This window comes from Streptomyces sp. NPDC087263, assembly GCF_044744645.1.
Lineage (GTDB): Bacteria > Actinomycetota > Actinomycetes > Streptomycetales > Streptomycetaceae > Streptomyces.
Genome location: NZ_JBIUYT010000014.1, coordinates 110,554 through 165,667 on the forward strand (window position 1 = coordinate 110,554; position 55,114 = coordinate 165,667).

A 55,114-nucleotide genomic window follows, 5' to 3' on the forward strand; every position below is an offset into this window, starting at 1 on the left:
ACCTGCTGCAACACCTCCGCGCTCGGCTTGCGCAGCCCGCGCTCGATCTGGCTCAGATACGGATTGGACACCCCGGCGGCATCGGCGAGCTGCCGCAACGACAGCTGCGCATTACGCCGCTGCTCACGGAGATACTCACCAAGATTGCCGACGTTGAGCGATGCCATGCCTCCACCCTGCCGCACCCTTGCTAACAATTGCAAGCAGCCGCTTGCAAAAGTGCGCTACGCCACTGTGGCCGAGTGTTGGTCCGACGCTCTGCGCATGTCGCGCTCCGTGCTCCCCTACGCTTCCTTGCTGTCGCTGGACGAGCGCCTGGACAAGGCCGCCGCGGTCCCGGTGATCGTTCCGGAGACGGTGGTCAGCGACCACGGCAAGGCGTTCATCTCGGACAACTTCCGCAATGCCTGCCGCCATCTGGGGATCTCGTTCCAGCCCGCGCACCCGGACACCCCGACCGACAGGCCGCACATCGAGCGGACTTTGGGCTCGGTGTCGACGATGTTCGCCCAGTACGTGGCCGGCTACACAGGACGGAGTGCCGAGATGCGGGGCAAAGATCCTTCCACGCAGGCGGCCTGGTCCATCCACGAGCTCCAGGATCTACTCCAGGAGTGGATCGTCGTCTGGCAGGCCAGGCCGCACGACGGGCTGCGCGATCCGCTGATGCCGGACCGGCCACTGAGCCCGAACGAGAAGTACGCCGCGCTGGTGTTGCGAGCGCATCTCCAAAACCGCCCTGCGAAACATCCGGATCGACCACAACAGCGAGTCGGATTCCCCGCCTGACGCGGGTAGGGAAGCGGGGTGAACAGGCCGTTCGAGGCCGTCGTCTTCCGTCCGCTGCCGCGTCCGCTCAAGCCCTTCCCACAGGAGCCCGAAGCCTCGTTCCTGGACCGCCTCGCCACGGCCAACGCGATGCCCGTCCAACGCCCTCAGCGGCCCTCCCACTGGCTGGAATCCCGCCTGGACCCAGTCGGCTGGCTCAGCATCCTCAGCGGACAGCCCCGGACCTCGATCCAGTACGCGATCCCACGCTGGGAGCGACAGGCGTGGAACATCCCCCAGGGTCCCTTCGCCGCAACTCCCCGATGGGCGTGCCGGCGATGCGTCGCCCGCAGGACCGGCACCCCCGGCCAAGGCGTCATGGTCTGGATGTCGAAACACCACGACCAGGTCTGCATCCCCCATCGCCTCTGGATCGGCCGGGCCGTCGAAGCCCCCGCCAACCAGCTCGACCTTGCCGATCTACCGGAGATCGTCGCCGCCCAGAAGCGCCACTACCGGCTCCTGCGCCGCTACGGCCCCGACGTGATCAACGTCTGCTACGAACAGAGCTCCCGCTTCTGGACCACCCTCCTGCAGCACGGCTACCGGATCAGCGACCTCACACAGCGGCTCGCCCGGCTCCAGCCCCGCCCTGCCCGCACCGTCCGGCCGTGGGACCCCAAGCGCTACGCGGCGATCTATCCCGAGATCGTCAAAGCCATGGTGTTCTACGCAGCTCCGCACTGGCGCAACCTGGCACTCTCCGGCACTGAAGAGGACTTCTGGGCCTTCCACACCGAATTCATCCGGCGGCTCCCCAACGAGAGTTCCCTCCGCACCACCGCCAAGCCGTGGTTCATCCACCAACTCCGCATGATCGCGCACACCATCGAGGCAGTCGCAGACCCACCGGCAGCACACGGGCCGACGGAGCAGGGACACTGACGTCAGCTGCATCGGAGCGGATTATTAGGCTCCGATCATGACCAGCAACCCCGGATTCACCTGCTCGTGCTGCGGCAGCCACCACGCCGAGCTGCCGATGAACTACTCGACCAAGGCCCCCCACGTCTGGGAACCGAGTTACGCGGACTCTACGGACTGCTTGCTCTCGTCGGATCAGTGCGTGATCCGGGCACAGCACTACTTCGTCAAGGGTCTGGTCGAGATACCGATCACCGGCAGTGACAAGGTGTTCTCCTGGGCCGCATGGGTCTCCCTCAGCCGGGACAATTTCGCCCGTTCCGCGGACCTTTGGGACACCCCGGGACGTGAAACCGAGGAGCCGTACTTCGGGTGGCTGTCCACCGACCTCTTCCTTTACACGCCCAGCACCATCAACTTGAAGACCCACGTCCACACCCGCCCCATCGGACAGCGTCCCCTCATCGAGCTGGAGCCGACCGACCACCCTCTCGCAGTCGAACAGCGAACCGGCATCACGATGGAGCGCGTCAGTGAAATCGCCGAAGCCGTTCTCCACCCCGCCGACAGCGAATCCAAGTGACGTCGAACGTGCTGCTGACCTAGCGTTCCGCCCATGACCACCCCAGACGTCAACACTGACGATGAGGCCGGCGTGACGATCCGCTGCCAGGACAACTCGTCTGTCGGTGCGAGGTTCTGTGATCGGTTCAGCTTCGACGAAGACTCCGTGCACTACGCCGTCGAACTACAGGCTCCAGGCTTGGCCGCCCGAGTCCATGAGGTCGTCGCCTGGATCTGGGACAGCGATCTGGTCCCGTTCCTGGAAGAGCTCGCCGCCGGCTACCGGGGATGGGACGGCGAACGGAGCTGGCAGACCAACGACCGTGACCTCGCAATGTCAGCCGTCTTCCGGTCCGGCGGCCACGTAGGACTGACCTGGACCTTGCGGCCATGGCCGAAGGCCGCCGGCGGCTGGAGCGCCTCGGTGACCACCTTGCTGGAGGCCGGTGAGCAGATGGCTTCCCTGGCGGCCGATGTGGAGCACTTCCTCGCCGGGGAGCCGCGGTGACAGCCGGCATACGAATCACCTGGACGCTGGGGGCGCATGGGTGGGCCGAATGTGTCGTTGAGGACCAGCAGGCGAAAGCGGAGCTCACCGCGTCCTACATCAGCAACGCGCCCGAAGAGTTCCTCACGGCGGTGGCCCGGCTCGTCGCGGGCGAGACGGAAGCCCGCGCCCAGTTTGAAGCCGAGCCGACCGCCTACCGGTGGATCTTCTACCGCGAAGCTGCGGATGTCTGGATCCGCTTGCTGGAACTACGTCGCGGCAGCGACCACGACAACAGGGGCACCGAGATCTGGTCGTCCCAACTCCCCATCGATGCACTCGCCCGGGCTGTGGTCCGCTGCTTCGACGAGGTGTCTCGGACCTACGGCGAGAACGGCTATCGAGGCAAATGGGGCGAGCACTTCCCTCGAATGGAACTCGAAGCCCTGAGACGCCTCCGGCACGCTCACCGCCACGACGATGGCACATAGCCACAGGCGCCAACTGCTCAGGTTGAGTGAGACAGAACAGCCATCGCCGTCTCACTCAACCTGAACCACCCCAGGTCACGGCTTCACGATGGCCCACATCTACTGAGACACGTCACTGTCCGTCCCCAGCAAAGGTGACCAGTCCCGCTGGATCTGATCGGCGGACTGATCGAGTCCTGGCGGATCTGATCCTCGAAGGGACCCGATGATTGTGCTTCGGCTGGCGGGGAGGCGCGGCACCGGGCGGGTCGAGTGAAACGATCGGCAGGCGAGGCCAAGGCTCGCCGCAAATCGGCACGAGCTCTCAGTCAGCGGCCAGGGCGGGTGAGGCTGGACAGTCCCCACAGCTCGGCGATCCGTCCGTCTTGGACGCGGAAGATCTCCATCATCGTGGGTGCGTGCTGGTCTTCGGCACCTGCCGGGAGCCCGTGCAGGGTCGAGCGTACGGCGACTCGATCGCGGTCGACGAGCATGTCCTCAACGACGACATGTATGTCGGGGTAGGTCGCGATCATCTTGGACCAGGACCGCGTCACGGCGTCGGGACCGGTTGTTCCCAGTGGGTGGCTCACGAAGTCCGCGGCGAAGATTGTCTCGACCGCCGCAAGATCGCGTGTATTGAATGCCGTGTAGATGCGCTGGCCAATGACTCTGGGGTCGTCTGTCATCTCAGTCTCTCCCGGTGGGGAAGGGTGGCATGAGCGGGCAGCCGCTGCGGGCTGTTGGTGGTTATGGGCTCGCGTGGTCGCGCTCAACGCTGTTGACGTTGGTGTCCAGGCGCCGGAGGGTCCGCAGTACGGCCTCCCGCTCGTGCCGCCTCCGCCGAACTCGCACAGATCCACCAGACCTACCAGGAGCAACTGCTCGACGGTATCCACACCGCCCCCGCCTCCGGGGCTGCCGCAGGGAACAGTCCGTACTCATCGGCCAAGCCTTCAAGCAGACGCCCACCACGGCGCCCCCTCCCCCCACCACCACCAACGCGCTTCGAAAGGGGTGACAACCCGACTGCGAACACGAACCTTGTGACAACTAGCCCGAGCAACTGGTGACAACCATCGCCGCGAACTCGACCGCGAGGACCAGGTCAGATCCTCCGCTCGGTGACAGTTATCGCTGCAAGTCACATGTGGCGGGAGCGCCACAAGTTGGCCAGTGAGCCGTCCGTTCCCTGCCCATCTGCCGATTGCCGTCGGATCTGCAGGGTGAAGTGACCGGGGCCCGGACGACCTGCGCAGCGAGCTGCTCTACCGGACCGCGGGGAGGATCGGAGCAGTTGATGCTGGTGCTCTCGCGCTTGGCGGTCAGGACGGCTGGACTTGGTCGAAGAGGGCGAGGGCTTCGGCGGGGTCCGGGCTCACGAGGCGTTCCAGACCGGCCGTCGTGATCTTCGCCCACCTGGCGGCCCGTGCCCACATCTCTTCCTCGAAGGCGCGGACGGCCTCGTCCAGATCTCCAGGGCCGGTGGCGATGGACTCGGCGAGTTCGGCGCCTTCCAGCATCGCGAGGTTCGCGCCCGCGCCCAATGGGGGCATCAGATGGGCGGCGTCGCCCAGTAGCGTCACCCCGGGGACGTGGGTCCAGGTGTGGGACACGGGCAGGGTGTGGATGGGGCGGTGGACGAAAAAAGCGGTGCGGTGGCGGAGGAGGTCGAGGACGGGAGCGGCCCAGCCGTCGAACAGAGCCAGCAGGCTCGATCGCACGGCCTCGACGTCGGACAGGTCCAGGTTCGCGTGCCAGTCCAGCGGCGCGCGGAACTGGGCGTACACCTTGACGTGGCCGCCGCTGTTGCGCTGGGCGACGAGAGCTCGGTTCACGCCGTACACAGCCACCGAACCGTCGCCGATCAACCGGGCGAGGTCAGGGTGGCGGGTGTCGACGTCGTCGAGAGAGGTCTCGACGACGGTGACGCCGGTGTAGTGCGGCGTCACCGACGAGACTGCCGGGCGGGTCCGGGACCAGGCGCCGTCCGCGCCGACTACGAGGTCGAACGTCTCCTGTCGCCCGTCCGCGAAATGGACCAGTACGCCGTCCCGGGTCCCCGGCACCACCTGTGTCACGCCCCACCCCCACCGGACGTCGAGAGGGCCGAGCAGCAGGTCGCGGAGTTGTCTGCGGTCGATCTCGGGATTGGCCCGGTCATCTGGACGGGGTCGCCAGTCGCGCAGGACGGTCCCGGCCGTGTCCAGGATGCGCATGGCCTGCCCCTCGGGACGAGACAGCGCCTGGAATTCCGCCAGCAGCCCCGCCTTGTCCAGCGCGCGCTGCCCCAGCCCTTCGTGCAGATCCAGCGTGCCGCCCGGGGGGCGGGCATCGGCGGCGGGATCGCGTTCGAGGACGGTGACGGGGTAGCCATGGCGATGCAGGACACGGGCGAAGGTAAGGCCGGCGGGGCCGCTCCCGACCACAGCGATACGATGTCTCATGTCGATACACTGTATTGCCCCTTACGATGCATCGCAACAGAACGGTGTGACCATGACTGTGTGGGACCGGCCGGAGCCGCCGACTCGCCCCGTGCCGCTCGACCGGGAGCAGATCGTCGCCGCCGCCATCGCGCTGGCCGACGAGGGCGGCCTGGAGGCGGTGTCGCTGCGCAAGGTCGCCGCCCGGCTGAACGCCGGCCCGATGCGGCTGTACGGATACATCTCCACCAAGCAGGAGCTGTTCGACCTCATGGTGGACGAGGTCCACGCCGAGATTCTCCCCGTGGAGCAGCCCGGTGACTGGCGGGAGGCGCTGCGCATCCTCGCCCACCGCACCAGGCAGGCCGTTCTCCGTCACGAATGGCTGGCCGACCTGCTCGGCGGCCGCCCGACCCTGGGCCCGAACGGCCTCGCCGTGACCGAGGCCACGCTGGCCGCCCTCGACGGCCTCGCCGACATCGACACCGTCATGCGCGCTGTGGAGACAGTCAGCGCCTACTTCACCGGCGCGATCAGGCGCGAGACCGCGAACCTGCGGGCCGAGCGCGCCACGGGCCTGTCCAAGCGCGACTGGCAGCGCGCCTCCGGTCCGCATGTGACAAAAATGCTGGCCACGGGCCGCTTCCCCGCGCTGGCCAAGGCCGTGTACGACGGCACGGACGTGGATGCCGAGGCATCCTTCGCGACCGGCCTGGACTGGGTCCTCGACGCCGTGGCCGCCAGACTCACCCGGCCGCCGGCCTGAGACTCAGCTCTTACCGAAAGCCCCTCGCCCAGCCTCGCCCCGGTAGTTGGGAGACAGGCCCAACCGGTCGTTCCACCGGGCCAACCGGTCCGCCGGTAGCCGAGGGGCGAGCCCGGCGACCCACCGACAGGGAGTTGCCCACGGGCCGCGAGTTGAGGCACTGGCCCCCGCGAGGACCAGCCCGTGCAGCTGCTTCGGGCGTCGCCGCGCGAACTCCGGCGAGGCGTATCCGCCGAGCGAGTGCCCGACGACCAGGGCCGGCCCGCGGTCGAGAGGGCCCACCGCGGAAGCGATGATCTCAGTCGCCGCGCTCAGGCTTGAATGAGTCGGTAACGATTCGGTGATCCACGGCAAATATTCCGGTGTGGTTCAGTCCGACTGGCAATGCACGGGAATGGTGCGCTCGTTCACGCATCGCCGAGTCGACTACCGAGTTCGCATTCGTGACGTCGGGTGCAGCCGTGACCTTTTCGCCCGCCGCCACGCCTCCTTCACGCAAGGACCAACTACCTCCATCGCCCCGCCACATCAGCAGTTCACGCTCCGTACCCCGAACGGCAACCGCGATGACGCCTCCAAGTCACCCAAAAAGAGGGCCAGTTCCAGCCAGCGCGTCCCGGATGTATTTGGGAGAGAGATGACACTCCGGCCGTTGCAATGATCGTCAACGTGCCAGACCCTTCTGGGAGAGGACGTTCTCGTCGGCCTCCTGCCGGTAGTTCCCCCGATCAAAGGACTGGCTACTTTGCGTACGCATTGGTGTGGAAGAGCCGCACTCACCACTGCCGCCCTGTCTCTTCTCGCCCTCGGTCTGTCCTGTACGCCAACCGTGGCGCAGGAGCAGTCGGCCGTGCGGATCAACGAGGTGGAGTCGAGTGGCGGCACACCAGGCGACTGGGTGGAGTTGGTCAATACCGGCTCCACCTCGACCGATGTGTCCAACTGGGTCGTGAAGGACAACGACGACTCCCACTCGTACAAGATCCCGTCGGGTACCTCGCTGGCTGCGGGCGCGCACCTGGTGCTGGACGTCGAGAGCTCGTTCGGTCTGGGCAGCTCCGACTCGGCCCGGCTGTTCGGGGCCGACGGCACCACGCTGGTCGACTCCTACAGCTGGACCGCTCACGCGACGACGACGTACGGCCGCTGCGCGGATGGTACGGGCGCGTTCACCACGACGACCGCGTCGACCCGGGGTGCGGCGAACGCCTGCGGCAGCAGCGACGGCGGAGGCAGTGAGCCCTCAACCACCCCGTGGCCGGGGGACGCCGCGGTCAGCATCGCCGACGGCTCGAACGTCTTCGGCGAGAACCTCAGCGGTCTTTCCTTCGAAAGCCCCAGCGTGCTCTGGGCGGTGGACAACGGCCCGAGCAAGCTCTACCGCCTGGTACCCAACGGCGCGACGTGGGTCCCCGACCCGGCCAACGGCTGGGCTGCGGGCAAGTCGCTGCACTTCGGCACCGGCAGCGGCGACCCCGACACGGAAGGCGTGGTCTCCACCCCGGACGGGATATTCGCCTCCACCGAGCGCGACAACAGCAACAGCGGCGTCAGCAAGCCGGAGGTCGTCCGCTTCGACCCCTCTTCCACGGCCGACTCGCTCAACACGACCGCGGAGTGGAATCTCACCTCCGACCTGCCCGCCGTAGCGGCCAACAGCGGTCCCGAGGCCATCTCCTGGATCCCGGACAGCTACCTCACCGCACACGGCTTCAGCGACGAGCACACCGGCGCCGCCTACGACCCGGCCGCTTATCCCGGCCACGGCAGCGGCCTGTTCTTCGTCGGGCTTGAGGCCAACGGCACCATCTACGCCTACGCGTTGGACCAGACCGGCGGTGGATACACCCGGATCGCCACGTTCTCCAGCGGCTTCCCCGGAGTGATGGACCTCGAATTCGAGCCCGAGACCGGTCACTTGTGGGCCGTCTGCGACGACACCTGCGAGGGCCGTACCGCGACCCTGGACATCGACGCGCAGGGCCGGTTCACCGCTACCGCCGTCCATGACCGCCCGGCCGGCATGCCCAACTACAACAACGAGGGCTTCGCCATCGCACCGCAGGCGGCCTGCACCGACGGCCACAAGCCGGTCGTGTGGTCCGACGACAGCAACGACGACGGACACGCACTGCGCGCCGGCACCCTGCCCTGCACCACGGTCAGCGCCGCCACGCCAGCCATCCGAACCGACTGATCTCACCGACGGACCGCCACTGGCACGGTAACCGGCCTGCCACCTGCGCGGTGACAAGCCGGGTCGCCGAAGAATCTCACCCCGGGCGACCCGGCTTCCGACACCTCACGGCCCGTCCACCCTCCTGGTGGACGGGCCGTCCCGGTGGACGGGCCATAGCTGTGGACCGGCCATACCGGTGGACGGGCCATACCGCGTCAGCGCACAAGCGACATGGCCCGCCGGATCAGTCCGGTCCGGATCAGTCCAGTCCGGTCCGGTCCAGTCCGATCCGGTCCGGTCCGATCCGGTCCATCGGAGATGATCGCTCCTCAGCGACGACCTCCTCCTCGTCGTCGTCGTCGCACGAGTCATCGCCGAATTGCACGGTTGACCTTCACCTTGGGGGAGGCCACAGCATCGGTGGGGCCGGGCGACGTGCTCGGTATGAGGAGGAGTGACCATGGGGTTGCTGACCATCGGGACGTTCGCGAAGGCGTCCCGGCTGTCGCCGAAGGCACTGCGTCTCTACGACGAGCTCGGCCTGCTGACCCCCGCTCGCGTGGACCCGGTGACCGGCTACCGCCTCTACGCACCGGAGCAACTGGACCAGGCCCGCCTGATCGCGTGGCTCCGCCGGCTGGGAATGCCCCTGGCCCGCATCCAGCGCATCTGCACGCTGGAGGCAGGCCCGGCGGCCCGGGAGATCCGCGCGTTCTGGGCCCACGTCGAAGCCGACACCGCCGCACGGCGGGACCTGGCCACCTTCCTCATCGACCACCTGACCTGGAAGGACCCAGCCATGCCCCCGACCGCGAAGCCCCTGGGAATCCGTTACGCCGCCCTTTCCGACACGGGCCTGGTCCGCGAGAGCAACCAGGACACCGCCTACGCCGGGTCCCGTCTGCTCGCCATCGCCGACGGCTTCGGCAGCGCAGGAGCCCCCGCAAGCGCGGCCGCCGTTGCGGCGCTCAAGCGCCTCGAAGCCGGCGGCATCCCGGCAGGCAACCTCCTCAACGTCCTCGAAGACGCCGTCGACCAGGCCAAGCAGGCAGTCCACGGCGTCGCCAGGACCGGCTCCTCGGCCGAAGAAGCCGGTACGACACTCACCGCAATGCTCTGGACCGGATCACAGCTCGCCCTCGTCCACATCGGTGACTCCCGCGTCTACCTTCTACGCGGCCACGAGCTGTTCCAGATCACCCACGACCACACCGTGGTGCAGTCGATGGTCGACGACGGACGCCTCAGCCCGGAAGAAGCCGCCTCCCACCCCCAGCGGTCGCTGCTGATACGAGCCCTGGGCCATGGAGCCGATGCCACCCCCGACATACGCCTCCAAGACGCCCAGCCGCACGACCGGTACCTGCTCTGCTCCGACGGTCTGTCGACCGTCGCGGCGATCGACGAGATCCGCCGGGTTCTTTCCGAGATCAGCGAACCCGAGCACGCGGTCCGCCAACTCGTCGCCCTCGCCAACGACTCGGGCGGCCCCGACAACGTCAGCTGCGTGGTTGCCGACGTCGTGGAGCTCCAGCAGTAGGGAAGCAATGGGCATACATTTCGCGTTGCGCCGGATCCGCCCTCACGCACTCATCCAAGAGGCGGACGACTACCGCCTCGCCCAGCAGATCACGAGAGCCAAGCCGGCTCCCCGATCCAGGCCGGCCGGCACATGGCGACCGACTTCACGGCGCCTGTCGGCTTGGCTCCGCGGGTGAACCATCACCCTCCCTCCGCTGTTCGGGACTCGGCGGACGCTCGCTCACCTCGGCCAGGAGTTCCGCGAGCATGGGGCGGAGTCGTGCAGCGAGTGCGGGATCGGTTCGTTCCAGTTCGCCCGTCACCACGGTGATGGTTGCGCCCAGCGCGCGGTGGAGTTCCGGTTCGGCGAGTGAGCGGACGAGGGTCGTCTCCAGCGGTGCTGTCAGGTCATCGGGCAGCAGGTGGGCGCCCTTGGCGTATGCGGTGGGGTGGCCCAGCCGCAGGCAGGCCAGCGTGATCGCGTGGTCGCGGATGGCACTGATCCAGTGCTCGGCCTGCCACCAGCGCCTGCGTCGGATACAGATTCCGGCGTGGAGGGCATGGTGCCAGACGAGTCCGACCAGGGTGTTGTGGTCGGGGTCCGCAAAGGGTTCGAGCGGTTGCGGCCGGCCGAAGACCGTCCGCCATTGCGGGCCCCGAGGGCCGAACTCGGCCTCGGGCGCGAAGGTCAGGTCGATCTCAAGCCACCCGGACAGGAGGAAGACGCGGATGGCGCCTGCACCGACTTGCAGGTCCCAGTGGTGTTGCGCGCCGAGTTCGTCGTAGAGCCATCTCGTCCAGCGGTTCAGCGTTTCGGTGAGATCACCGCGGACGGCGAGGACGATATCGGTGTCCGACCAGCGGTCACCGACTCCGACGGCATGCGACCCGGTGAGCGCGGCACCGACGACGGCCTCGTCGGCTTCGGCGTGCGCGAGCAGCCGGTCTCGGACGCTGTCCCGCTCTTCGACGGTGAACATCATGCAACTCCCCTCTCTTCGTGCTTGCCCATGGCGATTTCGATCGGAAGGTTACGAGGCCAAGGCGCCGCAACAAAAATCGCCAGGTGCAGCATCGGAAATCAGCCGGGAACGAAGTGGGGAGGGAATTGGGTATTGCCTCCGTGCTCGCCCAGGCATTACGGTTACGTCTATGACTGCCGGGTCGGCCTTGTGCCGTGAACGAGTTGGGCACCCGGCCTCCGAGTGAGGCCGGGGCGGGGTAGAGCCCCGCCCGCCGTTACCTCGTACGACGTGCTCGTACGACATCTCCGTACGTGATCCTCGTACGCGAGTACGCGATCCTTGTACGACATCTCCGCACGCGATCCCTGTACACGGTCCCACGCGATCCCTGTACACGGCTCCTGTAGGCGATCCCTGTACGCGATCCTCGTGCGTCTTCATCCACACCCGCATGCCTGGGCGCCCCGGCGCCCGGAATCCCGCCCGCCCGCGTGAACCCGCGAGCGCGAGCGCGTGCCTTTGTGCATCCCATTGCACCCATTCCCACCCCCCGGGATTCCCCCTGCCCAAAAACAAAAGAAAGCAGCGAATGCCCAACCCCTTCAATCAACAGGTCATCGAAGAATTCAGGGCCAACCACGGACGGGTCGGCGGTTATTTCGAGGGAGCGCGTCTGCTCCTCCTCACCACCACCGGCAGCCGCACCGGAACCCCGCACACGACCCCCGTCGGCTACTACCCCGACGGCGGCGAGCGGGTTCTCGTCATCGCCTCGGCCGGTGGCGCACCCGGACATCCGGACTGGTTCCGCAATCTCGTCGCGACCCCCCGGGTGACCGTCGAGAACGGCGTCTTCACGTACGAGGCGGAGGCCGTCGTACTCGAACCCGCCGAGCGGGACCTCGCGTTCGCCCGTGCCGTGGAGACCGACTCGGGGTGGGCCGAGTACCAGGCGAAGACGGATCGGGTGATCCCCGTCGTAGCCCTCCACGCCATCGCGCAGGGCGGTCCGCCGAACGTGAACGCGAGCTCCATGGCCGAGGGTCTGAAGGTCGTCCACGACGCCTTCCGACGCGAACTCGCCCTTATCCGGGAGGAGTTCAAGAAGACGGGTTCCGCGCTGGGCGGTCAGCTCCGCGTCAACTGCCTCACCCTCTGCCAGGGCCTGCACAACCACCACACCGGCGAGGACCTCGGCATCTTCCCGCTCCTCGCCGGCCACCACCCCGAACTCGGCCCGACCCTCGACCGCCTGCGCCAGGAGCACGAGACGATCGCCGAACTGCTGGGACAGCTACGGGAGGTGCTGGCCGCCGCCGAGCAGGCGGAACCCGGCCGGGTACTCGCCCAGGTGGAACACCTCACGGCCGCGCTCGAAGCCCATCTGACCTACGAGGAGGAGCAGTTGATCCCTCTCCTGACCCCGGTGGGAGAACCGGCCTGACAGGTCACCACGGCAGGGGCCGCGCGTGCACCACGTCCAGCCGCGACACCGCCCGCGTCAGCACCACGTACACGCGGTGCGGCCCCCGCGCCTCCGCCTCCGCGACGGCCGCGGGTTCGACGGCGACGACGTGGTCGTACTCAAGCCCCTTGGCGAGGGTGGCGGGCAACACCGTGACCCGCGCGCCCAGTTCAGCGGGTCCGGCGGTCTCGACACCCGCGGCGCGGAGCGCCTCCCGCACACATGCGACATCGGCATCGGCGGCGATCACGCCGATCGACCCCTCGTGCGTGAGCGCTCCGTGCACCGCGTCGACGGTCGCGGCGAGGACGTCGGGCACGTGCCGGACGTTCAACTCCCCGTCGGTCCTGAATGACTGAGCCGGAGGCACTCGCACGTCCAGGCGGGCCAGCAGCCGGTTGGCGAGTCCGACGACGGCTGCCGGAACCCGGAAGCCGACCGTCAGGGGGACGACCGCGGCATCCGGCTTGCCCAGATGCGTGAGCAGTTCGTCCCAACTCCGTGCCGCCCAGGGAGTCGTGCCCTGCGCGAGGTCGCCGAGCACGGTCAGCGACCCGAACGGCGCCCGGCGCGCGATCGCCCGGCACTCCATCGGCGACAGGTCCTGGGCCTCGTCGATCACCAAGTGGCCGTATCCCTCGGGGTGTTCGACGAGCCCGGCGACCTCGTCGAGAAGGACGAGGTCGGCGGCCGACCAGCGTGCCGACTTCTGCGAGCGCGGCGGCTTCGCCCACAGGATCGCCTTCTGCTCGTCCGCGTCCAGGAGCCCTTCCGCCGCGGCCGCCAACGCGTCCGCATCGGCGAGGAGTTCGGCGAGCACCTCCTCGGGAAGCACCTTGGGCCACACCGCGTCGACGTATGCGCTGACAGGCCTGGCCCGCGAGATCTTCCGCACCCAGGCGTTCGTACGCGGTCCGGCGCGCCGTTCCGCCTGCTCCCGCAAGCACCCCACGACCCGCGTCCGTACGCGCTCACGTCCGACGGCGTACGGGGGTTCCTCGGCGCGTACGTCGTCCACGATGCGGCGGAGCCCGTCGGCCGGGACCCGCCAGCGATACGAACCGTCCGGCACCGCAAGGGAGTTGGCGGAACCGGGAACGCCGATACGTCCGTACAGGGCCCGGCGGAGCACCTCCGCCATCCGCGCGTCGTGTTTGACGACGGCGGCGCGCTCGTCGTCCTCCCCCGTGACCGGATGGCGGGCGATCTCGTCCCCGACGGTCGACTGCCGTACGCCCGTCTCGCCGAGCGCGGGCAGGACCTCCGAGATGTACGACAGGAAGGTGCGGTTGGGGCCGAGGATCAGCAGGCCGGCGCGGCGGATGCGCTGCGGGTAGGTGTAGAGGAGGTAGGCGGCGCGGTGCAGTCCGACGGCCGTCTTGCCGGTGCCAGGGGCGCCCTGCACACAGACCGAGGACGCGAGATCACCTCGTACGAGATCGTCCTGTTCGGGCTGGATGGTCGCGGCGATGTCGCGCATCGGGCCGACGCGGGGGCGCTCGATCTCGCCCGCGAGGATGCGGCTCGGCTGCTGGGGGCGGGCCTGCCCGATGTGCTCGTCCTCCAGGCCCGTGAGGTCCGCGGAGTCCCCCATGCTCCCCGGCGCCCAGCCGAACCGCCGCCGGACGGCAACGCCCTGCGGCGCACGGGCACTCGCCTGGTAGAAGGCGCGGGAGACGGGGGCCCGCCAGTCGACGACGAGGGGCGGGGCGGAGGGGTGCTCGGTGATCCGCAGCCGCCCGATGTGATAGCTCTGCCCGGCGTGCTCGCCGGCCGCCGCACCCGCGCTCCCGAAGTCCAACCGCCCGAAGAACAAGGGGCCTTCGGGCAACTCCCGCATCTCCTTGGCCCTGCTGCGCAGGCGGTGCCCGAGCACTTCGGCGTCGGCACCGGAGGCGGAGACGTCCTCGCCGGTGACGACATGTTCCTCGGCACCGGCGACCATGGCGGCGAGGGCCGTCCGGCAGGTGTCGTGGTAGGCGCGTTCACGGGTGAGGGACTGGGCGAGCGTCCGGGGCCGGGCGAGGACGGGGTCGGGTGACGTCATTCCAACCAGGGTAGCGGAATAGCGCAACCGAGTTACATTCTTTACTCAGCATCACCAGAAGGTCGCACGTCGGGCAGCCCCGCGAACGCCCGCCGGGCAGCAGCCACGGCATCCCGCCGTACGTCCGCCACCCGCTCCCCCTCCGCGATCCGCCGCCAGTTCTCCAGGGCGAGGATGCGCTGTACGGCGGTGATCTGACCGGCGGCGAGCCGGGCGTCGAGGTCGCCGCCCAGGGCCTCGGCGAGCGCCGCCTCGGAACGCTCGACGTACGCGTACGCCCGTGCCGCCAGCGACGGTGTCCCGTAGAGCAGCCGATGGAAGGCGAGGACGTTCGGGTGATCGTTGAGCCCGGTCACGGGGTCGTGACGGCGGAGCCCGTCCAGGAAGTGCTCCAGCAGGGCGTCCGCGACCGACTGCCCCTCCGCCCGCCCGGCCACGACCCGCGCGGCCTCCGACTCGTGATCGGCGAAGCGGTGCAGGACCAGATCCTCCTTGGCCGGGAAGTACCGGAAGAGGGTCGGCTTGGAGATCTCGGCGGCAGCCGCCACCTCGGCGACGGACACGGCGTCGAACCCCCGCTCCAGGAAGAGCCCGATCGCGATGTCGGACACCTCCTGGTACATCCGCTGCTTCTTGCGCTCCCGGAGCCCGATCTCAGCCATGCCCCGAGCCTACGCACGGCGCCGGCCACCTCTTGACCTCAACCAAGCTCGAGGTTGAAGACTGTTGCGCGGTACTACCCCCTCTTGATTGCCCTTCTTGTTACCCCTCTTGCCAGGAGTGAACGATGCGAGCAGCGCAGGTAAAGGCGTTCGGCGGCCCCGAGGTTCTCGTGCAGGTGGAGATTCCGGACCCGCTCCCGGGACCCGGCGAGGTGGTGATCGATGTCGCCTACGCGGACACGATCTTCCTGGAGGCCCAGCTGCGGACCGGCTGGGGCCAGGAGTACTTCGCGGTGACACCGCCGTACGTCCCCGGAGGCGGCGTATCGGGTGTGGTCAGCGCCCTCGGTGCGGATGTCTCCGACGAGTGGCTGGGACGCCGGGTCACCGCCTCCGTGACCGGCAGCTACGCGGAGCGGGCCGTCGCCGCGACCTCGGCCCTCTCCGTCGTACCGGACTCCCTCGACCTCCGCACGGCCGCGGCCCTGGTCCACGACGGCCTCACCGCCACCGGCCTGATCGAACTCACCGGCATCGGCCCCACCGACCGCGTCCTCGTCCTCGGCGCCTCCGGAGGCATGGGCACGCTGCTTGTCCAACTGGCCCACGCGCGCGGCGCACGCGTGGTGGCAGTGGCCCGGGGCGCCGCGAAACTCGCCCTGGTAAGGGAGTTGGGGGCGGACGCGGCGATCGACGCCACCGACGCCGACTGGCCCACGGCCGCCCGGCACGCCCTCGGCGGATCCGTCGCGGCCGCCGATGTCGTCCTGGACGGCGTCGGCGGCCAACTCGGCGCCACGGCCTTCCCGTTGACTGCCAAGGGCGGCCGCTTCTCGGCCCACGGCGCCCCCTCGGGCGGCTTCTCCCCCATCGACCCGGCCGAGGCCGCCCGCCTGGACATCACCCTCTTCGGCATCGCCGACGTCCAGTTCACCCCCACCGACCTCCACCGCTTCACGTCCACCGCACTCGCCGAGGCCGCGGCCGGGCGGCTGCGACCGGTGATCGGCGAGGTGTTTCCGCTGGAGCGGGCGGGGGATGCGCATGCGGCTGTGGAGGGGCGGGGGTTGGTGGGGAAGGTGGTGTTGGAGGTGTGAGGGGGCACGCGTGAGGGGGGATCGCGTCTCACAGGGGGCACGTCTGGGGGCGATCAGGCCGACGTACCCCGCTCCCGTTGCACGCCGGACATGGCCGCCCCCTCTCCGCCGAGGCCCAGCGGTCCGACGCGATACCTCATACGCCCACGGGCAACCCGGCCCGGCTGGCGGTGCCATGGTCCCCATCGGGCAACGCGCGGGCGAGATAGGGGTTCGACAACAAACGCGGAGGCAGTCCGAGCGCCCCCTTCACCATCCGCAGGGTCATCCCGTACGAATCCACCGCACGGCTCACGTTGGGAGCGTCGAGGCTTGCTCCTGTGATCAGGCGGTCCAGGTCCACGTAGGCGGAGCGGACGTTCTCGATCCATCGGTAGACGTGCCAGTCCCGCTCCCAGTCCTTGGTGTGGGCAGGGGGCAGGGTGCTGCTCCAGCGCCGGAACATGCGGGCGCGGATCTCGGGCCGGGTCGGGGTGAGATGCATGTGCCGGACCAGGTCGTACAGGGGGTCCCCGACCATCGCCATCTCCCAGTCGATGATCGTGAGGGCCAGTTCGTGGTCCCGGCGCACCAGGTTCCAGGGGTTCAGATCACCGTGCAGCAGGGTCGACCCGCGCGGCGTCACTCGGTGACGGGCCAGCATCTCCCACAGACGGCGGGCGTTGGGCAGCCCCAGGACACCGGCCAGGTGTTGGGTCTCCTTGGGCAGCTCGTCCACCAGGTGGACGAGTAGCTCACTCAGCCAGTCGAAGAACCGAACGTCGTCCGCGGTGGGATCCAACGGTTGATAGTCCACGCGGGTCAGGGCCCGGAGTTGGTCGACCAGTCCGTCCGCCTCGTGCGGCAGCAGGCCGTGCACGGGATGGCTGGGGGGCTGGTCGCTGTCGTGCGGGCCGACATACGTGTGGATCGCGAAAGGGTCGTTCGTGTGGCTGGTGCCCAGCGCCAGCACCCGCGGCACCGCCACCTTGGCTCCGGACCGCTCGATGGCCCGCAGGACGGCGTGCTCACTGAGGAATGTGGGCTCGCGACGGCTGACGGCAGCCACCTTGCGGCGCACCATGACGGGGAAACCGACGCCCGGCACCCGCACCACCGTGTTGAGATGCGCGGTGCCTTTGAACACCTGAGCGGCCGGCGCCGCGCCCTCCGCACGCAGGGCGTCGAGCACCGCGGTGTGCGGGAAGTCGGAAGGCTCGCGCAGCCTTCTGTCGGGCTGCCAGCCGATGGCCGTGACGGCCCGCCGGTCGTCGTGCCATTCGCTCCGGGAAATCTGCCAACGGCGCAGGACCCGCTCGATCTCGGCCTCGTCGGGCATGTTGACGAGGCCCAGCGGCTGGGCCGCTGCCTCCAGCGCACGGCGCACCGCGTGGGTCGCCGTCTCCAGGCATTTCTGGTCGAGCGACACCTCCAGCGACTTCGCCGCACGCATCACATCCGGATACACGGACTGCGCGCGTTCGAAGGCGACGTAGTGACCGAGATCGTTGGTGAGGCCGGCCGTTGCCGCGGGCCTGACTCTGTGAACGGCGTTCGCCCAGGCATCGACGACCTCGTCCCACTGGGATTCCGGATAGCGCATGCGGACGAGGTGGGTGGCCAGGTCGTGCAGCGGGTCGCCGTAGGTCGCGAGTTCCCAGTCGACGCAGATCAAGGGCGGTTCGCCACGGTAGGTGACGATGATGTTGTCGCGGTGCAGATCGGTGTGGAGCAGGCTGTGCGGGCGGCGGGCCATCACGGGCACCCGGTCCGCCAGCCGGACCAGGGCGTCCTCGGGGATGCCCAGAGCGGCGAACAGTCCGCCGAAGCCAGGCCAATTGGGCCGACGGATCTGCCGGTCGGTGAGATGCGCCAGCGTACGCAGGAACCCTTGGCTGTCCTTGTTGCTGGGCGGCCATCCGTCCGGGAGCGGCGGTAACGCCTCCTTGCGCACCTTCGACATCTGCGCCAGCAGACCTGCCATCGCCTTGACCAGCACGGTGTCCACAGGCTTGCCGTTCGGGCAGACCGCGGAGAGCGGCAGGCCCTCCACATAACTGTGCACGGCGGTGCGGCCACGGCTGGCGACGCAGCGCGGTACATGCGGCAGAGTGCCCTCGACGGCACGGAGAATGTCCACTTCGCGCCAGGTCCGGATGACCACCGGCAGCGCTTCCAGCCTGCGCGTCCGTACGATCACCGAGGTACCCGGATCGCGGCTCACCTGGCGCGCCATGGCCTCGGTCAGCGGCAGTACGTAGTTCCGGTTGTGATGGCCGCCGCTCATCACTCCGTGCTGTTTCGCCAGCCGTACGAACGTGTCGTAGGCATCGTTGGCGATACGTTGCTCCCTGGGCACAGGCCCGGGCGCAGGAGACGCGCCCAATGGCCACCCCTGGAAGTGAAGGTGAGCACACCCTAGCCGGGTCGTGGATCCCTCACGAGCGGAGACCGGAACAGGTTGGTCTCAATGAGATAACCGAGGTGTACGGGACGCCTGGGATGGGCACCCGCCGACCGGTTCCCTCACTCCGCGAGCGTGCCCCAAATCGAGTCGAACCAGGACTGCATGCTGCTGACGAAGACGCTGCCCGTGAACTCCGGGTCGTCGGTCTTCTCGTAGTGCGTCAGCGTCGCCCCGAGTCCGAGGACGTCCAGCGCAAGGATGTCCTCCCCGTCGTCCAGCTCGATGGTCCGCTCGATCACTTCGTACGGACCGTGCAGCGCCTCGGTTTTGTTGAGGAGGTAGAGCTTGAAGGTCGGCGCCAAGGGCACATGGCGGATCTCGACATCGACGAAGGAGACCAAGCCGTCGACCCGCAGGTCCCGCAGAGCGCTTCTCAGCGAGGCCGAGTGCCGCGCCGTGATCCCGTGCAGTCGCTCCTGAAGGCGCAGATCGTCCGGAGCGCCCTTGGTACTCGGGTAGGGCAGCCTCAGGTCGTCGGACGGCAGCAGCATGCGCAGAGCAATCCGCTGAGGGTAGATCTCCCGGTCGCGTATGCGTTCGGCCTGCATACGAATGTGCGCGTCCAGGGATTCCGAGGTCAGCGTGTAGACGTCCAAGGTCACCTCGGTCGCCTCGAAGGCCTCGTTGATGAATGACCGCAGCGTCACCGCTTGCGCGGGGCGCGCGGTCCGCGTCCCCGAGGAGTGGATTCGCTGCGCCTTGATCACCCTGGAGCCACTGCCCTGACGGGTCTCGATCCACCCCTCGTTGCGCAGCGCCTTCAGGACGCGCTGCACGGTGTCCCGGGAGACTTCGAGTTCGGCGGCCAGAAAGCGCTGGGGTGGCAGCAGCGTTCCCAACGGGTAGACGCCGGCGGCCATGCGTTCCCGCAGCACGTCCGAGACCCTCTCGAACTCCCTGCCGCCGCTGTCCGCGACGCCCTCTCCGCTCACGGATGGACCGTACCGCTTCCGGACGACAGGCAAACCAATTTCAGTCAGGTGACCAGCCCAACACGACTGCCAGTTAAGGGATCTACGCGCACGGGGAAAACCAATTCAGGGCAACCAGTCCAATTGGTCGGCAAGTTGATCGCTTCACTGAAAGTGGCAAGAAGGGTGGGGGTCCATGGTCCTTCAACTACTGTGGAATGCCGTCGCGGTCGCCATGACACTGGTGATGCAGTGGGCGTTCGAGGCCCTGAGGAACTGGCTCCGCGTCCGGCGCTCCGCGCAGCTGCGGAGCGGGGCCCGTCGACCGACGACGGAGGGCGTCACCCCGTCCTCGGACGGACGCTCGGAGCCGGCCCCCTAAGCCCCTGGCCTCCGGAACAGCTCAGGCAGGTGCCTGGTCGCTACGCCAGCGGGCCAACGCCGCCTCGGTCTCCAGCAGGCCGGGAGCGGACTCCAGTCCCAACGGCTCGGCGGCAGCCGTGAGCACGCCTCGCAGCTTCCAGGCCGCCCGGCGGAGCCGTTGGTGATCGAGCTTCCCCCGGACGTCCAGGGCTTGCGACTCCCGGATGACATCGGTGAACACCGACTGAGCCTTCTTGAAGTCGAGCAGCCGCGGCAGATCCTCACCCCAGCCCTGTGAACTGCCCGGCCGGATCTCCTCGACGATCCCGCACCATCGCCGGATCATCAGCCGTTCCTGCGTCGGCGGATACCGCATCAGGTACAGATGGGTGGCCAGGTCGTAGAGCGGATCGCCGAACATCGCCAACTCCCAGTCGATGGCCCAGAGTTTCCCGTCCGGGTCGACGATGAAGTTCTCGCGATGCAGATCCGCATGGAGGAGACAGAAGGGCCGGTCCCGAAGTCCGGCCACCCTCTTCCTGAGCTGCCGAAAGGCATCGGGATCAAGACCGAGACCGGCGAACAGGCCTTCGTACGCGATCAGATTCCGTTCGTACACCTGCTCCTGGGTGAAGCAGATGAGCCTGTCGAGGAATGCCGCACTGTCACCTTCCTCCGCGCGGTCCTGCGGTTTGCACCTCCGCTCCACGCTCAGCATGGACGCGGTGACGGTGCCCAACTGCCCGAACAGGCCGAGGATCTGTTCGAAGAGCGGGGCCGGGACGGCCCGACCGGACGGATGCAACGCGCCCAGCGTCGAACCCTCGATGAACCGCTGCAGGTCCACGCCACCCATCCGGGCAACCTCGGGGATGACGTCGATACGCCGTTGCAGGTCGAACAGCAGGCGTTCCTCCGACTCGAAGCAACGCCGGTCGAACCACAGCAGGTTCTGGCGTGGTTCGCGGCACTTCCAGCGCCCCTGGAAGCCCGGTCCCGCCGTGACGGGCAGTGGAAACACATACGTCTCGTGGTGGTATCCACTGAGGGGGCCCTCGACCGCGTCGACGGCAGCACTCACAGCTGCGACACGCGGTGGGGTCTCGGGTGCTTCGGGCGCCATCGCCCCGTCTCTCTGAGTCCAGTCGGCGGGAAGTGGAGGCACGCTACTCCCCCGATGAGTCGTAGCGTGTCAGAGCCGTTTCATCGGATGGTGACCGCCACCTTTGTGAGCGAGAACGCGTCGAGAACTCAGAGTTCGCCGCGCAGCACCCGCAGAACCGGCTCCAGCGACCCCACCACGTCCTCGGCCCCGGCGTCCCGCAGCAGCTTGCCCTTGTGTCCGTTACGCGCGTAGCCCAGGAACGGAATCCCGGCGCGCTGGGCGGCGAAGAAGTCCGAGGGGGTGTCGCCGATCATGAGGGCGGCCGACGGGGCGGCACCCAGGGTGCTCAGGGCGCGGTTGAGGCAGTGCGGGTGGGGCTTGAGGTGGTCGAGGTTGCGGGTGCGGCCGTAGACGTTGGGGGTGAAGCACTCGGTGAGGCCGCGGCTCTCCAGGTAACGGGCCACCACGCGTGGGGAGTTGTTGGTGGCCACCGCGAGGCGGACGCCGACGGCGGTCCAGGTCCGTATCAGGGGATCGGCGAACGCGGTGGGCCAGGCGGACGGTACCGCCTTCAGCTCGTGCTGGGTGAGCAGCTCCTCGAGTTCGGCCACCAGGTCGCTGTGCGGATGCCGCTTGTTGACCACGCGCAGCACGACATGCGGATCGGGATGGACCCGTTCCTCCTCGCTCAGCAGCCCTCGCAGCCCCTGCTCCTCCAGCCACTCCACCAGGTTCCTCGCCACGTCCTCCGCCGAATGCCCCGCGAACAGCCGGCAGATCGGCCCGTCGAAGTCGAAGAGGACGAAGCGAGCGCGGTCGATCACTTGCCGCAGGTTCTCTGTCTCTGTCGCCACCGGTTCAGTCTGCGCTGTATGAGGAGTCACTAGGAGAGTGTCAGGTCCGTGGTGATGGTTTCCCAGAGGGCGTTGAACCACTTCTGGGATTCCTCCACGAACGAGGCGTCCCGTTGGCCGGTCGTCTTCTCGAAAGAGAAGAGGAGCGACGAGGAGCCGACGGTGTCATACATGTCGAGCACTCCTCCGCTGTCCACCGTCTCCTCGCGTCTGGTGATCATGTAGTACGCGATCAGCGCCTCCGACTCGTTCAGGAGGTACAGCTTCACCGGCGGGGTGAACGGCAGGGCGCGGAAGGCCACATGGACGTCGATGCCGTGCGAGTGGCGCAGGGTCTGCAGGTTGTGGCGCAGGACGTGTCCCTGGGCGTTGCGCTGGGCGAGCCAGCGCCTGTGGACCGCGTCGTCGTCGGTGCGGCCCTCGACCGGGACCGGGAACGCCAGGGTGATGTCCCGGGAGGGCAGCAGGATCCGGACGTCGATCGACTCCGGGCGGATGGCGCCCTCGTGGATCAGGCGTACCGGTTCGCCGAGGGCGACCATCAGGGTCTCCGCGGTGAGGCACGCCGCGTCTATACGGACGTGCCGGGTCGCGAACGCCTCGGCGAGGCGCGGCGCGAGGCCCACCATCGTCGTCTGGGGTTCGTCGCGGGTGGGTGACACGTCCGCGATCCGCGGCGGGCTGCCCCTGCCGGTGTTGCTGAGCAGCCCGTCGCTCTGAAGTGAGCTGAGGGCCTGGCGTACGGTGCCGCGCTCGACGCCGAACTCGTCCGCCAGCTCCGCCTGGGTGGGCAGGCGGTCGCCCGCCTTGAGGTGCCCGGCACGGATCCGGTCCCGCAGGACGTCGGCGATCTCCTGGGGCGAGAGCCTTCTGTCACCGTTCACTGCCACGTTCTCCTGGGTCACGACCAAACGCTACAACTCACATCCATCTATGGGGAGTTGTTTGAAAGTTGTTTATGAGCACCAGCCAAGTGGGGACAACTTAAGCATAGTTGGTTGCCAACTTAGCCAAGTTGGCGGAAGTTTTGCTTCCCTCTTTACCTCCCCCAGAAGCAGGAGGAACCACCATGCCTGTCATCGCCCTCCTCTCCGCCGTCTTCGTCGTCGGCTTCGAGCAGCTCGTCCAATGGCACTACGGCCCCACGGGCATCGTCGGACTGCTGCTGCTCACCATCGGGATCAAGGCGAAAAGCCCCACCTGCAGCTCGATCGGGGCGGTCGTCCTGGCCCTGATGGTCACGGGCCCCGCCCTCTGAGCCGCATGAATCCGCTCCGGACAACCCCCCGCCCAGGAGGCCTCAGCTCGTGAGCAGCAGCTCCGAGCTGATGGTCTCCCACAGCGCGTTGAACCACAGGTGGGACTGCTCGACGAAGGTCGTGTCCCGCAGCCCGGCCCCCTGCATGAAGGGGAACAGCATGGACTGGGTGCCCTGGACGTCGTACATCTCCAGGTGCACATGGTCGATCTCCTCCTCGCGCTTGGCGAGGGTGTAGTACGCGAAGAGCGCCTCGGACCCGTTGAGCAGATACAGCTTCACGGGCGGCGTGAAGGGGAGCGCGCGGAAGGTGACATTGACCTCGATGCCGTGCGTGGCACGCAGCGCGAACAGGTTGTGGCGCAGGACCTGACCCTGGGCGTTGCGGTTGGCCAGCCAGTTGCGCTGGAGCCGGTCGTCGCCGATCCCGCCGTCGGCCGACGCATCCACCGGAGTCGGGAAGGCGAGCGGTATGTCGCTGCTGGGCAGCAGAACCCGGACGTCGATCCTGGCCGGTTTTATTCGCTCGGCGTGGATCTGACGGAGCGGCTCGCCCATGGCGAGGGTGAGTGAGATCGATGTCAGGCACAGCGCGTCGATCTCCACATGAGGGGCCGCGAAGGCCTCCGTTATCCTCGCGCCGAGTGCCACCGTGGTGGGCTGCGGCGGAGCTCCGGGCCCGGTCAGAGCCCTTCCCAGGTCGTCCGCGACGGTCGCCGGGCTCCCTTTGGAGAAGTTGACGAGCAGTCGCTCCGACTGCAGGATCCGCAGCGCCTGCCGTACCGCCCCACGCTCGACGCCGAACTCGTCCGCCAGCTTGGCCTGGGTGGGCATGCGCTGGCCGGCCCGCAGCTGACCGGACCTGATCCGGCTGCGCAGCTCGTCGGCCACCTCGCGATGCGATGCCAGTGGCCGTGGTGACCTGTCTCGCCCATTGACGGTGGCGTGTTCCGGGTCCACAACCAAACCCTACAACTTCCCGCCATCTTTTGGCAGTTACGGGATAGGTGGTTATGAGTCGACCCAACGTGGAGATAACTATGGATAAGTTGGTCACCAACTTAAGCAACATGGTCAAACTTCCAGGGGGTTGGCCGCCAGGGTCGCAAGCGTCGACCAGGTGGACGGTTCCCAGCGGTTCTCAGCCGAGGTTCGCCTCCCCGTCCCCAAGGAGGGACCGTCATGCCGCTCGTCGCCCTCGTAATCGCCGCCCTCGCCATCGGATTCGAACAGCTCATCCAGTGGAAGTACGGGCCGATGGGAATCATCGCGTTCGTCGCGCTGACCATCGGCATCAAGGCCAAGAACACCATGCTCAGCGGCATCGGAGCTGTGATCATCGTGATGCTGCTCGCCCAGTCCGGCTGATCGGGCGCCACCGTCCGGACAGTCCGGCTGACCGGGCTTCCCCCTGGAGGGGAGCCGGAAGCTCGGTCAGTCAGCACCACCCACCACCACAACTGAATAGCTACTCGCTACAAGCTACGGATCAACGGCCACCACGGCAGGGAAGGAGCCCGCAGAAGAGCACGGCCGCACTGGTTCAACGGATTCAACAACCAGTTCTACTGGTTCAACAGGTTCAACAGGTTCAGAAGATGTCCGGGCACCACGGTCGCCTGGACGTTCGCAGCAGGGCGTCGGCCACCGAGCCGGCGCCCGCTCGTTCTTCCCGGATCCGGCCCAGCGCCACGAGCCGCACCGCCGACTCGTCTCCCAGCCACAGACTCGCCAACTCGCTCACATCCAGCGTGAGTTCGGCATCCTGTGTGGTCGGCGCACAGGACGCCCCGTCCGGCCCGGCGTCCAGCCGGTACCGCCCGGCCGACAGCCCGTCCCGGTCGGTCACCTCCAGCACCAGCGTCCCCGTACCCCCGTACGTACGCGCCTCCAGAGCCCGTACGACATCCAGGATCCGCACCCACAGCCAGTCCGACTGTGTGGTGATGCGGGCGGCCCGCGGGTCGGGCAGGAACTGCGGCAGCAGGTCGTCCGGGGCCCGCCAGCCCGTCTTGACCTTGGTGATCCAGTCGATCGAGCAGAGGTACTGCCACAGGGCGCGCTCCGCCGTCGGCGTCACCGCGATCAGCCAGTTCACGTCCACCGTGTTGTGCGGCTGCTTGTCGTGCCAGGTGTCGTCCGACTCGTACGAGACGAGACCCTCGACCTCGCCGGCCGCCGAGCGGTACACGGCGTAGAACGGTTCCGTCCACGCCGAGCTGTCCAGTTGCAGCACACCGGTGTTGATCTGCCACCAGCGCTCGTCGCGGCTGACCGCGCCGGGCTGCGCGCGCCTGAGCCGTTCGTGCAGTTCGGGGCCGGTCTTGCGGACGTCCTCGGCGTCGACGAGGTCGATACGGCCGCCGTCGGCCGGGCCCGACCAGCGCCGGTCCAGGCCTGTCCTGGGTACCTCGATGGTCCACTCGGCGGTGGAGGTGGCGGGGCCGAAGCCGTACCGGCCGTAGATCGGGTACTCGGCGGCGATCAGGGTCGCCACCACGTCGCCCCGCTCCTTCGCCGCCGCGAGATCCGTCGCCATCATGCGGGTGAGGAGGCCTCGACGGCGGTGGGTGGCGGTGACGGTGACGTTCGAGATCGCGTCCGCCGGGAGGGGGGTGCCGCCCACCGCGGTGAGCTCCTGCGGGAACGATCTGAAGGTCGCGACGCAGCGGCCGGCGTCGAACGCGGCGAGGGTGCGCTCCGGGAGGATGTACGAACTCCGGTCCCGGATCTCCGCCTCCGCCACCGCGGGCGAGCGCAGGAAGCCCGTGTTCAGCGCGCGGATCCAGACCGGTATCTCGGCCTCGGTGATCGCTCGTACATCGATGGCGTCGCGGTCAGTCATGAGGCCACGCTAGGTGTACGGGGGTGGGGGTGTCGCGGGGATTTTTCTCGCCCCCTCCGCCCCTGCCCGTCCCTTGTTCCTGGGGGCGGCAGCCCCCCAGGAACCCGCTGTCGCGCTGTCGCGCTCGTTCTCAAACGCCGGACGGGCTGAAACCGATGCAGCGGGAGCGGCCGGGGACGAAAAACTCTCTCTCCGGCTCGGGCAAATTTTACGGACGGGCCCCGTCACACGAGCAGGTCGTCGATCTGCGCTTCGCCCTCGCGGTATCTGCGGGCGATCTCCGCGCTGCACTCGTCGGCGGTGCGCTGGAGCTGCTGACGGCGCCGGGAGACCTGCTGCTCGTACCGTACGAGCCGTCCCATTCCCGTGCCCAGCTCTTCGTCCGTACGGGCGTCGAGGTCGGACAGTTCCACCTCGGAGAGCATGTCCGAGGCCAGTCGCCGGTACTCCTCGCCGTGCGGCGTGCCCACGGTCACGTGACGGGCCGAGGAACGGTGCCGGGCGGGCGCGTCCGTGAGGATCTCCGAGAGCCGCTCGATGACCGACAGCTCCCCGGAACCGACCACCCGCGGCTGCCCCGTGCCGGGTGCCCGCAGTCCCCCGCGGCGCGCCAGCTCGGCCCGCAGGATGTCGATGCGCCCCTGGAGCAGCCGCCGCACATAGCTGAGGTCGGCCTCGTCCCGCTGGGCGTCCCGGCGCAGCACGCGCAGCTCGGGCAGCCGCAGCACGGCCAGGTCGTGCCGAGGACCCTCAGGGGACAGCGGGCTGTCGGTGCGCTGCACCGGCGGCCGGACCGTCATTCCCGCCACCTGTGCTGTCCGTCCCGCTCGTGGGCTCGTACGGATCAGTGACACGACCCCGGGCGGCTGCCCACTGATCGGTGTGCTCATGTGCCTCTACCGTCCCCTCGACCGGCGCGGTCCGTCCCATGCATGCGCCATGAATGCGCCCATGAATGCACCGCAACACCCCGCATGGTGCCACCCCGAGTGGTCGCTATGTGACCGAGTGCCCCCGATCGGCCCCGGATGGGGGTTTGGCGAACCGGGAAATCACACGAAGGGCCCGCACCGAGCCCCCGTCCGCGCGCACGGCATGATGGTCCGTATGCGTGCGGTGGTGCAGAGAGTGGACGGCGCGAGCGTCGTCGTCGAGGGCGAGACGGTCGGCGAGATCAGTGGCGAGGGGCTGTGTGTCCTCGTCGGGGTCACTCACGACGACACCAAGGAGAAGGCGGCCCAACTCGCCCGCAAACTCTGGTCGGTTCGCATGCTGAGCGAGGAGCGGTCCTGCTCGGACGTCGACGCGCCGCTGCTGGTCATCAGCCAGTTCACGCTGTACGGCGACGCGCGCAAGGGCCGCCGCCCCACCTGGAACGCGGCCGCCCCCGGCGATGTCGCCGAGCCCCTGGTCGACGAGGTGGTCGCCCAACTCCGCGCCCTGGGCGCGACGGTGGCCACGGGCCGGTTCGGCGCGCAGATGCGCGTCTCACTGACGAACGACGGCCCGTTCACCGTCCTCGTCGAGATCTAGGGCCTGTCCACTACGGCTCGACCACGACCTCCTGCGCCGCCGCCGTCGTGTCCGCGAGGAGCGGCGCGTCCAGCGGCACGTTCCGCTTGATGACCGCCAGGGCGATCGGGCCCAGCTCGTGGTGGCGTACGGAGGTGGTGATGACGCCGATCTTGCGGCCGTCGGGGCCCTCGTCCGCGCGGCGCAACTCCGTGCCGGGCGGCGGGAGAAGGACCTCGGTGCCGTCGAGGTGGAGGAAGACGAGCCGGCGCGGGGGCTTGCCCAGGTTCTGCACCCGGGCGACGGTCTCCTGCCCCCGGTAGCAGCCCTTCTGCAGATGTACCGCACTGTCGATCCAGCCCAGCTCGTGCGGGATGGTGCGGTGGTCGGTCTCGAAGCCGAGGCGGGGCCGGTGGCCCTCGACGCGCAGGGCCTCGTACGCGAGGAGCCCGGCCGCGGGGCCGCTCTTCTCCGCATACGACTCCAGTTCCGTACGCGGGAGGAAGAGATCACGTCCGTACGGCGTCTCGCGTACGACGACGCCCTCCGGGACCTCGGCGATCGATCCCGCCGGCAGGTGCACGAGCGCGAACTCGGCCGTCCGGTCGGCGACTTCGACGCGGTAGAAGAACTTCATCGACTCCAGGTACGCGATCAGCGCGTCCTGGCTGTCGGGCTCCACGTGGATCCAGGTCGTGGTGCCGTCGTCGACGAGGTACAGCGCGTGCTCGATGTGGCCGTGCGCGGAGAGGATCAGCGCTTCGGTGGCCAGGCCCGCCGGGAGGTCCGTCACATGCTGGGTGAGCAGCAGGTGCAGCCAGGTGAGCCGGTCGTCTCCGGTGACCGTGACGACACCGCGGTGCGAGAGGTCCACGAAGCCGGCGCCGTCGGCGAGGGCACGCTGCTCGCGGAACAGGTCTCCGTAGTGGGCGGCGACGCCTTCGTCCACACCCTCGGCGGAGACGGCGCCGGGCAGGGACAGCAGAGGGCTCTTCATATGCCTAGCCTACGACTTGGTAGTTGAATTCTTGAGCGAGCAGTCCTTGCAGAGACCGAAGATCGCGAAGTGCTTCATGTCCGTCTCGAAGCCGAAGGTCTCGCGGAGCTTCGCGGTGAACTCGGCGGCGATCTTGGTGTCGGCCTCGATGACGTTCTTGCACACCCGGCACACCAGGTGGATGTGGTGGTGGCGGTCGGCCAGATGGTACGTCGGCGCGCCGTGCCCGAGGTGCGCGTGGCTGACCAGGCCGAGCTCCTCGAGGAGCTCCAGTGTCCGGTAGACCGTCGAGATGTTCACACCCGAGGCCGTTCTGCGTACTTCGACCAGGATGTCGTCCGGGGTGGCGTGCTCCAGCGCGTCCACCGCTTCGAGCACAAGTTGCCGCTGCGGAGTCAGCCGGTAACCGCGCTGCCGCAGATCGCTCTTCCAGTCGGTGCTCACCACGCCGCCCAGTGTAGGCCGGGTCCAGGGTCTGTCCGGCGGAGCAGGTTGGAGGATACCTGCGGTGCGGAATCTGCGTCTTCGACATGAGCCGCCGGACAGGCACCTAGGGCGTCAGGATCTGCCGTACGCGCGTGACGATGTTCTCGAGGACGAAGGGCTTGGGGAGGAAGACCACCGGGACGTCGAGGCCGTCGTCGCGCAGGATGCGGGCGACTTCCAGACTGTCGAAGTCCGGCAGGCGGACGTCGAGGACGACGAGGTCGGGCGGCTCGGCGTACGCGGTGTTCAGCGCGGCGACACCACTGGCGACGGCGGTGACGTCGAAGCCGGCCAGGCGGAACGTTTCCGTGAGCTGCTCGCGGACGCCGTACTCGTCGTCGACGACGAGCACCTTGGAGCTGGGGGCACTGGGGGCGCTGTGAGCGCCGTGGGTACTGCGGGAAACAACGGTGGGGCCGGTCACACCAGCAGAGTGACCGGCCCGGATCAGAACAGTGTGAAGTTCGTCTTTGTGATGCTTAAGACCACCGGTCGGCAGCCTCGGAGGCCTACTTGAAGAAGGCGATGCCGTCGTCCGGCATGTCGTCCGGGAGGGCCTTGGCCCAGCGCTCGACGTCCTCCGGGGTGACGACCTTCTTCAGGTGCGCGGACAGGTAGGGGCGCAGCTCGACCTCGGGGGTCTGCTTCTCGCCGACCCACATGAGGTCGCTCTTCACGTACCCGTACAGCCGCTTGCCACCGGTGTACGGGCCCGCCGCGGCCGTGCGCGCCACGGCATCCGTGACCAGGTCGATCTGCGGCTGCTTGGCGGCCAGGTCGCCGTACCAGATCTCGACGACACCGTCGTCGCGGGTCATGACGACCTCGACCTTGCGGCTGGGGTCGATCCGCCAGAAGCCGAACTCGGACTCCAGGGGCCTGACCTTGTTCCCGTCGGCGTCGAGCACCCAGGTGTGCGAGTGGTACTCCAGGAAGTCACGCCCGTCATGGGTGAAGGTGACCTCCTGCCCGAAGTTGCACTTCTCGGAGCCGGGGAAGTCGTGGACACCCGCGCCTGCCCAGTTGCCGAGCAGGAAGGCAAGCGGGAGCAGGTCCTTGTGCAGGTCGGACGGAATCTCGATCATGAGCAGCTTTTCTTCGTGGTGGTCAGCGCTGGCCCTGGTACAGCTTCTTCGCGGTCAGCCCCGCGAAGGCGAGGACGCCGACGCAGACAAGGGCGAGCAGGGCTTCGAAGAATGCCTCAAGCACGGGGTGCTCCTCGGGTGACACGGTGAAGGCGGTACAGGGCCGGGCCCCACTCTAGTCGGGTGGGGCCCGGCGTTCTCTGCGAGGTGCATCCTGGCGGCTCAGTCGAGCAGCTGGCTCTGCAGAACCACCGTCTGCTCGAACGGCAGGGCCTTCGCGGTGCCCTTGCGGGACTGCAGCACCACGGCGATGGTGTCCGCAGCCGAGAGGTACGCCTGCCGGACCTGCTCGGGGCCGTAGGGCTTGGTCTCCACGTACGAGTACCGCGTGACGTCCTCGACCGTGGCGTCTTCGGAGAACTCCGTGTACGTGGTGACCGCCTCGGTGCCACGCGCCGCGTGAATCGGGGTGTCGTAGCTGACCAACTCGCTGGAAACCAAGTCGTCGGCGACGGCCGCGGTGCCGAACTGCAGCAGGTAGATCCGCGTGTGCGTACCGTCCGGCGTGGTCCAGCCGCGCGCCGCGATGTGCCGCAGCCCGTAGTCGGTCAGCAGCTGCCCGACGGTCTCCCGGTCGTACTCCGTGGCGTACTCCGCCAGGAAGGTCTTCGTCGCCAGCCAGCCGTCCTCGCCGCGCAGCGCCGCGTCGGCCTTCGCGCCCTTCGGAGCCGGGAGTACGAGCTTTCGCAGGTCGGCGTAGTGCGCGCCGGCCGTGTTCACCTCGGCGAACGGCCCCGGGCTGCCGGTGGGCAGCGGCGGCTTGCTGATCGTCGGGTACTCCCAGCGCCCGTCCGCCTCGGTCGCCAGCCCCGGCACGTCGGTCCGCTCCATCCGCGTGATGCCGTACGCCGCCGACGTACCGACGGACGCGAAGACCACGACGGCGGCGGTCCAGCGCAGGACGGCGCGAAGGACTCGGCGGTCCTTCTTCACGGGGGGCGAGGTGACGGGGGGCGCCTCGGGCATCGGCGGCAGGGGAGCCTGCGCCTCGACCGACGGCTGATCCTCGACCGACGGCTGATCCTCAACCGACGGCTGATCCTCAACCGACGACTGATCCTCGACCGGCGTCGGCTGCTCTACCGATGTCGGCGGCTCGACCTGCTCGCTCCGCCTAGCCGCCTGTTCACTCTGCTCCTGCTCGGTCGTCATACCGCCTCCCCCGGCTCCGTGATGCGGTCGAGCTGTGTACGCAGCAGCACCGCAACCCCCTTGGTGTCCAGTGGCTTGACCCCGTACGCGGTGGCGCTGACCAGCACGTCACCCTCGTAGGCGGAGCAGAGCATCATGTCGAGCTCCTCGTCGGCCTCCTTGGGCGGAAGGAAGCACTGGGCGTTCTTGTGGCCCTCGATCTCGGGTCCCTTGCGGAAGATGTCGAGGGCGTCGAGGAAGTCGTTCTGGAACGTCGACATGTCCCGGACCGTCGCCTGGTCCTCCATCTGGGCCAGCACGATGCTCACGGTGTAGGCACTGTCGCCGGCGAGCACGGAGTCGGTCGCGCTCTCCGCGTTCAGATAGCTGCGCATCACCATGCCCTTGGTGGGCTCTTTGTCGATCTGCTTCTCCAGCTCCCGCCGCTGAGAACGGGGCAGGTCGCGGAGCGACTCCTTGCGCAGGGCGGTGGCCTGGCCTCCGCTGAGGGAGACGTCCGCGCCGAACTCGGCGATGTCCGGGCCTCGACTCCAGCTGACGTCGTCGTACGGCACGAGCATGGCGGCGAGCCCGGAGGCGGCCTTCGCCGTCCTGGCGTCGTCCTTCGCGGCCTCCGGGAACTTCCAGGTGGGGGCGCCCGCATCACGGTCGGCTTCCTGGACGGTCACGACGGTGTAGCCGGCACCGCCGACGACGGCACCGGCCAGAAGAACGGAACCGGCGATGGCGGCGATGCGGCCACGGCGTACAGGCTTCTTCGCGGGCGCGGATACAGCAGCGGCTTCCGCATCGGATACAGCAGCGGCTTCCGCATTGGAACCCGCATCGGATCCCGCAGGCTCCAGGGGCTCCAGGGGCTCTACCGAGTCCACCGGCTCCACAGTCGTTGGTTGCTCGCTCACAGCCGCTCCATCTGCCGCTCGGCCAGGTCCATGATCTTCGCCTTGGGGATCGGCTTGCTGTCGTAGACCCAGATCTCCATGGCGATGTCACCGCGCCAGGCGTGCGCCTCCGCGCTGTACAACGGCAGATAGCCGGGGTCGATCTTGGGCTTGTTGGTGACGTAGGCCATCCCGTCGCCCGTGCCGGGGACGGGCCACTCACTGGCGCCGTCCACGTTCCAGAAGCCGGTTCTGTCCGCCGCGGCGAGGCTCTGCTCCTGGCGGTACTGCACGAGCCGGATCTCGACGCTGTACGTGCTGCCCACGTCCCAGCCGGTGGCGACCGCACGCCGGAACTCGGCACTAGCGAGGTCGCTGAACATCTCGCCCGACCTCAGCAACTGGTCCGCGTAGTCGGCCATGGTCAACCAGCCGTCGTCACCGGCTTCCGCGTCCTTCGCCCCCTTCGGCTTCGTGAGCAGCAGCTTGCGCAGGTCGCCGTCGGTCTTCACCTTCCAGTCCTGCGCGGCCGACAGAGGCTCGGGCCCCTCGCCCTTGGCCTGCGCCAGCACCGGCTGCGAGAGCGACGGCAGCTTGGTGGGCTCGCGGTCGGCCTGGACCAGGAAACCCGCGCAGGTACCGGCGACGAGGCCGAGCACAGCAGCGGTGGCGATCAACAGGGTCGTACGACCGCGTCGGCGCCGCCCGGGGACGGGCACGACTTCTGATGTCTCGGATGTCTCGGATATATCAACTGTCTCGGGTGTCTCGGGTGTCTCGGGCACTCCAGGCACCTCGGACACCCCCGATTCTTCGGGTATTTCGGGTACTTCGGGTACTTCCACAACGTCCCCCACGAAGGCGAAGCACGGATTCCATATCCGCGCTCACAGGAGACTGATGGTCCATACCTTGGGTTGCACGGAAGTTGATCACGATTCGGAGTACCACCCGACTACCATTCGGGCATGGCGAAGAAGCTCGTGATCAAGGTGACGGCGGGGGCCGACGCCCCCGAGCGGTGCTCGCAGGCGTTCACGGTCGCGGCGGTGGCCGTGGCCAGTGGTGTCGAGGTGTCCCTGTGGCTGACCGGCGAGTCAGCGTGGTTCGCGCTGCCGGGCCGCGCCGCCGAGTTCGAGCTGCCGCACGCGGCGCCGCTGCCCGATCTGATCGACTCGATCCTGGCGGCCGGCCGCATCACCCTGTGCACACAGTGCGCGGCCCGGCGGGACATCTCGGAGAAGGACGTCATCGACGGCGTACGGATCGCGGGCGCGCAGGTGTTCGTGCAGGAGGCGATGGCGGAGGAGACGCAGGCGCTCGTCTACTGAGGCGCGGGCTGCTCCCTCACCCAGAGGCAGAACGGATGCCCCGCAGGGTCGAGGAAGACGCGTACGTCCTCCTGCGGCTGATGGTCGGCGAGCCTGGCGCCCTCGGAGAGGGCCCGCGCCGTCTCCGCGGCCAGATCGTCCACCTCGATGTCGAGGTGGAGCATCATGCGCTGGTCGCCGGGGCCCGCGGGCCAGACCGGCGGGACGTAGCCGCGCGAGGTCTCGAACGCGAGCGCGGTACCGCCCTCCGGTGGGCCGATCAGCATCCAGTCGGGCTCCTCCGCGCGGACCACATAGCCCAGGAGCCGCAGGTAGAACCCGGCGATCGCATGCGCGTCGGGTGCCTCGAAGGCGACGGTCGACAGCCTCACGCTCACACGTACCCCCGTATGACAGATGACCGATAACAGATCACCGATAGCCGATGGCCGGATAGCCGGGTGGCCGATGGACAGGCCCCGCCCCTACGGCCGCCGCCGTTTCTTCCCGTCCAGCTCGTCCCACCAGTCGTCGGACTTGGGGTCGCCGGAGGGGTCGTCCCACCACCGGTCGTCCGGGCCGCGCCGGTTGGCGGCCATCGCGGCGACCGGCGGGATGACCATGGCCACGACGCACATGCCGACCGCCACCGGGACCGACCAGAGACGTACGACTCCCCAGGCCAGGACGAACAGCCCGATGCACGTCCCCATCATGGCGAAGTAGACGCGCCGCCGTCGTGCGTACATACGTCCAGGGTAGGCCCGGGCACGGCGAAGAGCCGTACCCCGGCGCCCGGAGTACGGCCCTTCAGTTGCTGCCGGTGTCAGACGGCGATGGCGACCTCGGCGAGGCCGCCCGTCTGGGCGACGACCGTGCGGTCCGCGGTGCCTCCCGGGACCAGGGCTCGTACGGTCCAGGTGCCCTCCGCCGCGTAGAAGCGGAACTGGCCCGTCGCGGAGGTCGGGACCTCCGCGGTGAACTCACCCGTCGAGTCCAGGAGGCGGACGTAACCGGTGACGGGCTCGCCGTCGCGGGTCACCTGGCCCTGGATCGTGGTCTCACCGGGCTTGATCGTCGAGGCGTCGGGACCGCCGGCCTTCGCTCCACACATATTTCGTTTCCGTCCTTCAGGCCTTGACTTGCCGTTCTTGCCGTACTTGCCGAATTACTTGTTGGCGCCGAGCTCGATCGGCACACCGACGAGGGAGCCGTACTCGGTCCAGGAACCGTCGTAGTTCTTGACGTTCTCGACACCGAGGAGCTCGTGCAGCACGAACCAGGTGAGCGCGGAACGCTCACCGATGCGGCAGTACGCGATGGTGTCCTTGGCCAGGTCGACCTGCTCCTCGGCGTAGAGCTCCTTGAGCTCGTCGTCCGACTTGAAGGTGCCGTCGTCGTTGGCGTTCTTCGACCACGGGATGTTGCGCGCGGACGGGACGTGGCCCGGACGCTGCGACTGCTCCTGCGGCAGGTGGGCCGGCGCGAGCAGCTTGCCGCTGAACTCGTCGGGCGAACGCACGTCGACGAGGTTCTGCGAACCGATGGCCGCCACGACGTCGTCGCGGAAGGCGCGGATCGCGGTGTTCTGGGCCTTGGCCTTGTAGTCGGTCGCGGCGCGCTCGGGCACCTCGACGACCAGGTCGCGGGAGTCGAGCTCCCACTTCTTGCGGCCGCCGTCGAGAAGCTTCACGTTCTCGTGGCCGTACAGCTTGAAGTACCAGTAGGCGTACGACGCGAACCAGTTGTTGTTGCCGCCGTAGAGCACGACGAGGGTGTCGTTGCCGATGCCCTTCGCCGACAGGAGCTTCTCGAAGCCCTCCTGGTCGATGAAGTCACGGCGGACCGGGTCCTGGAGGTCCTTCGTCCAGTCGATCCGGATGGCGTTCTTGATGTGGTTCTTCTCGTACGCGGACGTGTCCTCGTCGACCTCGACGATGGCCACGCTGGGGTCGTCCAGGTGGTCCTGGACGAAGTCGGCGTCCACCAGGACGTCACTGCGGCTCATGCTCGTTCTCCTCCGGGGCAGTTGCGGCGGGGCGTTGGCGTTCAGGAGAGGGGTGCGCGGTCATGCCGATAGCGGCTGGGCGGCGCAGGGGTGGCCATGACACGAGAGGTCAAAAGGCCCGGCTCGCGGAAGTAACGACGCTTCCGCTCAGAAAGTGCGACAGAGCATGGCGGCGACGCGGCACAGGTCCACTGCCCGCCGCTTCGTGAAATCCGCCTGTCCTCTCGACCGGAGGACGCTCAAATTGCACTGCATGTCCACGATCGTAGGGACGGACGGCCGGGGATGTCACCGGCGTGTCGAATACTGAGACGCGATCGTCCGCGATGTGGGAAGGATGGATCGCCGGGGCCATGTTCGTACGGTTTCCGGGCACCCGTGCGCATGCTGCATCCGTCACCCATCTGCAGGACGGACGGGGCGTCTCGCTCTTCGGACCGTAGGCCTGCCCCCGGGAGCGTCCGGCCCGGGAGCCCTCTTACCCGACCAGCCTGACGTCCGAACCCTTCACCGAGATGTCGACGCCGCCCTTGGCCGCCTCGACCTTGTCGAGCTGGATGCCGCCGGGCAGGTCGTCGATCTTCTGCTCGAAGTCGGTGACCGAGCGGGCCGTGTCCTCGGCGAGGTCGACACCCAGGTTCGGCACGGAGTCGGCGTGCACCTTCACCGTGTCGCCCTCGACGCTCACCGAGCTGAGCACGGAGACCGGCTGGGGCAGCTTGGTGCCGAAGACGGTCGCCTCGACGGAAACCTTGATCTTGCCGTTGCCGCCGTCGGAGAGGCCGACGACCTGGGCGGTGACGCCCGCCGTGACGTCCGTGGTCTCGGAGCCGGCGGCCTTGAGCAGCTCCGCGTACGAGATGGTCGCGGTGCCGGTGGCGGTGTTGGCGGTGGCGGTGCTGTAGCTGCCGCTGAAGATGACGCCGTGCATCTCGGCGTTGAGGTCGTCGAGGCGGATGGTGCCGGCCGTGTCGTTCGCGCCGCTCGTCGACGCCTCGTAGTCCTTGATGCCGATCTTCACGTCGTCGAGCTTGCCGCCAAGGGCCTGGGTGAGGAAGGGGAAGCCCTCGATGGACACGTCGGGGGTGCTGGCCAGGCCCTCGGTGGTCTTGATCCGGCCCGCCGCCTCGTCCTCCGCGAATCCGACCGCCACCCGGTCCGCGATGACGAACAGACCGCCCAGGATGACGGCGACGACCAGGATTATTCGCAGTGCACGCATGCTCGCTGTTTCCCCAACCTCGGCCCGGTGCCGACGATCCGTGACGATCCCCGAAACGGCCGAGTGGCCGCCGAACGCCGAGCCTAACTCCGAAGGACCACCGGATTGGGGGCCCTTTCGAACGGTTGTCGATCAACTGTGACGAACGGGCGGCGGCCAGGTCTCACAGCCGACGCACAGAGATCGCGAGCAGCGGCCAGAGATCACGAACGGCGGCCAGGGCCCGGGACTCGGGACGCAGAGCCCAGGCTCGGGGCTCAGGCTCGGGGCTCAGGGCTCAGGCTCAGGGCTCAGGGCTCAGGCTCGGGACGCTGAGTCCTGGGCCCAGGGCTCAGCCGAACGCCACCCGATCCAGCCAGAAGTCGAGCAGTCCCGTGTCGCCCTCGACGTCCAGGACGCCGTCGGTCACGGAGCGGCGGCGGTAGACGGCCAGCAGGAGTTCGAGCAGCGGACCCCGGACCGTCACCGCGGCGGGCTCGGCCGACCGGCGCCAGGCGAGCACGTCGCCGGTCAGGTCCACCAGCCAGGACGCCTCGCCGTCGGCCGGCCGTCGTGCATCGGTGGCCTCGAAGCGCAGGGTGCGGCCGGGGCCGAGGAGCTCCCGCTGTCGCGGGTGGAAGTCGAGCATCTCGGGCAGCGAGCCCAGTTCCATCCACTCGTCGAGGCCGTCGGCCGCCACCTCCGGGGCGAGCGTGTAGACGCCCTTGAGCGCCAGGACCGCGTCGGCCCGGTGGAGGGCGGTCTCATGGGCCATGCGGCGCGCGAAGAAGGAGGGGGCCCGCGGGCCTCTGGGGAGCGGCGTCCACCCGTCCGCGTCGGGACCGGCGGCCCGGAGCGTCGCCGCGAACTGCTCGGCGCCCTCGGTGAGCCAGTCGGCGAGCATCACCGGGTCCTCCCCGACGTACGGGGAGAGATCACGGAAGTCGAGGTCGGGCGGCGGCTGCGCGGCCCGGGTGCGGACGATCTCCTCGGCCCAGCGCTGGCCGCCGCCGAGGTGACGCACCAACTGGTTGACGGTCCAGCCGGGGCAGCTCGGCACCTCGGCGGCGAGATCCGCGCCGGGGAGGACGGCCGCGAGGAGTCCGGTCTGCGTGACGATCTCGGCGCAGTACCGCTCGAAGCCCAGCCCCTCACCCACTGCTGTGAAGGGTTCCTCACCCGCTGACGTGAACGGTTCCTCACCCACTGCTCTGAAGGGGTCGTCGCCCGCTGACGTGAACGGTTCCTCGTGCATGGGTTGGGTGTCCTCTCGGGACTCGGGAGGGGCGCCGGGCTGTCAGGTGGTTCAGGCGAAGGCGCGCCCCAGCAGATAGACGGCCGGGGCCGCGGCGGCCAGCGGAAGGGCCACGCCCGCGGTGAAGTGGACGAAGCGGGACGGGTAGTCGTAGCTGGCGACCCGGTGGCCGACCAGCGCGCAGACGCCCGCGCCGAGGCCGATGAAGGCACCCTGCGTGCCGACGTCCGTCATCCCGCCGACCGCGATTCCGGCGCCGGTGGCGGCCAGCAGCGCCACCACCACGGAGGCCGCCGTGGGCAGCGGCAGCGCGCGGGCGACAACCGCCACGGCGACCGCGACGGCGCCCACGGACACGGCGTCCGGCTCGGCCGCGAGATACCCGGCCGCGATGATCGCCAGCGCCGCCGAGACGACGGTCGCCATCAGCCCCGACATCCGCGTGTCCGCGTCGGCGTGACTGCGCAGCTGGAGCACGAGGGTCAGCAGCACCCACACCCCGAGGGTGCCGAGGATCGCGGCGGGCGCGTTCTCCCGGCCCGCGGCGAGCAACGCCACGTCGGCGGTCAGCGCGCCCGCGAACGCCAGCGCGATGCCTTGCCGGGCGGGCCACATCCCGTTCAGCCGGAACCATCCGGCCGCGGTGACGGCTTGCAGCACTACGAGGGGCACGAAGAGGGCGTACTCCCCCATCGCCGCCGTACCGGAGAGCAGCAGCCCTAGCAGCGCGGTGAGCCCGGCGGGCTGGATCCCGGGTTCGATGATGGGCGAGCGGCCCTCGGCGCGGGCGCGCTGGGCGTCGGTGACGCGGGGGTTGCCGGTGATGGTCGGGGGGCCATAGCCGGGGCCGTCCTGGGCGGCGGGGGCGTACGCCTCGGCCTGCGGCTGGGGCTGCGGTTCACGGGCCCATCCGTGGGCGGCCTCGGCCGCGGCCTCCGGCGGGAGAGGCTGGGCTGCCGGTGTGGCGGCGCCGTACCCGTACGCCAGCGACTCCCCGTAACCCTGGCCCTGCGGGACGCCGTACGGTCCCTGGTCGCCCTGCGGGACGCCGTACGGTCTCTGGTCGCCCTGCGGCGTGCCGTACGCCTGCTGGTATCCCTGCGGCGGCAGGTACGCGGTGTCCGGCGCGGACACCACGGGGGCGTGGGTCTGGGTCTCCCAGGTCTGCCCCTCCCACTGCTGGGTGTGCTGCTGCCAGTCGGGCTGCGGGGGCTGCTGGTGGGGGTCGTAGCCCTCGTACGGGGGCTCGTACTGCGGATCGTAGGGCTGGTTGCTCATCGTCTCGGTCACCCTCCTGCGAACGGCGGGAGCACCTCGACCGTGCCGCCCTCGGCCAGCCGTACCGTCTCATGCCCGCGGGTGCCCACGGGGTCACCGTCGATGAGGAACGAGCATCGCCGCAGCACGCGGACGAGTTCGCCGGGGTGTCGCTCGCGGGCCGCGTCGAGTGCCTCGGCGAGCGTCTCGGCCTCGTACGGCTCCTCGGCGAGGCCGGCGGCGGACTTGGCCGCGGCCCAGTAACGCACCGTGCCCTTTGCCATCACGTTTCCTCGGTCGGTCGTCGGTCATCGGTCGCTGTGAACACGATCAGGCTAGCCCGCGTGGGCGGCGGCCCATTCCCCGATACGGGCCAGGAGCTCGTCATCGGCCGCGTGTTCCGCGTGACCCATGCCACGCTCCAGCCAGAGCTCGGCGTGCCCGTCGGCCGCCGCGGCCAGCATCCGGGGGTGATCGACGGGGAAGTAGCCGTCGTTGTCCCCGTGGACGATCAGCAGGGGTGTGGGCGCGATCAGGGGGACCGATTCGACCGGGGAGGCCGGGACCGGGTTCCAGCCGCGGCCGTGGATCCGGGTACGCAGATAGCAGCGGGTGACGGCGCGGCCGACCGGCCGGGTCACCAGCCAGTGCACGCGCCGCATGGGGGCCGTACCCCGGTAGTACCAGCGGGCCGGTGCGCTCACCGAAACCACCGCGTCCGTACGCGCTTCCGCACGCCTCCCGTCCCCCTGCCCCTGCCCGTCCCCCTGCTCCTGCCCCTGCTCCTGCCCCGCCGCCCCGTACAGCGCCGCGTGCCGCAGTACCACGGAGCCGCCCATCGAGAAGCCGACGGTCGCGACCCGCTTATGTCCGAGCTCGCGCGCCCAGGCGACCACGGCGGCCAGGTCGTGGACCTCGCGGTCGCCGACGGTGGAGCGGCCGCCGGATCTGCCGTGACCCCGGAAGGAGAAGGTGACGACCGCCGCGTTCCGGGACAGCGCGTGTGCCGCGCGGCGCACGTGCGGGCGGTCCAGATCGCCCGTGAAACCGTGCGCGACGACGATCGCCAGGTCACCGGATGGCCGCGTTCCAGGGTCGTACGCCGCATCAATCGTGATCTCGTCGACCGTGCGCAGAAACTTCCGCAAAGGGGTGCGCGGGGTCGTCTCAAGGGATGGACGAAGGAAAGATCCCGTGACTTGACCTGCCGGACCTGAGCTCATGTGGGCTATTCTGACGGGCAGAGGACTCGGGCAGAGTAGCCCCCGGGTCCTTTTGTGCATTCGTAACCGTTGTATACGAAGCGGGAAACCGCAGGTGTACGGAGGCCACGAGCGCATAGCGGCTCCCAGGGGCGCGGGAGACGCGTGTGACAAGCAGTGCCGCAAACGTCCTCGCAGGGACCGAGGAGGAACCGACGTTATGGGCAAGCGAACCGTGCATGACCTTGTGACGACGACCCAGGCAGGTGGGGCGCGATGAGTTCTCTTCTGCTCCTGACCAATGCCCTTCAGCCGTCGACGGAGGTGCTTCCCGCTCTCGGCCTTCTCCTGCACAACGTGCGAGTGGCCCCGGCGGAAGGCCCCGCCCTCGTCGACACCCCCGGTGCCGACGTCATCCTGATCGACGGACGCCGGGATCTTCCCCAAGTGCGCAGCCTTTGCCAGCTGTTGCGCTCGACGGGACCGGGCTGTCCACTGATCCTCGTCGTGACGGAGGGCGGTCTCGCGGCCGTCACCGCCGACTGGGGCATCGACGACGTCCTGCTCGACACCGCCGGTCCGGCGGAGGTCGAGGCCCGGCTGCGACTGGCCATGGGCCGACAGCAGATCGTCAACGACGACTCCCCGATGGAGATCCGCAACGGCGACCTCTCCGTGGACGAGGCGACGTACAGCGCGAAGCTCAAGGGCCGGGTCCTCGACCTGACCTTCAAGGAGTTCGAGCTCCTCAAGTACCTGGCGCAGCACCCGGGCCGTGTCTTCACACGCGCCCAGCTGCTCCAGGAGGTCTGGGGCTACGACTACTTCGGCGGTACGCGCACGGTCGACGTCCACGTACGACGGCTGCGCGCGAAGCTCGGCATCGAGCACGAGTCGCTGATCGGGACCGTCCGGAACGTAGGTTATCGATTCGTTACACCGGAGAAGGTGGAGCGCACCACGGACGAGGCGAAGGCCAAGGCGGCCCAGCCAAAGCCGGAGGATGCGGACGAGACGGCGCACCTCGACGCCGTCGACGCCGCGGAGACCACAGCTCCGGCACAGGAAGTAGCCGTACGGCCTGCCCAGGGGTAGGTCCATCCGCGTAGACTCCGCGCGTGGCCAAGGTAACTCGGGATGATGTGGCGCGGCTGGCGGGTACTTCCACCGCCGTGGTCAGCTATGTCATCAACAACGGACCGAGGCCGGTTGCCCCGGCCACGCGCGAGCGCGTTCTCGCCGCGATCAAGGAGCTGGGGTACCGGCCCGACCGGGTCGCCCAGGCCATGGCCTCGCGGAAAACCGAGCTCATAGGCCTGATCGTGCCGGACGCACGCCAGCCCTTCTTCGGGGAGATGGCGCACGCGGTCGAACAGGCCGCAGCCGAGCGCGGAAAAATGGTCCTTGTCGGCAACTCCGACTACATCGCGGAGCGCGAGGTCCACTACCTGCGCGCCTTCCTCGGCATGCGGGTCTCCGGGCTGATCCTCGTCAGCCACGCCCTCAATGACAACGCTGCCGCCGAGATCGATGCCTGGGACGCCCGTGTGGTGCTGCTGCACGAGCGGCCCGAGGCCATCGACGACGTCGCGGTCGTCACGGACGACATCGGCGGCGCCCAGCTCGCCACCCGCCATCTGCTGGAGCACGGCTACGACTACGTCGCCTGTCTCGGCGGTATCGCGGAGACCCCGACCGTCGGCGACCCGGTCTCCGACCACGTCGAGGGCTGGCGGCGCGCCATGCAGGACGCCGGGATCCCCACGGAGGGCCGGCTCTTCGAGGCGCCCTACAACCGCTACGACGCCTACCAGGTCGGCCTCCAGCTCCTCGCCGGACCTGACCGCCCGCCCGCCATCTTCTGCTCCACCGACGACCAGGCGATCGGCGTGCTGCGGGCCGCGCGCGAGCTGCGCATCGACGTGCCGGGCGAGCTGGCGGTGGTCGGCTTCGACGACGTCAAGGAAGCGGCGCTGACGGATCCGCCGATGACGACGATCGCGACCGACCGTACGGCGATGGCCCGCGCGGCGGTCGATCTCGTACTCGACGAGGGTCTGCGGGTCGCGGGGTCGCGGGGCGAGCGGGTCAAGTTGTTCCCGTCGCGGTTGGTGGTACGGCGGTCCTGCGGCTGCGAGTAGCTCGGCCGGGGCGGTCGATCTTTGACCGCGAGCAACTCCCGCCGCGGCGGTCGATCTTTGACCGCCGGCAGCTCCCACTGGGGTCGTTTTTGACTGCGGGTGCGCTGTGGCTGGGTGCGCAGGTCCCCGCGCACCTGAGGACGCGCCGGCCTGGATCCCTGATTTTCCGGGCCCCCTGCGCCTTTATATCGGGCATACGAGCTTCTGCCGGGCTTCTCAGCGGGCGCTCAGGGAGCTCTCATGATGGGGCGCCAATCTCTTTTACATGACCGAGAGCTTCCGCCGCAGCGGCGAGTACGAGCACCCCCAGCAGGGCGACGAGTCCGGGTATGTGCAGGGCAGCCAACAGCCCGCGTACCCCCAGCAGCAGCATGCTTCCTCCCCCGTGAACCCCGAGTGGCCGCCCCCGCCGGCGCACCAGCCGGCACAGCCCGTCACCGTGGAGCCGGGCACCACCGTATGGCCGGGCTCCGGTCAGGGTGGCAGCGGCGGGAACGGCGACGGCGGCCAGGGCGGGGGCGCCTTCGGCGGCTACCCCGAGCCGGCCGCGGCGAGCACCGCCGTCCTCACGGCCGAGCCCGCGCCGACCACCCACCACACTTCGAAGAAGCGCGCCAAGGGTCCGCTGGCCCTCCTCGCCGCCGTCGCGATAGTCGCCGCGGCCATCGGGGGCGGCACCGCGTACGGCATCCAGGAACTGACCGGCAACGACACCGTGTCGAGCAGCACCAGCACGAGCGTGGTGCCGACCGCCGACAAGGGCACCGTCGCCGGGGTCGCCAAGGCCGTCAGCCCGAGCATCGTCGAGATCACCGCCTCCTCGAATGCCGGTGAGGCCACCGGTTCCGGCGTGATCATCACGACCGGCGGCGAGATCATCACCAACAATCACGTCGTCTCGGGTGCCTCCACGATCAAGGTGCAGTTGAGCACCGGCAAGTCGTACACCGCGAGCGTCGTCGGCACCGACAGCGCGAAGGACCTGGCGCTGATCAAGCTGGACGACGCGCCCTCCGGTCTGACGATCGCGACACTCGGCGACTCCGACGGCGTCCAGGTCGGCGACGAGGTCGTCGCGATCGGCTCCCCCGAGGGCCTGACCGGCACCGTCACCAGCGGCATCGTCTCCGCTCTGAACCGTGACGTCACCGTCTCCACGGACGAGAGCCAGGGCCAGCAGCAGCAACAGCAGGGCGGCGGCAGCGGCCAGTGGCCGTTCGAGTTCGGCGGCCAGCAGTTCAACGGCGACACCGGTTCGTCCACGACGACCTACAAGGCGCTCCAGACGGACGCGTCCCTCAACCCGGGCAACTCCGGCGGCGCCCTCATCGACATGAACGGCAACATCATCGGCATCAACTCCGCGATGTACTCCGCCGCGGACGCCACCAGCTCGTCGAGCGCGGGCAGCGTCGGCCTCGGCTTCGCCATCCCGATCAACACCGTCAAGTCCGACCTGGCAACCCTCCGCGCCGGCGGCTCGGGCAGCTGAGACGCCCCTCCGGGGCCGTAAGTGAGCAAGGAGTTCGACATGACCACGCAGATCAAGCAGATCAAGCAGACCACGCAGGCTTCAGCCAAGCAGCTCTCGATCAAGCAGGTTTCGCACAGCGTCGCGGGCGACGACCCGGCCGGTCTCGGCCTGGCCCTCGCGGTCGCCCGCGAGCTGCACGCTCCGGTGAACCGGGCTCCTGAGGTCTCCACGGCTGCCGCCCCGCGGTCCCGCCGGACTCCCGCCCACCGCCGTACCGTCCTACGAGGCTGATCCCTCGTAAGCAGGGCTGATCCTTTTCGGCCCTACGACACAGCCCGGAAACGTGCGAGGCTGAAAGCGACCGGCCCCGTCCCACCGCACCTGAGGAACCCGAGCCCATGAGCCCCGCCGAAGGCGACCGTGAACCCCAGCGCATCCTGATCGTCGACGACGAGCCGGCTGTGCGCGAAGCACTCCAGCGCAGCCTCGCCTTCGAGGGCTACGACACCCAGGTCGCGGTCGACGGGGCGGACGCGCTGGAGAAGGCGACCGCCTACCAACCCGACCTGGTCGTCCTCGACATCCAGATGCCGAGGATGGACGGTCTGACGGCCGCCCGCCGGATGCGCGGAGCGGGCACCACCACCCCCATCCTCATGCTGACCGCGCGCGACACCGTCGGCGACCGCGTCACCGGGCTCGACGCCGGTGCCGACGACTACCTCGTCAAGCCGTTCGAGCTCGACGAACTCTTCGCCCGCGTCCGGGCGTTGCTGCGGCGCAGCTCGTACGCTGCCGCCGCGGTCGGGGTTCCCGACGACGACGCCCTCACCTTCGGCGACCTGCGTATGGACCTCGCGACCCGCGAGGTCACCCGCGCGGGGCGTGCCGTGGAACTGACCCGCACGGAGTTCACTCTCCTGGAGATGTTCCTCGCCCACCCGCGCCAGGTCCTCACCCGCGAGCAGATCCTCAAGTCCGTCTGGGGCTTCGACTTCGAGCCGTCCTCCAACTCCCTCGACGTGTACGTCATGTACCTCCGCCGCAAGACCGAGGCGGGCGGCGAGCCGCGCCTCGTGCACACGGTGCGGGGTGTGGGTTACGTCCTGCGTTCGGGCGGCGCGGAGTGAAATCGGTGGTACGCCGGTTCCGGTCCCTGCCGATCCGGTCCCGGCTGGCGATGCTGGTCGCTGCGGCGGTGGCGTTCGGGGTGGCGGCGGTTTCGGTCACCTGTTGGTTCATCGTGCAGGGGAAGCTGTATGACCAGGTGGACGAAGACCTGCGAGCGACAGCTCAGCCCCAGCTGATCAGCCAGGTCCAGGGTGCGCTTCAGAACTGCACCCAGACTCCGCCGCAGAACACCAACACATTCGACGTCAAGGAGACCTACTACCTGCAACTGGTCCAGGACGACGGAACGCCCTGCGTGTCGGCGACCTCCGAAGGCACGGTCAAGGTAACCGGCCGCGATACGGATGTCATCAAGAACGCGACCACCAGCGGCAACGGCATCATTCGCAACGGCACCGACACCGACGGTAATGCCGTACGCGTCCTGACTGTCCCCTTGACCATCATCGAGGGGCCCGGCGCCCGGCAGGCGCAGCTGTACCCCGGCGCCGCACTCCTCATCGCCGTCCCCCTCAAGAGCACCCAGGCCACCCTCAACGAACTGGCCCTCGTACTCCTCCTGGTCAGTGGTGTGGGGGTCCTCGGCGCCGGTGCCGCCGGCCTCGCGGTCGCCCGTGCGGGTTTGCGGCCCGTCGACAAACTCACCGAGACGGTGGAACACGTCGCCCGCACGGAAGACCTCTCGATCCGTATCCCGGTCGAGGAAGACAGCGCGGACGAGATCGCGCGTCTCTCCCGTTCCTTCAACTCGATGACCTCCTCGCTGGCCTCCTCCCGAGAGCTACAGCAACAGCTCATCGCGGACGCCGGTCACGAACTCCGCACCCCCCTGACGTCGTTGCGCACGAACATCGAACTCCTCGCCCGCAGTGAGGAGACGGGCCGGGCCATCCCCCCGGCGGACCGCAAGGCACTGCTCTCCTCGGTCACCGCCCAGATGACCGAACTGGCCGCGCTGATCGGCGACTTGCAGACGCTGTCGCGTTCGGACGCGGGGACGTCGGCGGACCGCGTGCAGGTGGTCGCGCTACAGGAGACGGTGGACGCGGCACTGCGCAGGGCGCGGCTGCGTGGACCTGAGCTGACGATCAGGGCGGACGTCCAGCCCTGGTACGTACGGGCGGAACCGTCGGGCCTGGAGCGGGCGATCGTGAACATCCTCGACAACGCGGTGAAGTTCAGCCCCGAGGGCGGCACGATCGACGTCACCCTCCTGGACGGCCAACTGACCGTCCGGGACCACGGCCCGGGTATCCCCTCCGAGGAACTCCCGCACGTCTTCGACCGTTTCTGGCGCTCCCCGAGCGCACGAGCGCTGCCGGGCTCGGGCCTGGGCCTGTCGATCGTCGCGCGTACGGTGCAGCAGTCGGGCGGCGAGGTCTCGCTGACGCCCGCGGCGGGCGGCGGCACGGTGGCGACGGTACGACTGCCGGGGGCGCCCACGCCGCCGCCCGAGCTGTCGTGACCGAGTGACTCATGGCCCCTGCTCGGTGATCATCTTGAGCAGGGCCCGGGCTGTGTTGTTCTCGGAGTCGATCCCGTGGACCTCCGCGCCTTCGAAAGTGACGGCCTCGGCGCTGCGGGCGAACATGGCTTGTTCGTAGGCGGTGAGCGCGGTCTCCATGTCGTCGGGACCGCGCGGTACAGGGGCCGGACGGTCACGGCGTGCCTCGGTGACCGGACACCGGTGGCCGCCCGACCGTTGTGCGGAAGGTGACCCCCAGCCTCCCCACACCCCCCTCCAAGCTCTCCCACAGGCCTCCGCTACACGTTGGGCGGATGGCACGGAAGATCCTGCTGGCCGATGACGACGCGGACGTACGAGAGGGGCTCGGCAGACTGCTCAGGTTCGAGGGGTACGAGACCGTCCTCGCCGGGGACGGCAGGGAGGCGCTCGAACTGGTCGCCGCGGAGGACGGCCTGCCCGACCTGGTGCTGATGGACGTCACCATGCCGGGTCTCGACGGGCTGGCCGCGACACGGCGGATCAGGGCATCCGGGTCCACGGTGCCGATCCTGATGATCACCGGGCGGAGCGCCGTCGGCGACCGCATCGTCGCCCTCGACAACGGCGCCGACGACTACCTCACCAAGCCCTTCGCGGCCGAGGAACTCCTCGCGCGTGTAAGGGCGTTGCTGCGCCGCAGCCCCCAGCGGAAGCCGGCCGCGCCGCGCCCCGGCGAGCGACTCGCCTTCGCGGACCTCGCCATGAACCTGCGGGCCCGCACGGTGACCCGCGGCGGCCACGCGCTCGACCTCACCAAGACGGAGTTCGGCCTGCTGGAGTACCTGCTCCGGCACCCGGGCAAGGTCCTCAGCCGCGCCAAGATCCTCAAGGCGGTCTGGGACTTCGACTTCGAGCCGACGTCCAACAGGCTGGACGTGTACGTGATGTATCTGCGCCGGAAGATGGAGAGCGGGGGCGGACCCCGGCTCCTCCACACCGTGCGGGGGCTGGGCTACACGCTGCGAGCCCCTGAGGTGTCGTCGCCCGGCGCGGCAGGCATCCGGGGTGCTGCGGAGAGGCCCGACACGCTCGGAACCCGCGGGGGGCGCGGAACCCGCGGCACGCTCGGGATCAGATAGCCGCCGAGCCCCAGCGCCGAGCGGCCCAGCACCAGGGTCGAATCACCCGGCACCGTCACCGACGCCCCCAGCGCCGGCGCCGAGGCACCCGAGGCCACCAATCCCGCCACCGGGGCACCCGACTCCACCGCCGACTGCACCGCCGACTGCCCGAGATCCGGCGTGGCCAGTCGCGCGTACGCCCCGCCCCGCTCCATCAGCTCCTGGTGGGTGCCCGCCTCCACCAGCCGCCCGCCGTCCACGACGAGAATGCGGTCCGCGTCGGGGGCGAGGCTCAGGTCGTGCGTGATCATGATGGTCGTACGGCCCGCCATCAGGCGTCGCAGTGGCTGCACCACCCGGCGCGCGGCGACCGAGTCGAGTCCGGTGGTGGGCTCGTCGAGGACGAGGACCGGGGCGCCGCGCAGCATGGCACGGGCGATGGCGACGCGCTGGAGCTGGCCGCCGGAGAGGGTGGCGGTGCCGGGTGCGATCTCCGTGTCGTACCCGTCGGGAAGCGCGCTGATGAACTCGTGCGCGAAGGCGTCGGCCGCGGCCCGCTCGATGTCGGCCGGGGAAGCTCCCGGCCGTCCGCACCCGATGTTCTCGCGGATCGTGCCGTTCAGGATGAGGGTCTCCTGGGGCAGCAGCGCGACGTTCTCGCGCAGGAACTCCAGGGGTACGGCGGTCAGTGGGACCCCGTCCAGGCAGATCACGCCCGCGGAGGGGTCGTAGAAGCGCGTGAGGAGTTTGGAGAGGGTCGACTTTCCGGCGCCGCTGGGGCCGGTGACGATGACGAGTTCGCCGGGTGCGGCGGTGAGGGTCACGTCGTGCAGGGAGTCGCGGGCGGCGCCCGGGTAGCGGAAGGAGATGTTGTGCAGGCTGACCCAGCCGCGTACGGGCCAGGCCCTGACCGGCTCGGCGGGGTCGGTGACGGCCGGCTCGGTGTCCAGGATCTCCGCCAGCCGGTCGGCGCCCGCCGTCGCGGCGGTGAGCGTCAGGCCGAGCTGGCCGAGGCTGCGGATCGGCGGATACAGATAGCCGAGGAACGCGGCGAAGGCGAGCAACTGGCCGAGCGTCATGCGCCGTTGGGCGATCTCCCAGACGCCCATGCCGATCACCGCGAGCACGCACAGCGTCTCGACGACCTCGACGAACTGCTCGTACATCTCACTGGCCCGCGCCCCGCGCACGGACGCCCGCATCCAGGCGCGTGCCTCGCGGTCGAGCCGCTTCTCCTCGGCGCCGCGGCGGTTGTACGCCTGGGTCAGCACGACATTGCCGAGGGACTCCTCGACGACGGAGGTGATCGCGCCGTCGGCGGCGCGCTCCTCCTGGGAGGACGTCTTGATGCGGCCGGCGAAGCGGCGGGCCGCGACGAGGAAGAGCGGGGCGAGGAGGAAGGTGACGAGGGCGAGGTCCCAGCGGAGCCAGAGCGCGGCGGCGGCGTAGAAGACGGCCGAGAAGGCGGCGGAGACGGTGCCGACGACGCCGGACACCACCATCTGCTCGATGGCCTCGACGTCGCCGGTGAGGCGTTCGACCAGGTCGCCCTGGCGGTGCTTCTGGAAGAAGTCGGGGGGCATGTCCTGGACGTGCCGGAAGACGTTCGCGCGCAGTCGCAGCACGAACCTCTCGGCGGTCCACACGGCGAGCGAGTTGCCGAGGTAGCCGACGACCGCGCCGAGAACGGCGACGCCGAGCCAGGTGGCGGCCGGTCCCCAGAACTTGGCGAGCCTGCCGAATTTCAGCGCGTGGTCAGTGAGATCCGCGAAGATCAGGATCGAGGCCGTCTCGGCCAGCGCGGCCACGATCACGCAGCAAATGATCAGCGCCAGCCATTTACGGTCGCCGCGCGTCAGCGGCCAGAACCGCGCGAATGCCTCCCGGACTTCCCGCATGTCGACTCAACTCCCCTTTCCTTTCCGGAACATGGCCGAGGCGGGGCCACCGGACTCATTCCGGTGACCCCGCCTCGTTGCGGCTGCTAGCGGTCCTGGTGACCCACCGGACGCTTCGGAGCCTTCTTCGCCGTCTTCTTCTTCGACTCGGGCTTGGGGGCAGTCTTGCTGGACTTCTTGACCGGGGTGATCTTGTGGAAGCTCATGGTGTTCTCCTCTTCCGCTGCGATGTCGTGTGGTGAATTCCTTCTGCCGGAAGCCTCGTTCGCTTTCGACAAGAAGAACACTACGGGACAGAAAACCCGCAAATCACCAATTCGCCTTAGACCTCCGTGAATTGCATCTGAAAACAATTCTTAGCTCGGTTTTGGAACCAACCAACAACTCACACAGAGTTTATTACAGGCCTCACCTGGAATTTATCGGGGCGCCCGTCAGGATAAAGCGGTGGGGCCGGTACGCACAGGCGTACCGGCCCCACCGCTTTATTCGCTGTTGCTACTTCACGATCGTGATCCGGTTCGCCGCCGGCACCGGATACGGCGCCGTGGCCGACGAGTTGGCCGTCAGATACGCCTCGAACGCGGTGAGGTCGTCACTGCCGACGAGGACGTTCGCGCCCTTGCCGAGCTCGGCGAAGCCGTCGCCGCCGCCCGCGAGGAAGGAGTTCATCGCGACGCGGTAGGTGGCGGCCGGGTCGATGGCCGCGCCGTTCAGCTTGACGGAGTCCACCACCACGCGCGCGGCGCCCGACTTCGTCAGGTCCAGCGTGTAGGTCAGGCCCGCCGAAATCTGAAGGATCTTCGGCGCGGCCTCGTTCAGACCGCTGACCTGCTGCTGGAGGGCCGTGATCACCTGGGCACCGGTGAGATCGACCAGGTTGACGGTGTTGGCGAACGGCTGGACCGTGTACGCCTCGCCGAAGGTCACCACCCCGTCGCCCTCACTGCCGCTCGCCGTGTAGGTGAGCCCGGCGCGGATGCCGCCCGGGTTCATCACCGCGATGTCGGCTCCCGGGTCGAGGGACTTGGCGTGCGCGAGCTGTGCGTCGGCGATCAGGTCGCCGAGCGGGGACTCGGTGCCGGTGCTGGGGATCTCGCCCGCGATGTAGCCGATGGGGCGGGAGGCGATCGGGGCGGAGAGCGCCTTCCACCGGTCGATCAGGGCGGTCATGTCGGTGGCCTTCGGCACGTCACGGGTGACCACGTGGTTCGCGGACTTCACCGCCGTACGGGCGATGTCGCCGGTCCAGCGGTCGTACGTCAGCGTGGTGTCCGTGTAGAGACGGCCGAAGGACGCGGCCGAGGTGACCATGCGGGGCTTGCCCGCGGGGTCGTTGATCGTGCAGGCGTACGCCTGGTGGGTGTGGCCGGTGACCAGCGCGTCGACGGCCGGGGTGACGTTCTTGGCGATGTCGACGATCGGCCCGGAGATGCCGTCACCGGCGCCGGGGCTGTCACAGTCGTAGTTGTACGACGTCGAGGCGGGCGCGCCGCCCTCGTGGATCAGCGCGACGATCGACTGCACGCCCTGCTTCTGGAGCTCCTTGGCGTACTTGTTGATCGTGGCGACCTCGTCGCCGAACTTCAGGCCCTTGACGCCCTCGGCGGAGACGATGTTCGGGGTGCCTTCGAGCGTGACACCGATGAAGCCGACCTTGACACCGTTCTGCTTCCACACCCAGTAGGGCTTGAGGAGCGGCTTGCCGGTCTTCTCCTTGGTGACATTCGCCGCCAGGTAGGGGAAGTTGGCGCCGTCGAACTCCTCGCCGTCGTCGTAACAGCCGTCCGTCGGGTGGCAGCCGCCGTTCTGGAGGCGGGCCAGTTCCTGGGCGCCCTCGTCGAACTCGTGGTTGCCGACGGAGGTGACGTCCAGGTCGAGGCCGTTCAGCGCGTCGATGGTCGGCTCGTCGTGAAAGAGTCCCGAGATCAGCGGGGAGGCGCCGACCATGTCACCGGCGGCGGCCGTGATCGAGTACTTGTTGCCCTCGCGGGCCTCGCGCAGGTGGGTGGCGAGGTACTCGACGCCGCCCGCGTCGATGGTCTTCGTGGTGCCGTCCTCCTGCACCTCGGTCACCCGGCCGGAAGAGCCCGACGGCGGCTCCAGGTTGCCGTGCAGGTCGTTGAAGGAGAGCAGTTGTACGTCCTGGTAGCGGCCGCTGCCGGGCTTGTGGGCGGCGGACTTCTCCAGGGCCGGGCCGGCGCTCGCGGGCAGTGCGGCGGCCAGGGCACCGACGGTGGCCAGGGCCGCGGCGCCCGCGAGTATGCGATACGTACGTCTGTGCCGGGGAGTCGGCGGCATGGGTTCCCCCCAGGGAAGTGTGGGAGCCGAGAGCGCCTGCGAGCCTCGAGGGCCACGAGCGCTGTGCGACGGCTGTGGTTTTGCACGCACTTTAGAATCAACGCGCGTAGCGCAACAGGGGTTTCGTGGTTACAGACAGGTTGCCTTTGCCTCTCGATCCTTGGGCTGTTACCCCTCGGTCCTTTGGTTTGCTGCCCCTCGGTCCTTTGGTTTGCTGCCGCTCGGTCCTTGGGCTGTTGCCGCTCGATCCATTTGCCGCTGCCTCTCGATCCATCCGGGCGGCTCGCCGTACCCTCATATCCATGACCAGCGACGACACCGCACAGTCCGGCCTCTCCCGCGCCATCGAGACCTACTCGGCGCTCTCCCCGGCCCAGGCCGAGGACGTGCTCAGGCTGCTCGCGGAGGCCGCCGGGACCGACGGTCAGCAGGCGGTGTCCGAGCAGGGGCGTCTACAGCTGAAGGGCGGGGCCCGTCCGGGCGTACGGCATCTGCTGTTGACCCTCGGGGACGAACTGGTCGGGTATGCGCAGCTGGAGGACACCGACCCGGTGGAGGCCCCGGCCGCCGAACTGGTCGTCCACCCGGCGCACCGCGGGCGCGGGCACGGCCGGGCGCTGGGCGCCGCCCTGCTCGCCGAGTCCGGGAAGCGGCTGCGGGTGTGGGCGCACGGCGGGCACTCCGCCGCCCGGCATCTCGCCCAGGTCCTCGGGCTCACCCTCTTCCGTGAACTGCGCCAGATGCGGCGCCCGTTGACCGGCCTGGAGCTGCCCGAGCCGAAGCTCCCGGACGGCGTACACGTCCGCGCCTTCGTGCCGGGCCGGGACGACGCAGGCTGGCTCGCGGTGAACGCGGAGGCCTTCGCCCACCACCCCGAGCAGGGCTCTCTCACCCAGCGCGACCTGGACGACCGGATGGCCGAGCCGTGGTTCGACCCGTCCGGCTTCTTCCTCGCCTTCCGCGACGGCGAGCTGATCGGCTTCCACTGGACGAAGGTGCACGCGGAAGAGCGGATCGGCGAGGTGTACGTCGTCGGTGTGCGCCCCGGCGCCCAGGGCGGCGGCCTGGGCAGGGCGCTCACGACGATCGGGCTCCGCCACCTCGCCGGGCAGGGTCTGCCCACCGCGATGCTGTACGTCGACGCCGACAACAAGGCGGCGGTCACGGTCTACGAGCGGCTCGGCTTCCACACGCATGAGACGGACCTGATGTACCGCAGCGAGTCCTGACCACCGACGGACCCCGGGCCGGGGCAAGGGCGGGGCCTTTTTCGCCCCCTCCGCCCCTTCCCGTCCCGTTTCTGGGGGCTGCCGCCCCCAGGCCCCCGCTTTCGGCCTGGACGGCCTCGTCCTCAAACGCCGGACGGGCTGAAGAATTCCAGCCCCTCCGGCGTTTGAGGAGCGGGGTCTGGGGCCGAGCCCCAGGAACAAGGGACGGAAAGGGGCGGAGGGGGCGAAAAACCCTCGTGCCGGCGAGCGCCGTGAATGTCAGCGCCGGCGCGCCAGTGCCGCACGGCGGACGGGCATCGCCGTCCGCCTCCGCAGCGGCTCCGCCCAGCACGCGGCCCCCACCACCACCGCCACGACCAGGATCACCGCCCACCGGTCATGGGCGCCGTCCCAGCGCGGATCGTCCACCGGCACGACGAGCGCCCACCGGTCCGGGACCAGCAGAGCGGCGGACAGCCCGGCGCCCAGCAGCACGCCCGACACCGCGATCCCGGGCTCGGCCGCTTCCGTGCACCGCACCACCACGGCCGCGCCGGCCAGGGCAAGTGCGGCGACGGCGGCGGCCTCCAGGGTCACCGCACCGAGCGGCGGCCGGGCATCCTCCGGTACGAGGAGCAGCGCGGCCGTCCACCAGAGCGCGGCGAACGGGACGGCGAACGCCACCCGGAGGCCGGTCCGCACCGGGCGCCGGGTCGGTACCGCCGCGGTGGTGTGCCGGGCGGGGTCATCGAGCAGGAAGGCCAGGCCCAGACCGAAGGCAAGCGCGGCGGCCCGCAGGACGTCGAGGCCCGGCCAGTTGTCGCGGGAGACCGACAGCAGCCACGGGGCCCCGGCGAGCAGCAGCCCCAGGACGGCACCGCCTGCGAGGGCCCGGCGGGGCAGGGAGCGCCACACGGGGTGGAGAAGGGCGCGGATCACGGCGTACGTACGCCTCGTGGGCGGTCCACCGGCGTCGGGCGCCTTGGACGGTTCGCGGGTGCCGGCCGCCCTGGACCGCGCGCCCTCGCCGTGAGCGGCTACTCGCACGACTCGTTCTCCGTCGCGTCGGCCGATCCCTTGGACGCGGCCGGCACGCCCAGCAGTTCGGCCACCTTGGCCGTGGACGTCTCCGGGGACGTGAGCTCCGTCCAGTGCGACTTCACCTTCGGGACGACGCTGTAGCGGGGCTTCTGGAGCAACTCCCTTACGATCCGGGTCTGTTCGGCGGACATGGAGATGCCGCTCGTGGGCGAGAGGACGACCGCGGAGCCCTCGATGCTGTCGTCGAGCCGGACGTTGCGGAACGCGGTCATCGGGTCGGACTCGCCGCCCAGCGCCAGCCACATGACGGTGACCGCGCGGGCGTCCCCGGGGCACCATTCGCCGGCGGCCGCCTCGCTGCCCGCGACCAGGACGGAGGCGACTCCGACGGCGAACTCGGGGACCCGGTTGCCGCCCCAGCGGGTGCCGACGGTCACCGTGCCCGGTGTGGTGGACGATTCGAGCGCGGAGTCGCTGGTCAGGCCGTAAGTGGCGTCGATCCGCTGCCGTACGGTCAGCCGCTCGCCCCCGGCGGCGCCGCCCGCCAGGGACTGGACGCGGTCGACGACCGGGGACCAGTCGAGGGGGGCGCGGGCATCCCACTCGGGGAAGGTGCAGTACGTCGACCGGCCGTACTCGTGGCACGTCTGGAGCTTCTCCGGGCTGACGGACGCCTTCGTGCGGGCCGCGATCAGGGCGGCCGAGTCACCTGGGGACTGCCCGACGACACCCGCGACCGTGGCGGCGAGAGCGACGCCGGTGGCCGCCTGCACGATCCGGCTGCGACCGCCGCTGACCAGGACCGCGGCGCAGGCCAACACCC

The 55,114-nt window shown here is 69.1% G+C and carries 57 protein-coding genes and 3 pseudogenes (2 of these 60 running past the window's edge); 23 read left to right on the forward strand and 37 right to left on the reverse strand.

Going from position 1 to position 55,114, the window contains the following annotated elements; all coding sequences use genetic code 11:
- On the reverse strand, positions 1-167 hold the start of the coding sequence (locus ACIPC1_RS35975) for a helix-turn-helix domain-containing protein (RefSeq protein ID WP_402524959.1). The gene continues 409 nt to the left of window position 1, outside the view; only the first 167 of its 576 coding nucleotides appear in the window; the start codon lies at positions 165-167; its stop codon lies off the left edge, out of view.
- Between the two features lie 79 nt (positions 168-246).
- Here ACIPC1_RS35975 and ACIPC1_RS35980 point away from each other — a divergent pair.
- From ACIPC1_RS35980 to ACIPC1_RS36000, 5 genes and pseudogenes are all read left to right on the forward strand, one after another.
- A pseudogene (locus tag ACIPC1_RS35980) lies at positions 247-714 on the forward strand (integrase); the annotation flags it as partial.
- A gap of 93 nt (positions 715-807) precedes the next feature.
- Positions 808-1,713: a hypothetical protein gene (locus ACIPC1_RS35985; RefSeq protein ID WP_402524962.1), complete on the forward strand. Its 906-nt coding sequence runs from the start codon at positions 808-810 to the stop codon at positions 1,711-1,713.
- Positions 1,714-1,810: 97 nt separating this feature from the next.
- The gene (locus ACIPC1_RS35990) at positions 1,811-2,275 is read left to right on the forward strand and encodes a DUF2199 domain-containing protein (protein WP_402525179.1); all 465 of its coding nucleotides are present in this window, start codon (positions 1,811-1,813) and stop codon (positions 2,273-2,275) included.
- A gap of 33 nt (positions 2,276-2,308) precedes the next feature.
- On the forward strand, positions 2,309-2,764 hold the full coding sequence (locus tag ACIPC1_RS35995) for a DUF6228 family protein (RefSeq protein ID WP_402524964.1): 456 nt from the start codon (positions 2,309-2,311) through the stop codon (positions 2,762-2,764).
- Positions 2,761-3,234 carry a hypothetical protein gene (locus tag ACIPC1_RS36000; RefSeq protein WP_402524966.1) on the forward strand — a complete coding sequence of 158 codons (474 nt, stop codon included), beginning with the start codon at positions 2,761-2,763 and terminating at the stop codon, positions 3,232-3,234. Before ACIPC1_RS35995 ends, ACIPC1_RS36000 begins: the two co-directional genes overlap by 4 nt.
- Before the next feature lie 308 nt (positions 3,235-3,542).
- Here ACIPC1_RS36000 and ACIPC1_RS36005 read toward each other — a convergent pair whose 3' ends face one another.
- Positions 3,543-3,902, reverse strand: a complete 360-nt coding sequence (locus tag ACIPC1_RS36005; protein WP_402524969.1) for an ester cyclase — start codon at positions 3,900-3,902, stop codon at positions 3,543-3,545.
- A 636-nt stretch (positions 3,903-4,538) separates the two neighbouring features.
- Positions 4,539-5,660 (reverse strand): FAD-dependent oxidoreductase, encoded by a 1,122-nt coding sequence (locus tag ACIPC1_RS36010; RefSeq protein WP_402524971.1) that lies wholly within the window; start codon positions 5,658-5,660, stop codon positions 4,539-4,541.
- 52 nt (positions 5,661-5,712) lie between these two features.
- Here ACIPC1_RS36010 and ACIPC1_RS36015 point away from each other — a divergent pair, with 52 nt between their 5' ends.
- The gene (locus ACIPC1_RS36015; RefSeq protein WP_402524974.1) at positions 5,713-6,405 is read left to right on the forward strand and encodes a TetR/AcrR family transcriptional regulator; all 693 of its coding nucleotides are present in this window, start codon (positions 5,713-5,715) and stop codon (positions 6,403-6,405) included.
- A 60-nt stretch (positions 6,406-6,465) separates the two neighbouring features.
- Here ACIPC1_RS36015 and ACIPC1_RS36020 read toward each other — a convergent pair.
- Positions 6,466-6,759: pseudogene (locus ACIPC1_RS36020) on the reverse strand (alpha/beta fold hydrolase); the annotation flags it as partial.
- Positions 6,760-7,234: 475 nt separating this feature from the next.
- Between ACIPC1_RS36020 and ACIPC1_RS36025 the strand changes: the two are divergent.
- Positions 7,235-8,602: a lamin tail domain-containing protein gene (locus tag ACIPC1_RS36025; protein ID WP_402524976.1), complete on the forward strand. Its 1,368-nt coding sequence runs from the start codon at positions 7,235-7,237 to the stop codon at positions 8,600-8,602.
- 241 nt (positions 8,603-8,843) lie between these two features.
- On the opposite strand, the gene ACIPC1_RS36030 is transcribed toward ACIPC1_RS36025, so the two are convergent.
- Complete coding sequence (locus ACIPC1_RS36030) at positions 8,844-8,969, reverse strand: hypothetical protein (protein WP_402524978.1); 126 nt, start codon at positions 8,967-8,969, stop codon at positions 8,844-8,846.
- A gap of 75 nt (positions 8,970-9,044) precedes the next feature.
- Here ACIPC1_RS36030 and ACIPC1_RS36035 point away from each other — a divergent pair, with 75 nt between their 5' ends.
- On the forward strand, positions 9,045-10,124 hold the full coding sequence (locus ACIPC1_RS36035; protein ID WP_402524980.1) for a MerR family transcriptional regulator: 1,080 nt from the start codon (positions 9,045-9,047) through the stop codon (positions 10,122-10,124).
- Between the two features lie 145 nt (positions 10,125-10,269).
- Here the strand turns inward: ACIPC1_RS36035 and ACIPC1_RS36040 are convergent, their stop codons facing one another.
- Positions 10,270-11,088: a hypothetical protein gene (locus tag ACIPC1_RS36040; protein ID WP_402524982.1), complete on the reverse strand. Its 819-nt coding sequence runs from the start codon at positions 11,086-11,088 to the stop codon at positions 10,270-10,272.
- 571 nt (positions 11,089-11,659) lie between these two features.
- Between ACIPC1_RS36040 and ACIPC1_RS36045 the strand changes: the two genes are divergently transcribed.
- Complete coding sequence (locus ACIPC1_RS36045; protein ID WP_402524984.1) at positions 11,660-12,514, forward strand: nitroreductase/quinone reductase family protein; 855 nt, start codon at positions 11,660-11,662, stop codon at positions 12,512-12,514.
- A 4-nt stretch (positions 12,515-12,518) separates the two neighbouring features.
- On the opposite strand, the gene ACIPC1_RS36050 is transcribed toward ACIPC1_RS36045, so the two are convergent.
- Positions 12,519-14,582 (reverse strand): HelD family protein, encoded by a 2,064-nt coding sequence (locus tag ACIPC1_RS36050; RefSeq protein ID WP_402524987.1) that lies wholly within the window; start codon positions 14,580-14,582, stop codon positions 12,519-12,521.
- A gap of 41 nt (positions 14,583-14,623) precedes the next feature.
- A complete protein-coding gene (locus ACIPC1_RS36055; RefSeq protein ID WP_402524990.1) occupies positions 14,624-15,244 on the reverse strand; it encodes a TetR family transcriptional regulator in 621 nt (206 codons plus the stop codon).
- Between the two features lie 125 nt (positions 15,245-15,369).
- Between ACIPC1_RS36055 and ACIPC1_RS36060 the strand changes: the two genes are divergently transcribed.
- A complete protein-coding gene (locus tag ACIPC1_RS36060) occupies positions 15,370-16,341 on the forward strand; it encodes a zinc-binding dehydrogenase (protein ID WP_402524992.1) in 972 nt (323 codons plus the stop codon).
- A 136-nt stretch (positions 16,342-16,477) separates the two neighbouring features.
- Here ACIPC1_RS36060 and ACIPC1_RS36065 read toward each other — a convergent pair whose 3' ends face one another.
- Together ACIPC1_RS36065 and ACIPC1_RS36070 are read right to left on the reverse strand one after the other, a co-directional pair.
- Positions 16,478-18,607: a phosphotransferase gene (locus ACIPC1_RS36065; RefSeq protein ID WP_402525181.1), complete on the reverse strand. Its 2,130-nt coding sequence runs from the start codon at positions 18,605-18,607 to the stop codon at positions 16,478-16,480.
- Between the two features lie 239 nt (positions 18,608-18,846).
- Positions 18,847-19,719, reverse strand: a complete 873-nt coding sequence (locus ACIPC1_RS36070; RefSeq protein WP_402524994.1) for a GntR family transcriptional regulator — start codon at positions 19,717-19,719, stop codon at positions 18,847-18,849.
- Positions 19,720-19,894: 175 nt separating this feature from the next.
- Between ACIPC1_RS36070 and ACIPC1_RS36075 the strand changes: the two genes are divergently transcribed.
- The gene (locus ACIPC1_RS36075; protein ID WP_402524996.1) at positions 19,895-20,080 is read left to right on the forward strand and encodes a hypothetical protein; all 186 of its coding nucleotides are present in this window, start codon (positions 19,895-19,897) and stop codon (positions 20,078-20,080) included.
- Positions 20,081-20,101: 21 nt separating this feature from the next.
- Here the strand turns inward: ACIPC1_RS36075 and ACIPC1_RS36080 are convergent, their stop codons facing one another.
- The 3 genes from ACIPC1_RS36080 to ACIPC1_RS36090 form a co-directional block, all read right to left on the reverse strand.
- Positions 20,102-21,142, reverse strand: a complete 1,041-nt coding sequence (locus tag ACIPC1_RS36080) for a phosphotransferase family protein (RefSeq protein WP_402524999.1) — start codon at positions 21,140-21,142, stop codon at positions 20,102-20,104.
- Positions 21,143-21,312: 170 nt separating this feature from the next.
- On the reverse strand, positions 21,313-22,050 hold the full coding sequence (locus ACIPC1_RS36085) for an HAD family hydrolase (protein ID WP_402525001.1): 738 nt from the start codon (positions 22,048-22,050) through the stop codon (positions 21,313-21,315).
- Positions 22,050-22,931 (reverse strand): GntR family transcriptional regulator, encoded by an 882-nt coding sequence (locus ACIPC1_RS36090; RefSeq protein WP_402525003.1) that lies wholly within the window; start codon positions 22,929-22,931, stop codon positions 22,050-22,052. Before ACIPC1_RS36090 ends, ACIPC1_RS36085 begins: the two co-directional genes overlap by 1 nt.
- A 158-nt stretch (positions 22,932-23,089) precedes the next feature.
- Here ACIPC1_RS36090 and ACIPC1_RS36095 point away from each other — a divergent pair, with 158 nt between their 5' ends.
- Positions 23,090-23,278, forward strand: a complete 189-nt coding sequence (locus tag ACIPC1_RS36095) for a hypothetical protein (RefSeq protein WP_365443023.1) — start codon at positions 23,090-23,092, stop codon at positions 23,276-23,278.
- Between the two features lie 42 nt (positions 23,279-23,320).
- Here the strand turns inward: ACIPC1_RS36095 and ACIPC1_RS36100 are convergent, their stop codons facing one another.
- On the reverse strand, positions 23,321-24,244 hold the full coding sequence (locus ACIPC1_RS36100) for a winged helix-turn-helix domain-containing protein (protein WP_402525006.1): 924 nt from the start codon (positions 24,242-24,244) through the stop codon (positions 23,321-23,323).
- Positions 24,245-24,460: 216 nt separating this feature from the next.
- On the opposite strand from ACIPC1_RS36100, the gene ACIPC1_RS36105 reads away from it, so the two are divergent.
- Positions 24,461-24,646, forward strand: a complete 186-nt coding sequence (locus ACIPC1_RS36105) for a hypothetical protein (protein ID WP_384380813.1) — start codon at positions 24,461-24,463, stop codon at positions 24,644-24,646.
- 223 nt (positions 24,647-24,869) lie between these two features.
- On the opposite strand, the gene ACIPC1_RS36110 is transcribed toward ACIPC1_RS36105, so the two are convergent.
- Both ACIPC1_RS36110 and ACIPC1_RS36115 read right to left on the reverse strand, forming a co-directional pair.
- The gene (locus ACIPC1_RS36110; protein ID WP_402525009.1) at positions 24,870-26,123 is read right to left on the reverse strand and encodes a GNAT family N-acetyltransferase; all 1,254 of its coding nucleotides are present in this window, start codon (positions 26,121-26,123) and stop codon (positions 24,870-24,872) included.
- 224 nt (positions 26,124-26,347) lie between these two features.
- On the reverse strand, positions 26,348-27,013 hold the full coding sequence (locus ACIPC1_RS36115) for an AmfC protein (RefSeq protein ID WP_402525011.1): 666 nt from the start codon (positions 27,011-27,013) through the stop codon (positions 26,348-26,350).
- Between the two features lie 217 nt (positions 27,014-27,230).
- Here ACIPC1_RS36115 and dtd point away from each other — a divergent pair, with 217 nt between their 5' ends.
- A complete protein-coding gene (gene dtd / locus ACIPC1_RS36120) occupies positions 27,231-27,656 on the forward strand; it encodes a D-aminoacyl-tRNA deacylase (RefSeq protein ID WP_402525013.1) in 426 nt (141 codons plus the stop codon).
- A 10-nt stretch (positions 27,657-27,666) separates the two neighbouring features.
- Here the strand turns inward: dtd and ACIPC1_RS36125 are convergent, their stop codons facing one another.
- The 7 genes from ACIPC1_RS36125 to ACIPC1_RS36155 form a co-directional block, all read right to left on the reverse strand.
- Positions 27,667-28,632: a YgfZ/GcvT domain-containing protein gene (locus ACIPC1_RS36125; RefSeq protein WP_402525015.1), complete on the reverse strand. Its 966-nt coding sequence runs from the start codon at positions 28,630-28,632 to the stop codon at positions 27,667-27,669.
- 9 nt (positions 28,633-28,641) lie between these two features.
- Positions 28,642-29,079 (reverse strand): Fur family transcriptional regulator, encoded by a 438-nt coding sequence (locus ACIPC1_RS36130; RefSeq protein ID WP_402525017.1) that lies wholly within the window; start codon positions 29,077-29,079, stop codon positions 28,642-28,644.
- A 103-nt stretch (positions 29,080-29,182) separates the two neighbouring features.
- Complete coding sequence (locus ACIPC1_RS36135) at positions 29,183-29,542, reverse strand: response regulator transcription factor (RefSeq protein WP_402525020.1); 360 nt, start codon at positions 29,540-29,542, stop codon at positions 29,183-29,185.
- Between the two features lie 85 nt (positions 29,543-29,627).
- Positions 29,628-30,203, reverse strand: coding sequence for an FABP family protein (locus ACIPC1_RS36140; RefSeq protein WP_402525023.1), 576 nt, complete (start codon positions 30,201-30,203; stop codon positions 29,628-29,630).
- Between the two features lie 222 nt (positions 30,204-30,425).
- A complete protein-coding gene (locus ACIPC1_RS36145) occupies positions 30,426-31,415 on the reverse strand; it encodes a hypothetical protein (protein ID WP_402525026.1) in 990 nt (329 codons plus the stop codon).
- Positions 31,412-32,317, reverse strand: coding sequence for a hypothetical protein (locus ACIPC1_RS36150; RefSeq protein WP_402525028.1), 906 nt, complete (start codon positions 32,315-32,317; stop codon positions 31,412-31,414). Before ACIPC1_RS36150 ends, ACIPC1_RS36145 begins: the two co-directional genes overlap by 4 nt.
- Positions 32,314-33,081: a hypothetical protein gene (locus tag ACIPC1_RS36155; RefSeq protein ID WP_402525031.1), complete on the reverse strand. Its 768-nt coding sequence runs from the start codon at positions 33,079-33,081 to the stop codon at positions 32,314-32,316. Before ACIPC1_RS36155 ends, ACIPC1_RS36150 begins: the two co-directional genes overlap by 4 nt.
- Positions 33,082-33,264: 183 nt before the next feature.
- Between ACIPC1_RS36155 and ACIPC1_RS36160 the strand changes: the two genes are divergently transcribed.
- On the forward strand, positions 33,265-33,627 hold the full coding sequence (locus ACIPC1_RS36160; RefSeq protein ID WP_384380849.1) for a DsrE family protein: 363 nt from the start codon (positions 33,265-33,267) through the stop codon (positions 33,625-33,627).
- Here ACIPC1_RS36160 and ACIPC1_RS36165 read toward each other — a convergent pair.
- From ACIPC1_RS36165 to ACIPC1_RS36205, 9 genes are all read right to left on the reverse strand, one after another.
- A complete protein-coding gene (locus ACIPC1_RS36165; protein ID WP_402525034.1) occupies positions 33,621-34,004 on the reverse strand; it encodes a VOC family protein in 384 nt (127 codons plus the stop codon). The genes ACIPC1_RS36160 and ACIPC1_RS36165 overlap by 7 nt on opposite strands.
- Positions 34,005-34,091: 87 nt before the next feature.
- On the reverse strand, positions 34,092-34,355 hold the full coding sequence (locus tag ACIPC1_RS36170; protein ID WP_384380856.1) for a DUF3099 domain-containing protein: 264 nt from the start codon (positions 34,353-34,355) through the stop codon (positions 34,092-34,094).
- Between the two features lie 77 nt (positions 34,356-34,432).
- Entirely contained in the window at positions 34,433-34,720 is a 288-nt protein-coding gene (locus tag ACIPC1_RS36175; RefSeq protein WP_054232391.1) for a DUF1416 domain-containing protein, read from the reverse strand.
- A 54-nt stretch (positions 34,721-34,774) separates the two neighbouring features.
- Positions 34,775-35,614, reverse strand: a complete 840-nt coding sequence (locus tag ACIPC1_RS36180) for a sulfurtransferase (protein WP_402525036.1) — start codon at positions 35,612-35,614, stop codon at positions 34,775-34,777.
- Positions 35,615-36,092: 478 nt separating this feature from the next.
- Positions 36,093-36,836, reverse strand: coding sequence for a DUF2993 domain-containing protein (locus ACIPC1_RS36185; protein ID WP_402525038.1), 744 nt, complete (start codon positions 36,834-36,836; stop codon positions 36,093-36,095).
- A gap of 331 nt (positions 36,837-37,167) precedes the next feature.
- Positions 37,168-38,070 carry a maleylpyruvate isomerase family mycothiol-dependent enzyme gene (locus ACIPC1_RS36190; RefSeq protein ID WP_402525040.1) on the reverse strand — a complete coding sequence of 301 codons (903 nt, stop codon included), beginning with the start codon at positions 38,068-38,070 and terminating at the stop codon, positions 37,168-37,170.
- Between the two features lie 51 nt (positions 38,071-38,121).
- Positions 38,122-39,348: a hypothetical protein gene (locus ACIPC1_RS36195; protein ID WP_402525042.1), complete on the reverse strand. Its 1,227-nt coding sequence runs from the start codon at positions 39,346-39,348 to the stop codon at positions 38,122-38,124.
- An 8-nt stretch (positions 39,349-39,356) separates the two neighbouring features.
- Positions 39,357-39,611, reverse strand: coding sequence for a MoaD/ThiS family protein (locus ACIPC1_RS36200; RefSeq protein ID WP_384380872.1), 255 nt, complete (start codon positions 39,609-39,611; stop codon positions 39,357-39,359).
- Between the two features lie 51 nt (positions 39,612-39,662).
- Positions 39,663-40,550: an alpha/beta hydrolase family protein gene (locus ACIPC1_RS36205; RefSeq protein ID WP_402525044.1), complete on the reverse strand. Its 888-nt coding sequence runs from the start codon at positions 40,548-40,550 to the stop codon at positions 39,663-39,665.
- Between the two features lie 255 nt (positions 40,551-40,805).
- On the opposite strand from ACIPC1_RS36205, the gene ACIPC1_RS36210 reads away from it, so the two are divergent.
- From ACIPC1_RS36210 to ACIPC1_RS36235, 6 genes are all read left to right on the forward strand, one after another.
- The gene (locus tag ACIPC1_RS36210) at positions 40,806-41,624 is read left to right on the forward strand and encodes a response regulator transcription factor (protein ID WP_402525046.1); all 819 of its coding nucleotides are present in this window, start codon (positions 40,806-40,808) and stop codon (positions 41,622-41,624) included.
- 23 nt (positions 41,625-41,647) lie between these two features.
- Positions 41,648-42,670 carry a LacI family DNA-binding transcriptional regulator gene (locus tag ACIPC1_RS36215; RefSeq protein ID WP_402525048.1) on the forward strand — a complete coding sequence of 341 codons (1,023 nt, stop codon included), beginning with the start codon at positions 41,648-41,650 and terminating at the stop codon, positions 42,668-42,670.
- Between the two features lie 265 nt (positions 42,671-42,935).
- Entirely contained in the window at positions 42,936-44,162 is a 1,227-nt protein-coding gene (locus ACIPC1_RS36220) for a S1C family serine protease (protein WP_402525051.1), read from the forward strand.
- Between the two features lie 39 nt (positions 44,163-44,201).
- Positions 44,202-44,435, forward strand: coding sequence for a hypothetical protein (locus ACIPC1_RS36225; protein WP_402525053.1), 234 nt, complete (start codon positions 44,202-44,204; stop codon positions 44,433-44,435).
- Positions 44,436-44,542: 107 nt separating this feature from the next.
- Complete coding sequence (locus ACIPC1_RS36230; RefSeq protein ID WP_384380890.1) at positions 44,543-45,274, forward strand: response regulator transcription factor; 732 nt, start codon at positions 44,543-44,545, stop codon at positions 45,272-45,274.
- Positions 45,271-46,740 (forward strand): sensor histidine kinase, encoded by a 1,470-nt coding sequence (locus ACIPC1_RS36235; protein WP_402525055.1) that lies wholly within the window; start codon positions 45,271-45,273, stop codon positions 46,738-46,740. Before ACIPC1_RS36230 ends, ACIPC1_RS36235 begins: the two co-directional genes overlap by 4 nt.
- 9 nt (positions 46,741-46,749) lie before the next feature.
- Here ACIPC1_RS36235 and ACIPC1_RS36240 read toward each other — a convergent pair whose 3' ends face one another.
- Entirely contained in the window at positions 46,750-46,899 is a 150-nt protein-coding gene (locus ACIPC1_RS36240; protein WP_402525058.1) for a hypothetical protein, read from the reverse strand.
- A 155-nt stretch (positions 46,900-47,054) separates the two neighbouring features.
- On the opposite strand from ACIPC1_RS36240, the pseudogene ACIPC1_RS36245 reads away from it, so the two are divergent.
- Positions 47,055-47,753, forward strand: a pseudogene (locus ACIPC1_RS36245) (response regulator transcription factor); the annotation flags it as partial.
- Here the strand turns inward: ACIPC1_RS36245 and ACIPC1_RS36250 are convergent.
- Both ACIPC1_RS36250 and ACIPC1_RS36255 read right to left on the reverse strand, forming a co-directional pair.
- A complete protein-coding gene (locus ACIPC1_RS36250) occupies positions 47,735-49,741 on the reverse strand; it encodes an ABC transporter ATP-binding protein (RefSeq protein ID WP_402525061.1) in 2,007 nt (668 codons plus the stop codon). The pseudogene ACIPC1_RS36245 and the gene ACIPC1_RS36250 overlap by 19 nt on opposite strands.
- A 498-nt stretch (positions 49,742-50,239) precedes the next feature.
- Entirely contained in the window at positions 50,240-52,042 is a 1,803-nt protein-coding gene (locus ACIPC1_RS36255; RefSeq protein WP_402525063.1) for a bifunctional metallophosphatase/5'-nucleotidase, read from the reverse strand.
- Between the two features lie 302 nt (positions 52,043-52,344).
- Here ACIPC1_RS36255 and mshD point away from each other — a divergent pair, with 302 nt between their 5' ends.
- Complete coding sequence (gene mshD, locus ACIPC1_RS36260; RefSeq protein ID WP_402525066.1) at positions 52,345-53,271, forward strand: mycothiol synthase; 927 nt, start codon at positions 52,345-52,347, stop codon at positions 53,269-53,271.
- A 258-nt stretch (positions 53,272-53,529) separates the two neighbouring features.
- Here mshD and ACIPC1_RS36265 read toward each other — a convergent pair whose 3' ends face one another.
- Both ACIPC1_RS36265 and ACIPC1_RS36270 read right to left on the reverse strand, forming a co-directional pair.
- A complete protein-coding gene (locus ACIPC1_RS36265) occupies positions 53,530-54,297 on the reverse strand; it encodes an ABC transporter (RefSeq protein WP_402525069.1) in 768 nt (255 codons plus the stop codon).
- Positions 54,288-55,114, reverse strand: the 3' portion of a protein-coding gene (locus tag ACIPC1_RS36270) for an ABC transporter permease (protein ID WP_402525072.1). Its footprint extends 751 nt past the window's final position; the window shows 827 of its 1,578 coding nt (coding positions 752-1,578); its start codon lies beyond the right edge, outside the window; its stop codon occupies positions 54,288-54,290. Before ACIPC1_RS36270 ends, ACIPC1_RS36265 begins: the two co-directional genes overlap by 10 nt.

Bases quoted from the DNA above. Each gene is read 5' to 3' on its own strand.
- mshD (WP_402525066.1), top strand. From the start codon at position 52,345: ATGACCAGCGACGACACCGCACAGTCCGGCCTCTCCCGCGCCATCGAG.
- ACIPC1_RS36225 (WP_402525053.1), top strand. From the start codon at position 44,202: ATGACCACGCAGATCAAGCAGATCAAGCAGACCACGCAGGCTTCAGCC.
- ACIPC1_RS36110 (WP_402525009.1), bottom strand. From the start codon at position 26,123: ATGACTGACCGCGACGCCATCGATGTACGAGCGATCACCGAGGCCGAG.
- ACIPC1_RS36095 (WP_365443023.1), top strand. From the start codon at position 23,090: ATGCCTGTCATCGCCCTCCTCTCCGCCGTCTTCGTCGTCGGCTTCGAG.
- ACIPC1_RS36230 (WP_384380890.1), top strand. From the start codon at position 44,543: ATGAGCCCCGCCGAAGGCGACCGTGAACCCCAGCGCATCCTGATCGTC.
- ACIPC1_RS36075 (WP_402524996.1), top strand. From the start codon at position 19,895: ATGGTCCTTCAACTACTGTGGAATGCCGTCGCGGTCGCCATGACACTG.
- ACIPC1_RS36210 (WP_402525046.1), top strand. From the start codon at position 40,806: ATGAGTTCTCTTCTGCTCCTGACCAATGCCCTTCAGCCGTCGACGGAG.
- ACIPC1_RS35995 (WP_402524964.1), top strand. From the start codon at position 2,309: ATGACCACCCCAGACGTCAACACTGACGATGAGGCCGGCGTGACGATC.
- ACIPC1_RS36035 (WP_402524980.1), top strand. From the start codon at position 9,045: ATGGGGTTGCTGACCATCGGGACGTTCGCGAAGGCGTCCCGGCTGTCG.
- ACIPC1_RS36195 (WP_402525042.1), bottom strand. From the start codon at position 39,348: ATGAGCAACCAGCCCTACGATCCGCAGTACGAGCCCCCGTACGAGGGC.
- dtd (WP_402525013.1), top strand. From the start codon at position 27,231: ATGCGTGCGGTGGTGCAGAGAGTGGACGGCGCGAGCGTCGTCGTCGAG.
- ACIPC1_RS36040 (WP_402524982.1), bottom strand. From the start codon at position 11,088: ATGATGTTCACCGTCGAAGAGCGGGACAGCGTCCGAGACCGGCTGCTC.
- ACIPC1_RS36190 (WP_402525040.1), bottom strand. From the start codon at position 38,070: ATGCACGAGGAACCGTTCACGTCAGCGGGCGACGACCCCTTCAGAGCA.
- ACIPC1_RS36050 (WP_402524987.1), bottom strand. From the start codon at position 14,582: ATGACGTCACCCGACCCCGTCCTCGCCCGGCCCCGGACGCTCGCCCAG.
- ACIPC1_RS36240 (WP_402525058.1), bottom strand. From the start codon at position 46,899: ATGGAGACCGCGCTCACCGCCTACGAACAAGCCATGTTCGCCCGCAGC.
- ACIPC1_RS36125 (WP_402525015.1), bottom strand. From the start codon at position 28,632: ATGAAGAGCCCTCTGCTGTCCCTGCCCGGCGCCGTCTCCGCCGAGGGT.
- ACIPC1_RS36180 (WP_402525036.1), bottom strand. From the start codon at position 35,614: ATGAGCCGCAGTGACGTCCTGGTGGACGCCGACTTCGTCCAGGACCAC.
- ACIPC1_RS36045 (WP_402524984.1), top strand. From the start codon at position 11,660: ATGCCCAACCCCTTCAATCAACAGGTCATCGAAGAATTCAGGGCCAAC.
- ACIPC1_RS36175 (WP_054232391.1), bottom strand. From the start codon at position 34,720: ATGTGTGGAGCGAAGGCCGGCGGTCCCGACGCCTCGACGATCAAGCCC.
- ACIPC1_RS36105 (WP_384380813.1), top strand. From the start codon at position 24,461: ATGCCGCTCGTCGCCCTCGTAATCGCCGCCCTCGCCATCGGATTCGAA.
- ACIPC1_RS36205 (WP_402525044.1), bottom strand. From the start codon at position 40,550: ATGAGCTCAGGTCCGGCAGGTCAAGTCACGGGATCTTTCCTTCGTCCA.
- ACIPC1_RS36220 (WP_402525051.1), top strand. From the start codon at position 42,936: ATGACCGAGAGCTTCCGCCGCAGCGGCGAGTACGAGCACCCCCAGCAG.
- ACIPC1_RS36115 (WP_402525011.1), bottom strand. From the start codon at position 27,013: ATGAGCACACCGATCAGTGGGCAGCCGCCCGGGGTCGTGTCACTGATC.
- ACIPC1_RS36010 (WP_402524971.1), bottom strand. From the start codon at position 5,660: ATGAGACATCGTATCGCTGTGGTCGGGAGCGGCCCCGCCGGCCTTACC.
- ACIPC1_RS36200 (WP_384380872.1), bottom strand. From the start codon at position 39,611: ATGGCAAAGGGCACGGTGCGTTACTGGGCCGCGGCCAAGTCCGCCGCC.
- ACIPC1_RS36250 (WP_402525061.1), bottom strand. From the start codon at position 49,741: ATGCGGGAAGTCCGGGAGGCATTCGCGCGGTTCTGGCCGCTGACGCGC.
- ACIPC1_RS36060 (WP_402524992.1), top strand. From the start codon at position 15,370: ATGCGAGCAGCGCAGGTAAAGGCGTTCGGCGGCCCCGAGGTTCTCGTG.
- ACIPC1_RS36140 (WP_402525023.1), bottom strand. From the start codon at position 30,203: ATGATCGAGATTCCGTCCGACCTGCACAAGGACCTGCTCCCGCTTGCC.
- ACIPC1_RS35990 (WP_402525179.1), top strand. From the start codon at position 1,811: ATGAACTACTCGACCAAGGCCCCCCACGTCTGGGAACCGAGTTACGCG.
- ACIPC1_RS36005 (WP_402524969.1), bottom strand. From the start codon at position 3,902: ATGACAGACGACCCCAGAGTCATTGGCCAGCGCATCTACACGGCATTC.
- ACIPC1_RS36015 (WP_402524974.1), top strand. From the start codon at position 5,713: ATGACTGTGTGGGACCGGCCGGAGCCGCCGACTCGCCCCGTGCCGCTC.
- ACIPC1_RS36145 (WP_402525026.1), bottom strand. From the start codon at position 31,415: ATGACGACCGAGCAGGAGCAGAGTGAACAGGCGGCTAGGCGGAGCGAG.
- ACIPC1_RS36065 (WP_402525181.1), bottom strand. From the start codon at position 18,607: ATGAGCGGCGGCCATCACAACCGGAACTACGTACTGCCGCTGACCGAG.
- ACIPC1_RS36055 (WP_402524990.1), bottom strand. From the start codon at position 15,244: ATGGCTGAGATCGGGCTCCGGGAGCGCAAGAAGCAGCGGATGTACCAG.
- ACIPC1_RS36160 (WP_384380849.1), top strand. From the start codon at position 33,265: ATGGCGAAGAAGCTCGTGATCAAGGTGACGGCGGGGGCCGACGCCCCC.
- ACIPC1_RS36170 (WP_384380856.1), bottom strand. From the start codon at position 34,355: ATGTACGCACGACGGCGGCGCGTCTACTTCGCCATGATGGGGACGTGC.
- ACIPC1_RS36255 (WP_402525063.1), bottom strand. From the start codon at position 52,042: ATGCCGCCGACTCCCCGGCACAGACGTACGTATCGCATACTCGCGGGC.
- ACIPC1_RS36185 (WP_402525038.1), bottom strand. From the start codon at position 36,836: ATGCGTGCACTGCGAATAATCCTGGTCGTCGCCGTCATCCTGGGCGGT.